The following is a 57,671-nucleotide window of genomic DNA, read 5'->3' on the forward strand; positions in this document are numbered from 1 at the left end:
GATAAGGAGCTTAGAATGATCCAAGACCGTTTAAACAACCGACCTAGAAAACGATTAGGATTTAAAACCCCCAATGAAGTATTTATGCAGTCCTTAAACCGTGTTGCACTTCGTGTTTGAATCTACGATTCATAATTTGGGCCTTCAAAAGACATCGCATCCAACATTCATAAACGACCCTTCTTGGCCGTTCTCCACCACCCAAATACCGCCAATTACCCAGTTTTGAGCGTCAGCAAGCCACCCTATACGAACCACCTGACCGTTGCGTCGAGTGACACTCGATAGTCGGGTCAAACCGACACTAAATGACCAGGGTCAAAAGTGAATTAGCCCTGAGTTTCCATCTAGCCCGTCCCAGTCGCAGGGTTGCTCATAGTCAAAAGGATTCCCGCGCTTGACCAAGGTAAGTCTCTACGCTAGACAAGCTCGACCATGATTAGCCGCAATCAAGCCAATATATAAGCCTGAGACAACATTAAATAGTGGAATTATGGCCTGCCCAGCACGATTCGAACGTGCGACCTACGCCTTAGAAGCTTTAAAAATGAGCAAAAACAATAGCAGAAACAATGACATAAGCCTTACAAGATCAGGTGTTCGATACGCACCGAGATCCGTGGAATCATGTGGAACTGACCGTGTGGTGTGTGGCATCCGCAGGTGTGGAGTCGGTCGAACCGACACTAAATAGTGTCGCGTTACCTGACGCTCATGAGGCCACTAAGGTCTTAATAAATATCGTTAAGGAGTTTAAACAATCTTTAAGAAATTAATTCTGGGATCTTTTTTCCAATAAATATGATGCCAAGTCATTTTTGCCTGCAAGATGCAAAAGAAAGCGATAAGCGATATAGGGCAAGATAATCAGCCAATAGAAACATGTTAGCGCCAAAATATGGGCAATGTCCCCATCACAAAAATTTCGCATGGATTCAATAAATCCCTCATGTTTAAAAAAGCCCTCTGCTCCAGCAGCAGAGTAACGCAGCAGAAGAGCAACGATAGATGCGAGGGTTGTACGAACTAAAACTGCTAAATAAATAGTGAATTTCACCTTAGGGTTGAATATCACTCCAACAGGAACAATCATTTCTACGGTGAGCATGATTTTTGACATCACCAAGGCCTGAATCACCGCAAACCCATAGGACTCAATTCCTTTTTCTGGCATATGAACGGCAGCTTGATTATAAAAAGTAATCGCAATAAACCAGAGTGAGAGGTAGATAGCTACTATTGGCAGCTCCTTTAACATTTCCTTCATGTGCCCTAAAAAGGTAAATTTCATATCAGGTCCGTTCAAAATAGGGAATTGCAGAGCTAAATCTACTGCAAACGATTTTCTAAATATTACCTTATTATTAAAGTCATCCTAATTCTTGAAGCCTGCGAAGCCATACCTTAAACATCATACAGATGCATCAATTCAAAGCACTACTGACTATCCTGATATTGTGTAACTTCAAACTTGTGCTCGCTCAAGATACAAATTCATTCTTTGAAGCACTCACTCCAGGAGAGGAAAGACTTATTTCTAGTGAGCGGCAATTACAAGCTCAAGATAATGTTGCCTCCGTTCCAATTTATTTCAACTTTGATCAAAAGGTAGGTTTGGGACATCAAGGCTCAACTCAATACACCCAAATAGAGCCCTGGCTTCCTTATCGCATTAATTCAGACTACAGTTATGTAGTACATCCTCAGATCACTTATCAGTCGTTCAACAATTTCGATGGGTACTCTAGCTCAGGTTTTAAACCAGTCATCATAGAAAGTTTTTTTACCGAATCCAACGAGTCTCGACTAAGAAACTCATTTGGTATTGGCCCAATGGTGCAAATCGGCACCAATATGCCCGCCATGTATGGAAGTTCACAAAATGCCGTGGGATACAGCATGGGCGCCATTCATCGAAGCGAGGATTGGATTGTGGGTGCTTATGCATACCAATCGTTTGGCCTTGGAGCAATGCCACTCAATGGCCCTAGTGCCAATAATGTTGGATTTCAACCTTTTATCACCTACATCACCAAAAGATATGGGAACATTACCCTTGATTGTGAATCGATCACGAATATGGATACCGGCGCCCGTGCCTATCCGATTAATTTAATGGGTAGCAAACTCATTGAAGTGGGTGATCTGCCCCTACTATTTACAATTGGTGCTCGGTACTACTCGGTCAATACCAACCTAGGTGGCGCGCAAGGTTGGGGTGGGCGGATCGGGCTTACCTATGCTTTTTCACATTAATACCTTATAAAGTTAACTTATGACATCAAATCAAACCCTTTACTTCAACGGTAATATTTTGACCATGGCCGGCGATCAACCTGAATATGTTGAAGCAGTATTGGTGAAAGATGGAAAAATTGCTTTTACTGGTAACAAACAAGAGGCAAATGCTTTGGCGAGTCCAGATGTCAAAATGCATGACCTACATGGTCACACCTTAACCCCAGGATTTATTGACACTTGGGGACACTTTGGTTTGTTTGCCCAGCAAACATTAAGTTTGAATGTTGGTTACTTCGCTGACAATCCTCCGCGCAGTAGATCTGAGTTAATTGCACAACTGAAAAAAGACGGCAAGCTTCTTAATGGATGGTTGATCGCAGCCGAGTACATGGATGGCTTAATGAAAGACGGACCATTAACTATTGCTGATTTAGATGCTGCTTTTCCAGATACGCCGGTACTTGTTCAAAACATTTCCACACTAGCGGGCTTGTTTAATACAGCTGGCCTAAAAAAACTAGGCATTACTGCAGATACTAAAGTTGAGTCTGGCACGATCGTAGTTGATCCGACTACTCATCAAATGACGGGCATCATTATTGGGCTACCCTATCTGAACGCAGTTGCTGCGGCTTATGGCCAATTTTCTCAGGATCTCACTTTTAAGACTTATCAAAGCGCAGAGAAAATTTATGCCTCATATGGCACTACGACTGCCCAGCACTATCAAGCCAGTCCTGAAGACATTCAACTGATGCGTCTCGCATCTGATAGCGGTGTTATTTCAATTGATTTAATTGCCCTCCCAATGAGTGATACGGTTGACACCCTACTACAAGGGAATCCCAACTATTCCTTTGGTGTCTACAGCAACGTTGATCGAGGCTTTAAGGTTGCAGGCATATTGATGTCAACAGATGGAGGGCCGCAGCTCAAGCTAGCCTACCTCTCTAAACCCTACAACGATACCACTGGCTTTCCGGATGGCTGGCGGGGCATGGCTTACTACACTCAAGATCAGGTTGATCACTACACTAAGTTGGCCTACGAAAAAAATATCCCGTTCTTTTGCTACAGCAATGGTGATGCAGGCATTGATATGGCCTTAGCCGCGATAAAAAAAGCAATTGCAGAAACTGGGATTACGGAAGATCGCCGCTCGACCATCTCCCATTCATTTTTTGCAAGGGAAGATCAGCTTGATGATTACAAAGCAAATCATATTATTGCCATTACTTTATCCAATCACATATGGTTATATGGAGATATCTATTTAGAGATCGTTGGTGAGGAACGCTCCGATCATTTTTGCCCCATGATGACAGCGCATAACAAAGGGATAGTAGTGGGAATCCATAATGACGTTCCCTCTTCTGGTCCGGACTGCTTATTTACTATTTGGAGTGCAGTCAATCGCAAAACAATGTCTGGAAAAACATTGGGTACTCAGGAAAAGATGGATCCTTACCTAGCATTGCAGGCGTTCACATGTAATGCTGCTTATGTATATCGCGAGGAGAATACGAAGGGTAAGATCCTGCCTGGCATGTTGGCAGATTTAGTGGAGTTGGATCAAAATCCTTTAACGATTGATCCAGATGCAATCAAAGATATTAAGGTGGTCAACACTATCAAAAATGGCAAAGTGATTTACTCCAGGAATGTCGAGTAGGCTTAAGAATGCGTCGGATTCATCGACGGGGGTATTCTCTAAAGTTCATAGCAATCATCAAACCAACTAGGCGCAATGAAAAGGCTTGAAACACTATTGATTAGGAGAATTTGGCCTGCCCACCACGATTCGAACGTGCGACCTGGGCCTTACTCCTGGCTTACAAACCCATCGTATAAGTGGCCATGACTGTCGTTGTTGATACGGCTTGGTATGGTTCTTGTCTATATATACCTGTAATGCCTAGTCTTTGGCTCTTGGCTACCAAATTTCTGGAAAGAACAAGACATGCCAAGAATGCAAAAAATCTATACACAACTCAATGAATCTGAAATCATTTGTGCAAGAGATCAAGGCAACTTGATAAAAGAGTACGTCCTCTCTGAGATGAAACGACTTTCATAAAATATATTTAGGTGGGCGGCGAAAATATTAACTTCACTTTATTTTTTATCCCCGGAGTATTAATCAATTTAATCAGTAATTGACGCCACACTCTAAAAACAACTTCGAAGGGATTGGCAGAATGATTAGGATGGGTTAATCCATAACTAATCTCGACGCCCTGCTCTTCTTTAGCATAGGTTCCAAATAAACGATCAAATACGATCAAAATCCCACCATAGTTTTTATCTAGGTACTCAGGATTACTGGCGTGATGTACCCGATGAGCTGATGGTGTATTCAAAATACCCTCCAGAAATCCCAGTCTGCCAATGAGCTTGGTGTGCAGCCAAAACTGATACATCAGGTTGATCGACAGCATGGTAAAGACCAGAATGGGGGAAAAGCCTAGCAGTACCAGGGGTAAAAAGAAGACCCAGCTAAAAGACAGGAAAGGCATCCATCCCAAACGATAAGCGGCTGATAAGGTCATTTCATTGGGAGAGTGATGCGTGCTATGGGTAGCCCACATCAAAAAGACTTCATGGGAGGCGCGGTGGTACCAGTAATAGCAAAACTCTAAGCCAATAAAGAGTGCCAGATAAACCCACCATGCATTGGGCATTGTATAAATTCGGTATTGCCATACAAAACTGGCCATAACCCCTTGGATTAGTAAACGGTTCACAATGCCGGTCAACTGGTGACCTAGACCCACCCCTAAAGAGGTTGCACTCTCTCTCCAAGGATAAGATTGAGTGAATTTCTTTTTGTAGCAATAAGACTCCACCAGAATTGCTAGCGCAACCAGCGGTAAGAAAAACATTAGTTGATAGTTTGAGAAGTACTGTTCCATTCCGATATTAAAGGATCCGGTAGATAAGGACGCCTAGATTCTAATAGACAATCTGTTGGTTTACCCGACAAAATTACTGTTGACCCAGTTGCTCACAGTTCACCAGATTCCACCGCGCAGGACCAAGGTAAGTCTCTACGCCGGCCAAGCTCATCCATGATTAGACACAATCGAGCCAATAGATAAGCCTGAAACTTCATTAAATTAGGAGGATTTGGCCTGCCCAGCACGATTCGAACGTGCGACCTACGCCTTAGAAGGGCGTTGCTCTATCCAGCTGAGCTATGGGCAGATAAATGCTGGAATTGAAGCTACTATCTAGAACTAAATAGGGAAAGTGGTCGGAGTACAAGGATTCGAACCTTGGACCCCCTGCTCCCAAAGCAGGTGCGCTACCAGGCTGCGCTACACTCCGACGGAATCTATATTCTACACCGACAGGGCCATTCGAGGCAAATCCTGTAAGATTTGGCACATGGTTGCCTATTTTTCCAGCAAATTTAACAAACGTATCCAGGGGGTAATTGCTCTTGGATTGATTGTAATTTGCTTGCTTGGAACCCACTGGGTCGGGCTTAATCACAGCATTTCACATGCACAAAACAGTCAAAGTATGGAGTTGGTTTCTGGCGACCTAGACCCCCTACTTCAACACAGCTCTGAGAGCTGTCATTTATTTGATGCTTTAAGTCTTGCCAGCTTTATCAGCTCCGACATTAATGTTGTCGAAATTCAAAACCAATTTAATGAAGTTTTATTTGGGTATGGTAATACCCTTAAAACTCCGCAGTCTGTTGCGCTCTACCAGTCCAGGGCACCACCCTCTTTATTTCTTTAAAAACGGAAGCGTTAAGTCATTCGGCTTGACTCGTTTATATGGTTTATCCGGTTTCTAATGCTGGATCGCTTTAAAGAATGGAAGATTCAAAATGCACGGTATGCAGCAGTTGCTTGCAAAGCGCAAATTACTTTACTTAGTTATTTCTGGTCTGACCAGCACGAGCGCTTTTGCGCAATCACCATCACAATTTGAAATTACTGCTACAGGCTCCCAAGAGTCAATGCAAAGTATTCTCACGCCGAATAAGATCTTGCAGGGCGATGAATTGTTAAATAAATTAGGAAGCACTCTGGGCGCAACTTTAGCCAATGAGTTAGGAGTATCTGCAACAGGATATGGCGCAGGCTCATCTCGACCGGTAATACGAGGTCTTGAAGGTTCGCGCGTACAAATTTTGCAAAATGGCTTATCCGTAGGTGATGTTTCCAATATTTCTCAGGATCATGCGGTTGGAAACAACATGCAAAATGCCCATCAAGTTGAAATTTTGCGGGGGGCTGCTGCATTGCTATATGGCTCGGGCTCGAGCGGGGGCTTAGTGAACGTCGTTGATGATCGTATTTTGACCAACCTTCCAGATAGCCCCTCTGGAGCAATTAATACAAGTTATGAAACAGCTAACAATGGGCGAGCAGGCGCGGTTGAGGTTGATAGCGCAGTTGGATCTTTAGCGTTTCACGTTGATACTGCCATTAACAATGCTAATAATTATCAAATCCCTGGATACGCAAATCAAAATGGGCCTAATCAAGAATGGTCTATCAATCCAGGGGCTCCTCAAAGTGTTCCTTACTCAGGAAAACTGCCTAATTCATGGAGTAACCAAAATAATTTAGGAGCCGGCTTATCTTATGTGGGTAGCTCGGGCTATACAGGGGTTTCTGTTGAGCGACTAAATAATAATTATGGAATACCGACGCCTGAAGGTGGCTTTATTAATCAGTCACAAAACCGCTACGACTTCCAGCATCAAACACGTGACCCATTTGAAGGTTTTTCATCCGTTAAATTTAGCGCTGCCAATTCCAATTACAACCATACGGAATTTGCCAATACAGGTGAAGCAGCTTCTGTATGGAAAAATATTGCCAACGAAGCTCGCCTTGAGCTGGCTCATAATCCTTTGCTTGGCTGGAAGGGCGTTTTTGGCGCTCAAGTTACAGCAGCTTCATTGAATGCAACTGAGGCAGGTACGGGAAGCTATGCGATTATTCCCCAAACCAAGACCAACTCAAATGCCCTATTTTGGGTTGAAGAAGGTAAATGGGGACCGGTGCAAGGTAATTTAGGATTGCGCTACAACAGCGTATTTCAAAACCCGAATACCGGTACTGCCCTTGATCAACAGACCATGGACAACGGCAGTTCTACGCCTACGATCACTTTGCAGAATCGACAATTTAATTTGATGTCATATTCAGCGGGTGGTTTATGGAATTTTATGCAAGGTCATGGTGTGGGTGTTGCATATACCGTATCGCAAAGAGCACCAACTGCCCAAGAGCTCTATTCATATGGAGCACATGAATCTACAGCCACTTTTGATATTGGAAATCCAAATCTCAATAAAGAGACTTCGCATAACTTTGAAATCAATGTGCAGAAAACGACTGGACTAATGCGCGGCAAGGCGAGCGCCTATGCAAACCGATTTAATAATTACATCTATGGTTATTACACTGGTCAATATGTACCAACATCAGAAAATTTTTCCGTCGTAACAGCTCAGCAAGCAGCAGCTACGATCAAGGGTATTGAGGGCGAGCTTTCCTATAATTGGAATCAGACTGGATTGGCTGGACGGATTTTTGGTGATGCATCTCAGGGTTCATTTGATGCAGGTGGTAATTTACCTCTCCAGCCAGCACCACGGCTCGGCGCTGAAATTGCGCATCAGAAAAATGGTTGGCTAGCAAATGCGACATATATCTATAGCTACCAGCAAAATCGATTAGCCAATTGGGAGATTGGTCCTGCTCCAAGCTATAACTTACTTAATGCAGGTCTTTCCTACACGGAGAGAGTTAAGGAAGTCAATTGGACAGTCTTCTTGAATATGAAGAATCTTTTGAATCAGCAGATTCGATATGCCACCACACCAATGTCCGTTAGACTGTTCGCGCCGCAGCCCGGACGGAGCTTTATGGTTGGCTTAAGAGGCGCATTTTAACTAATACACTTCAGGGACATACATCTCAGGGGGTACTGGTCCTCGCAAGTAATCGGGATTATGTACACGTGCAGGTAATGTAATGACCGGGTGATCAATTTCATTGTAAGGAATTTGATTGAGAAGATGGGTGATGCAATTTAAGCGCGCCTTCTTCTTATCATTGGCAGCGACAACCCACCATGGTGCTTCAGGAATATGAGTACGCTCGAGCATTGTTTCTTTGGCCTTGGTATAGGCCTCCCATAAACGGCGTGCCTCTAGATCCATCGGACTGAGTTTCCACTGTTTTAGGGGATCATAAATACGCATCATAAAGCGGTTGTATTGTTCATCATCTGAGATCGAGAACCAATACTTAATGAGAATAATTCCTGAGCTAATCATCATGCGCTCGAGATCAGGAACAGTTCGTAAGAACTCTTCATATTCTTGATCAGAACAAAAGCCCATGACTTTTTCGACACCAGCACGGTTATACCAACTACGGTCAAAAAGTACGATTTCTCCACCCGCAGGTAATTGAGAGATGTAGCGCTGGAAGTACCACTGGGTTTTTTCGCGCTCATTTGGTGCAGGTAAAGCAACTACTTTGCATACACGAGGATTTAAACGTTGAGTGATACGCTTAATCGCGCCACCCTTACCCGCTGAATCACGACCTTCAAAAAGCACTGCTACTTTAACTTTATTGGCCACTACCCAATCCTGTAGCTTTACTAACTCACCTTGAAGGCGGAATAATTCTTTAAAATAAACGTTTCGAGGAACATCGGTTTGATTATCTCCATCGTGAGATAGGCGATCGTCATCCAACTCCATCTCAAGTTCTTCATCCATGCTATCCAGAATCTCTTCTTGGGCACGGCGGTACCACTCTGCCATCTCTTTATGCTTTGAACTCATGATTTTTCCATTGGAATATTAATTACTTTTAAACCAAGGATATGACACTTTTGTTACAAAAAATACTCGTTATAGGACTAAGTAGGAAGAAATTTGTTCCTGGCTATGTAAAGCAAGCCATTTTCGATCATTCGAAAATTCTGGACTTCCCCCTGATGGCGGGAAAAAGGTTAGCTCAACACGAATATTTCGGTGCTTCAATATTTTTGCCATAGACTCCAAAAGGCCCATATCACCTATAAAAGCAGTCGTTTCAGTACGTAATTCTGTTTTTTTATCGAAATATTCAATGGCGAGGGAATATACGGGCACATGACTGATTACTGCAGACTCAAAGAGATTTGCCTTGAATGGGCGAACAGCAAAACCATCAGTTGATGTTCCCTCCGGGAAAATACAAATGGACTCCTTTTTTAACGCCTTGATCATGTTGCCCACCACCTCAATGGCATGCCTAGAATTACCGCGTTGAATAAAAACAGTGCCTAACTGTTTAGCCATCCAACCAAAAATAGGCCAGCCTTCTACCTCAGACTTCGCAACAAAACGAATGGGCTTAAAGGCGTTGATGGCATGAATATCCATCCAAGAAATATGATTCGATGCGAGTAGATAAGGTGTATCTGGAACGATCGATTGATTATTAATCTTGAGTTCAATCCCAAATAACACCAGCAATCGTTTTGACCAACGTTTGATGAGGACATCTTTAACTGATGGAGCGCTGAAAGGAAATTGAATTAAGAGAGTGCCAATACCTCCAATAACATGAGCCCAAATCAATAGCCAAAGGACTATCCTGCTTTGATTTGCATCCCTATTGGATGGGTGTTGCAGTTTCATATTCATATAGAGTAACAATATAAATCATTTGAATTTATTTGAAGCAGTCATAAAACTGACTTAAATCTGTCATGAGCTTTACACACTAAAGGGATTTAATGTTTACTCATGATGCATTACAGAGCCATCTGGATTTCAGACGTACACCTAGGTACATCAGGGTGTCAGGCAGACTACCTCCTCGATTTCTTGAAACACAATGAAGCCGATAAATTTTATCTTGTTGGCGACATCATCGATGGCTGGCGACTAAAAAAATCTTTTTACTGGCCACAAGCTCACAATGATGTGGTGCAAAAGCTGCTTCGTAAGGCGCGAAAAGGAACAGAGGTGATTTATGTTCCTGGAAATCACGACGAGAGTGCAAGACAGTTTTTCGGCCTTTCCTTTGGTGATGTGAAAGTTGTTGAGGAAGTAATCCACGTAACCGCTGACGGTAAAAAACTATGGGTTACGCATGGCGACTTATTTGATGGTGTCATGCAGTACGCCAAATGGTTAGCTTATGTGGGCGACACGCTCTACTCATTCATCCTCTATATCAATCGTTATTTCAATATGCTGCGGGTCAAGATGGGCTTGCAGTACTGGTCCTTATCGCAATACCTGAAACATCAAGTAAAAAATGCCGTCAGTTATATCGCCGATTTTGAGCACATTATGGCTCGAGAAGCACGCCTGAGAGGATGTGATGGTGTTGTATGTGGCCATATTCACAAAGCGGAAATACGGGAAATTGATGGCCTTCTCTATTGCAATGACGGTGACTGGGTCGAAAGCTTGACTGCATTAGTAGAGACTCATACTGGAGAACTCAAAATTGTCCATTGGCCTTACATCAAAGGCGAACCAGTAGAAACCCCTGAAATTACTTTCCAACCTGCTATTGACTCACTCATTAAAGAGGCTGCGCTATGAAAATTATGATCATTACCGATGCATGGGATCCACAAGTAAATGGTGTAGTTAGAACCCTAAAGCAGACTCGTGCTGAATTAATAGGAATGGGGCACGAGGTCGAGATGATTACCCCTAACGGTTTTAAATCAATCCCCTGCCCTACCTATCCGGATATTGCCCTCTCATTATTTCCAGGAAAGGAAGTAGCCCGCAGAATTAAAGAATTCGCACCAGATGCAATGCATATTGCAACAGAAGGGCCATTAGGCTTATCGGCGCGCTCTTATGCTGTTAGAAATAAGCTGCCATTTTCTACCGCTTATCACACTCGCTTCCCAGAATATGTCAAAGCGCGCACTGGTATACCTTTAGCTATCACCTATGCATTCTTACGCTGGTTTCATGGACCATCGATGGCTGTCATGGCGCCAACCATTGTGGTCAAAAATGATTTGGAAAAATACGGTCTTACTAACGTTGTTTTATGGTCGAGGGGCGTAGATTTAGATATTTTTAAGGTACAAGATTCCAAGGCTTTAAATACAGCTCACCCAATCTTCCTTTATGTAGGAAGAGTTGCAGTCGAGAAAAATATTAATGCCTTTTTAGAAATTGACTTACCTGGATCTAAATGGGTCGTGGGTGACGGTCCCGCCATGGCAGGAATCAAGGAAAAATATCCTGATATCAATTACCTAGGTGTATTACAGCAACATGAGTTAGCCAAAGTTTATGCCGCGGCAGATGTCTTTGTATTTCCAAGTAAAACTGATACTTTTGGCTTGGTACTACTTGAAGCTATGGCTTGCGGCACACCAGTTGCCGCCTATCCTGTAACTGGTCCTATAGATGTTTTAGGCAACTCTCCTGCGGGCGCAATGAATGAAGATCTGCGTGAGGCCTGTATGCAAGCCCTAAAGATTCCTCGTGAAGTTGCCAGAGCTCATGCAGAGAAGTTCTCCTGGAGAGCTGCTTCTGAGCAATTTGTAGACCACCTGAAGCCGGTGCCCACTACCGAAGTACATTTGACCGCCCTAGCCTAAGGATTTATTTTGAATAATAAGTATCACATCAATCAAAATCCTCATAAAGGTAATAAGGGATTTACACGCGCTTGGCATGCTGCCAAGAACTCTTGGTGTGGATTGGTATATGCCTTCATGGAGGAAAGCGCCTTTAGACAGGAATTAACCCTATTTGCGCTTTTAACCCCAGTAGCCATCTTTCTGCCCATCAATTATCTTGAGAAGGCATTGCTGGTCTCCTCATTGATTATGGTGTTGGTAGTGGAATTACTAAACTCGAGCGTAGAAGCAGCTATTGATCGCATCTCTTTTGAACATCACGATTTATCAAAACGTGCCAAAGACTTTGGCTCTGCAGCAGTAATGCTTGCGCTATTTATTGCAATCCTACTATGGGCTTCAGTTTGCATCCCCATTGTCTTAGAAATGTAATAAACGTTGCTTACGATAAATATTATCCATTTTAAGGTTAACTATGTCTGATATACCAAACCCGATCGCTGCATTTGATATCTTTTCTACAAAGAAAGATCGCAAGGCTAAGACCTCAAAAACCCTGACCCTAAAAAAACTTTCTAAAAAATTTGCTAAGAAGTTATTTGGAAAGAAATTTGCCACCAAGGCACGTACGCAATTGGCTATGCCTGAAGTTATTGTTTCGGAAAAGCCATTAGTAAAGGCTAAAAAAGCGGCCTTTCAGATCACCTGGGCGGCTAATTCAAATGAAATAAAAGAAGCTCAACGTTTGCGTTATAAAGTTTTTGCAGAAGAAATGGGTGCAACTCTCTCTCCTAATGCTGAAGGTTTAGACGTTGATGAGTTTGATGCCTACTGCGATCATTTATTGATACGTGATCAGGACACATTGAAGGTTGTAGGAACTTATCGTGTTTTACCGCCGCACAAGGCCCAAGAAATTGGTCGCCTCTACTCAGATTCTGAATTTGACCTATCTCGATTAAATCATTTACGACCAAAGCTAGTAGAGCTAGGAAGATCTTGTGTACACCAAGATTATCGATCTGGCGCGGTCATTATGGCGCTATGGAGTGGCTTAGCCCAATATATGCAAAAGAATGGTTATGAAATTATGCTGGGCTGTGCAAGCATTCCGATGGCGGATGGAGGACATTTTGCTGCTAGTCTCTATAACTCGCTCAGTGGCGATCAAATGGCGCCAACTGAGTTTCACGCATTTCCACGTTTACCTTTGCCATTAGATAAATTGAATGGTGGTTTAGAGGTAGATGCACCACCCCTAATCAAGGGCTACCTGAAACTTGGCGCAAAAATTTGCAGTGCTCCAGCCTGGGATCCTGATTTTAATACAGCAGATTTATTGACGATGCTAAGGCTATCTGAGATCAACCCAAGATATGCAAAGCACTTTTTGGGTCTCTAGGCTTACTTCAGGCTGACCTCATAAGATCGGCCGACTCTTTCCCATTCGGCCGCTTCTTTTTGCAAGCTAAATTCAGTCAGTGGGTGTTCTTGCGCCCACTCTTTAGATAGGCTTACCAAATAAGACCCCCCATGCTCAGACACCTTTACCTTTGGTAGGTCGTTGTCATTACGACCCCGACAAAGAACTTGAGCCAGACGCAGACAAAAAAGCATGCGCCAATCATTAAAGCTGGGGTTATGGGCCAACTTACCTAGTTTTCCAGCATGACCTATTAATAAGGCAGCTAATCTCGCCTGATCATTCTTGGAGAAGCCTGGCATATCTGCATTCCCTGCAATATAGGCAGAATGTTTATGGTATCCGTTATGGGATATTGAAAGACCGATCTCATGCAGATTGGCTGCCCATTGCAACAGGGCGATGTTGTCAGATCTATTTTCACTATCGGGCTTTGGCAATTGCGCTAAAAATTCAGCAGCCAGCTTTCCTACGCGGGTTGACTGATCACGATCAACTGTATAGCGCTGCATAAACTGCTCTACGGTTACATAACGCATATCGTGATGCTGGGACCGACCTAATAAATCGTATAAAACACCGACACGTAAGGCTGCATCTGTGACTTCCATGGATTCAATGCCCAGCTCATCAAAGACGGCAAGCATAATTGCTAATCCGCCAGGCCAAACAGCTCTCCTGTCATCTTTTAGTCCAAGTAATTGGACCTGGCTAATATGTTCATACTTGAGCAGGTGCTTCTTGAGGGCTCTAAGACCCTCTCTTGTAATGAGACCACTACCGCCAGTGACGCGACCCATTGTTAATCCATCAGATTGACCATTGAAATCATTCTGTGAGATGAGCTCCGCTAAAGCTCTGGCAGTACCTGAGGATCCGATAACCTGCTTCCAGCCACTTTTCAGATAGGCACCCGATATGACTTGAATTTCGCGACGAGCAGCTAATTCAGCCTCTTTAAATGCATGGCTATCAATATTGCCCTTAGGGAAAAAACGCATGCTGTGGGAGACGCAGCCTATATATAAACTTTCCATGAGCCTTGGCTCATAGCCTTTACCAATAATAAATTCAGTAGATCCTCCACCGATATCCACCACCAGTCGATTGCCTTGAACTGCCGGAACTTCATGCGCTGCGCCGATATAGATCAAACGAGCTTCTTCAACTCCTGCAATCACTTCAATAGGGAATCCCAAAGCAACTTGTGCATCCTCAATAAATTGTTGAGAATTTTTAGCCACCCTCAAGGTATTAGTAGCTACCGCACGGACATTGGCAGGATCGAAACCTCGAATACGCTCACCAAAACGACGAATTGCCGTCAAACCGCGTTGGTAGGCATCATTTCCTAAAATCTTATTATCAGTAAGACCCGCAGCCAAACGAACGGATTCGCGCAAGGTATCAATAGGACGCAGTTGAGTGCCAGATGGGGTATTCACAGCCTGAGCCACCAGCATACGAAAGCTGTTCGAGCCCAAGTCCACCGCAGCAACTAAATCTGCTGGATTAGAGATTGAATCGGCAGGATGAGCTAACAAAATACTCCCTAAACTTGTAAACGCTACTCAATTATGTCTATTTTATGAAAAAGGAATGACAAATTGATGAAATGAATGCGTAGTCTACTAGGGTATTGATTAAGCAGCTAAATTTTGCTCGGCGCTAGTACAGTCTAAATCGCCGAAGCTACAGAAAATGCAGCAATCACCCGATTTAGGCTTCAAAATAGCACTGCACGCACTGCAGCGATACAGGTGCTGCGAAGAGCCCTTAGGAATTTCCAGAACTTCAGCGGCGTGACATTGCGGACAAGTAATAGTCGAATGCTGGATTGCAAGATTGATATTCACAGCGCTATATTGAACCGTTAATATTTCAGAAATATGTCAGTATTTCTTTTGAGATTAATCGGTTGTGCTGGGACTCCAGAAGGCTTGAGTTACATATTCTTTAGCAGCGATCTTATCAATAAGCTGATCCATTTCATGGCCATCTACCGCTGAAGTTGTTAATACTGCCTGAATTTCTACTTCGTCAGAGCCAAACTGATGGACTTCAATGTCTTGGGTTTGATAACCAGCAGACTCCAATGCCTCGATAAATTGTTTCAGAGCAATTTTTTGAGTGTGTTTAGGGGTAATAATATAGACAGAATTAGTTACCTCCACTGATTGGGTATCCAAGGGCTGCCTATTAATAACGCTGACAACTGGCCTCAAAAGCGTATTTGCTGCAAGAACAAAGATGGTCGCTAGGCAAGCTTCCAATATGAGATCAGCGCCAGCACATGCTCCCACTGCACCTGAAGCCCAGAGAGTGGCAGCAGTATTAATACCACGGACATTGCCCTCCTCTCTCATGATGACACCCGCTCCAAGAAATCCGATACCAGAAACTACATATGCCATGACATGTACGGCACCTTCATGACCAGTCAAGCGATTTGCAGCATCTACAAATATGGCAGCACCTATCGCAACCAAGATATTGGTCCGCAGACCTGCAGTTCTTTGGCGGTACTGTCTCTCAAGGCCTATTAAGCCACCCAATAGAAAGGCTGCAGACAGGCTAATGGCCGTATCGGCAAGAGATACCAGATTAATATTTTGAAATGCTTCCATCGCTTATGAAGACTTTACTTTTGACCTAGACCCAGGGTATCAACCATTACTTTAAATACTTCAGTGTTATCCATGAAGCCTTTAAATTTCTCAGAGCCCGGGCCCATTGCATTTAAAACAGCATCATCTGCAGTATGAACGCCGGTATCTTGTTGGGCCGGTAAATTGCCGCCAACGTGAATGGCATCTTCTTGTAATTGCTGGTACTTTGGATTTGCAACATATTTACCGCCTTCACCTTTTACCGCAGGCACAAACGTACCATCCAATTTTGGATGCATTGTTTCGTAGTGATCTGGATAATTGCCGTAGAAAAAGGCAAGACGCTTTGAAACATCGATTTGACTTGGGTAACCCTGGACATCCGCCTTAGGATAATTTGGATAGCCTGCATCAGCATAAATCCCGACCTTTTCGCGCAAAGGTCCTGGCTTCTCATCATTAATAACGCCACTTATAGAGCCACTATGGGTATGGTCAGGCGTAACAATAATAAGAGTATCAGGATGAGTTTTGGCAAACTCTTTTGCTATTTGAACAGCATTACTCAACATGATGGTGTCAAATGCAGCTCGCTCCCAATCTAGTGGGTGATTAAACTTATCAATCAAAGCCGCCTCCACCATTAGAAAAAACCCATTCGGATTTCTGGAAAGTACCTCAATGGCAGAGGAGGTCATCTCAGTTAAATCGGGTTGGTTGGGATACTGATTCACAGTATTCTTTTTTAGAAATAAACGATCAAGAGATCCATCCATATTATCTGGATGGAATACACCGAATAATTTTTTGGTGTTTTTATTTTCAGCAGCAGAAAGTAATTCTTGTTTTGTCAGGGCTATTTGATAGCCATCAGATTTAAATACATCAACAAGATTTTTATCATCATTCCTTTTAGAGCCCTTTGTTGACTTAGGATAAAAATAAGCCGATCCACCACCTAGAATAACTTCGGCACCACTTGCTAGCAATTGATCAGCAATATATTGCTTATCGGCACGTCGTCTTGTATGGGAGACTACTGCGCCAGGTGTGGCGTCCTGTAGCTCAGCATCAGAAACGATTCCAACAGACATTTTCGTTTTTCGCTTTATCAACTCAGAAATGGTTTCCACCTTTGGGTGCGATAAATTATCGCTAGCCCGAGAAACATAAACACCCATAGCATTAACAGCAGTTTTGTGTCCCGTAGTGTAGGCACTCATAGAGTTAGCAGAATCGGTGATCAAAGAATCAGATCCAGAGGTGCCAATCATGGCCGTACTAGGCATATCATCAAATGCAAGTCTTCCTTGATACTTCCCCTCAATAATGCCCTTTGATAAGACTCGAGCTGCAGTGCGATTAGCAATGGTCATGCCATCGCCCACGAAAAGAATCACGTTTTTAACGCGACGGGGCCCACTGGAATAGACGTCCCAAGTGACTTCTGCTTTTTCTTGCGGTGTCTTGGCTGTTAATAAATATTTACCTGACTTAGATAGCTGTACATCTCGATAAAGGAGCGAGCTTCCCTTGCCGCCTTCGTTTGAAATAAACTCAGGCTTTACTTTAATCATTTTTGATATTGGTTTTCCATTGAGCTCCACAACAATATCTTCAGGACTATTAATACTATTGAGTTCAATCTTGATATTGAACTTCGCACCCGTCAAAATTGCCGCATTATCGATTGGATAGATGACTGCCGAATTTGCTAGAGCAGCGTAGCTTGTGAATACAAATGGCAGTATTAATTTAGAAATCTGGGCAAGGTTCATGATTTGAGATGTGGAACTAACAATAAAATTCCAATATCCACAATGCAGATGTCATTTATGTGACAAAGCCTTATATTGGCGCTAAAGAGCGGTTTTTTTACTAGCTACCTTAAGCACTCCACTTTTAACGGCCCTGCGAAACTCCTCATAATCGGACTCATTTTGTTTGGCATAAGACCTTGCAAAAGCATACAAAGCTTCAGTAAGCCCTTTGGATTCCCCCCAATAACCCGCAATCAAGGCTGCATCGCCTGAGCGGGCATGCCCTAGTGCGAGAGCCCATCCAAAAAGTTTAGCGTAATCCGGAAGGGTTTTTAAGGTAACGCCGCCTGAGCCGACAGCGATTCCGCCCTTCATATCCCGCAATTGACGCAGATAAAAACCCTGACTGTGATCAATATCGTATTGAATGGAGCCGTAGTTCAAAAATATGTCTGGCGCCCCCTGAAGCAGTCTTTGACCAGCTACCACACGTCTTCCCATATCTCGATAAATAGATTCTCCAAGATAAGGGGAGAGAACTGATCTCTGAGCTTCTTTGTATTGAAGAAATAGCGGATCTTTTGGACCATCACCCTCGAAGTAGAAGACCATACAGTTAGTACCTACACTGCCCACCCCCACCACTTTGCGGGCAAAGTCTTTTAATGAGTAGCGTTCGAACAAAATTTGTCTGTCCGCTAATAAAGTATGCGAATAATTGAGTAAAGCTTTGTCAATTAATGTAGATAATGACACGCCATAAGCACTCTTTTTAAAATGCTCAATAAGTGGTGGTCTATTAATAATTTTTCTGTTCTTACCAACAATAGTAGTAAGACTCTCTAGGACCTGAATATTACTTTGGTCCTTGACTTGCTTCAACATGGCATCCAAATATTGTTGATGTTCCTTGCTAAAGTGCTTCCGGATATCACTCTCACCGATGAACTCTTGTGCAATTGCTAAATAAGGCATCTGAGCATATTGCGTCATACGTTTTTGGTATTCAGAGCAAATTCGATATACCAACTTTTTGCTTATGCCCTTATCTCCACACATGGATTCACAGGCAATGACAGCACTTGCGACTAATCGCTTTATATCCCACTCCCAACTTCCAGGCAGCGTCTCATCAAAATCATTTATCCCAAAAACGAGGCGATGTTCTGCCGTACCAAATAAACCAAAATTAGACACGTGCATATCACCGCACAACTGTTCGGTGATATTGGTTGACGGTTGATTGGCTAAATCTTGAGCCATGATGGCCGCACCGCCACGATAAAAGGCAAATGGCGATTGCAGCATCCGCTGATAACGAATTGGAATCAGCTCTTGGATGCGGCTCTTTGCCTGCTTCTCCAGAATCTCAACTGGGTTAATGCGATGCTTAGGAGGAGTATAAGTGCCCTGCGTCACAAAACTAACCTGCTTACGTTTGGCTTTTCAATCTGCCATACGCTTTTTGATACTAGGCCGTGGATCTTGAAATGACTCTACAGAGTGTAAAACGGCATATTTCGGTTTAATTGCTAATGACATAAAGAGATCCAGATGGCCTGTAACCACCATCTTAATACCGATTGCCCCCCCTGTGCCCCTTATCTAAAAATTGAGAAGCTTAAGCTTTTCCTGAATACTTGCAGGCAAGGTTGCAAACCAGGCATGTTCGCTACCAACCTCAGGAAGAATCTGACCATATTCAATCATTTGATCTGGAGCCAATTCGTCGATATATGCCCAAATATGGTGGCTCGCTAACTTACTCGCTTTTTGAACAGCAACCTCTAACTCAACTAACAATTGCTTTTTGATTTGTGCAGTTCTCCCAAGTCGTATTTGTCCGCACAAGAAAATATGCGGTTCATCAAGCAATACGCCACCGATAAAGCAATCATGCTGATCCAATTGCTTAAAGATGACCTGGGCAAAATAAGCATCGGCACCCGTTACATCGGCATGTATTTTTGTTACAGCTTGGGCGATAGTAAATTTTTGATGGGTAGTAAGAGAAATTCCAGCGTAATAAACGCTATAAGTTGCCATAGGAATCTTTTAAAAAATTAAATTATTTCGTCAAGTCGTAATCTATATTTGCCATCCAATATGAATGCTTGTGTATTTCTATCTTCCGTAACCTTAAATTGGACTTTCTTACCAGAAGATAAAAATGATTGTGATGAAGTGATTTGAACTTCTTTTCTAAAAACATCAGAGAGATACTTTTTAAGTTCAGAATTCATAAGGCTCTCACTCCTTTATTAATGTAGGTTTCGCAATCCTAGCGATCATTTATTTCAGTTTTATTAATAGCCATATTTAATAAGCTTAGCTACCTAGCTTATATTTGGAAAAACGATTTGAATAAGCTAAACGAGCTTCGTTCCAGGCTTGCATTAGTTGTATGGTAAATTTTTTCATGTCCTATACTTATGGTGAAAGATTTAAAGAAGTATTCTTTTTTGAAGAAATATCAGCGTTAAGATGTAATGATCAGTCATCAACATGACAAGGATGAGTCTATTTCGTGTCAAATCAAAGTTCATGAGATACACTGATTTCTCAAGTTGAAACTCTGAGAATGGAAAATACAATGGCTCACTGGGACCAATACGCAACGATTGCTTTGAGACTGGGTTTGGCTCTATTGGCCGGATCTATCCTTGGACTAAATCGTTGGCTTCACCATAAGTCAGCTGGTATTCGCACCCATTCTTTGGTATCCATTGGCGCAGCCACGGCCGTAATATTAATAAGTGATTTTATTCACGATGATGCACAGTCATTGAGTCGAGTTCTTCAAGGTCTCATTACTGGATTAGGATTTTTAGGTGCAGGGGTCATTATTCACGAACAACGATCCTCGAAAATTCATGGGCTGACAACAGCCGCCAGTATTTGGACCTGCGCTTTAGTTGGGGCGGCTTTTGGAGGTGGTCAATTTATGTTGGGCCTGTTTAGTATTGGGGCAATCTTTCTAGCCCTAGCTCTTGGGGGCCCCTTAGAAAAGCTGGTTGCACGGTTTCTTGGGATTAAAAGAGGGTCTGAAATATCTGAGGAACCAGAGTAAAAGTTAACAAAAATGCCCAAAAATAGCGTTTTGTCATATTCATTTGCTAGGATGAGCCCCTTAATTCACCAAAAGTCATAAATATGAGCAAATATCAATACGAAGACGCAGTTAAACAGCTGCAGGAAACAGGCAGTATTAGTCTGGATGACTTCAAAAATCTCTCCCATGATGACCTCGCGGAGCTTTTTGAGGAAATTAAGGTTTGGTGCTTATATGCCAATGGAAAGACAGAAAAGCTTCCCAAAGAGTCGAAGAAAAAGAAAAAGAAAAAGAAGGAGTAGTTTTAAGCGCTGAGGCGCTCTTTAGGAAAGCGTAAGGTGAATATGCTTCCCTTACCCGGTGTGCTTTCAATTAAAAGCTGGGCTTGATGTCGGCTGGCAATATGCTTAACAATAGCCAAGCCAAGTCCCGTACCTCCGGTATCACGTGACCTACTACGATCCACCCGATAAAAACGCTCAGTAAGCCTCGTTAAATGCTCTGAAGCAATCCCGGGGCCGGTGTCTGATACCGAGAACTCGCCCTGACCTTCATTATTAACGCTCCAGAGAACATTAATAGCGCCTATATCAGGGGTATAACGAATTGCATTAGAAACCAAGTTACTAAATGCAGATAATATTTCACGCTCATCCCCTAAAAGGTTTGCATTCGACTCGACGTCGAAGCTAAAAGCATGCCTTCCCTGCGAAAGTGCTTCTGCATCATTTTTCAGCAAGGCCATTAAAGTTTTTATTTTCACCTCATTACTTCCCGCAGGAAGCGCATTTGATTCCAGATTCGCCAAGGTAAGCAAGTCTTCCACTAGGCTTTTCATTCTCTGAGCCTGAGACATCATCATCTCAAAATATTGATCCTGTTGTGCCTTTTCGAGATTTAAGGTTTGCACTGTCTCCAGGAAACCCATTAAAACCGTAATCGGGGTACGCATTTCATGGGAGACATTGGCAACGAAGTCACGACGCATGGCATCTGCTTTTTGCAAATCGGTTACATTTTGTATTAATAATAAGTGGCGCTTTTGACCAAACGGAAAGGCCTGAAGCATTAAGCTAAGGCTAGCACTCGGGCCCATGCGCTCGAGCAATAGTGGCTCCTCAAAATTTCTCTTAATAAGGTATTGAACAAATTCAGGGCGCCTTATGAGAAAGTTGATTCTTTGCAACGCATCACGTTTGAAATTAAGCCCAAAAAAACGTTCGGCAATACTATTGCACCACTCAATATGATCGCCATCATCCAGCATAACAATGCCGTTAGGTGAGGCTTGAAATGCTTCTATAAAGTGATCATGCTGCTCTTGAATATTGCGCATTCTTTGCTTCAGCTCTTTGATCAGACGCTTAAGACCAAAGTACACCTCCTCCCAATAACCACTGGGTAGCGGAATATTCTCAACTGAATCAGATTGAATATATGCTTTTAGGCGCGCCAGATTAATGTAGGAATAGATTAAGGGCGTTAATAAGACTGCAATGGCGGTGAAGATAGCCCAATCAGAACCAAAGAAATGTAGACTGATGTAGGCAACTAAAGTAGCCAGACATGTTATGAAAAAAAGTCGAGATAAAGCGGCGATCATGGGTGCAATCTTAGACTAACTTTGGAAAACACCGAAAATTCTTGGTGAAACGCTATTAATGAAGGGCTATGTCTGTGTTGGGGTTTTAGTGATTCTGTATCCACTACCCCTTACTGTTTCTATGTATCGGTCACAATCAACAGAGACCAATGCTGCACGCAAACGCTTGATATGAACATCTACAGTGCGCTCTTCAATATAGACCTCATTACCCCATACGTTATCAAGTAAATTGGCGCGTGAATGCACTCTCTCAGGGTTGGCCATAAAGAACTGAAGGATTCTGTATTCAGTTGGACCAAGGGAAATAGGCTGAGGTTCAAGATTTGGACATATGGCAAAAACTCGGTGAGAACTGGGATCTAACTTTAGCGGCCCTACGGTAAGGGGTCCAGTATCTTCAATCGGAGTCTGTCTGCGTAATAATGCTTTGACTCTTGCAACCAGTTCCTTTGGAGAAAAAGGTTTAGTAACGTAATCGTCTGCTCCAGCATCAAGCCCCGAAACCTTGTCTCCCTCTTCGCTCTTAGCGGTTAGCATGAGGATTGGAAGACCTCTGGTTCTCTCTTTAGCACGTAGCTCTTTTGCAAATTGGACGCCAGATTTTCCGGGCAACATCCAGTCTAAAATCAATAAGCTTGGTAAGCGCTCCTTCATTAAAGAAGCAGCAACCTCAGTTTGCATAGCCTTTTCAACTTCATAACCTGCATGAGTTAAGTTCACTGAAATTAACTCAGCAATGGATGGCTCATCTTCAACAACTAGTATGCGGTGAGTCATTTTGAGTATTAGATTTTAATTAAGGTTTATTGGCTTCGCGGACTAAGTCTTCGTGGGGGATATGACGCACATCCGAACCTTTAGCAATGTAAATTACAAACTCAGCAATGTTTTTTGCATGGTCACCAATGCGCTCAATTGCTTTAGCAATGGTTAGCATATCGAGTCCAGTACTGATCATGTGCGGATCCTCGGACATATAAGTCATGAGCTTCCTTACAAACCCCCTGAATTCCTCGTCGATTTGACGATCCTCTTCAACAACTTCAGCAGCGGCAATAGTATCAAGTCTGGCAAATGCGTCTAGGCTGCGACGGAGTAAAGTAATGGCCATCTGACCAGACAAGCGAATTTCAGCAACATTGATGTTGTAGGTTTCACCGGATTCAATTAATCGCTTTGTTCTCTTGGCAACCCGCTCTGCCTCATCACCCGCACGCTCTAGATTAGTAATCGCTTTTGATACTGCCATCACTAAACGTAAATCGCGTGCTGTTGGCTGGCGTCTCGCAATAAGTTCAGTACAGGCTAAATCAATTTGTATTTCAAGATCATTAACTAATTTCTCATTCTCAATCACAATATTGCAAGTATCAACATCCATTTGGGTAAATGCACGCATTGCGGTTGAAATCTGTGACTCAACTAAGCCACCCATTTCTAGCAATCGACTTGAGAGTGAATTTAAATCAGCATCAAATTGTGATGAAAGGTGTTTATCTGGCATTTAATGTCTCCAATTAACCGAAGCGGCCGGTAATGTAGTCTTCTGTTTCTTTACGCTTAGGCTTGATAAATATCTCATCGGTTTTACCAAACTCAATCAAACTTCCAAGATACATATAAGCAGTGTAATCGGATACTCGTGCCGCCTGTTGCATATTATGGGTAACAATTGCAATGGTGTACTCGTGCTTAAGCTCATTAATGAGCTCTTCAATCTTTCCTGTAGAAATGGGATCTAAGGCGGATGTAGGTTCATCTAGCAAAATCACGGATGGCTTTACTGCAACCCCGCGAGCAATACAAAGACGTTGCTGCTGACCACCAGAAAGCGATAATCCGCTTTGGTTAAGCTTGTCTTTAGCCTCATTCCACAAGGCTGCCTTGTTCAAGGCCCATTCAACACGCTCATCCATTTCTGAACGTGAAAGTTTTTCATACAAGCGAACACCAAAAGCAATGTTTTCATAAATAGACATTGGGAATGGGGTTGGTTTCTGGAAAACCATACCAATGCGTGAGCGCAGTAAGTTTAAATCCTGGCCGGGCTCAAGAATATTCTGCCCGTAAAAATTGATCTCACCCTCGGCGCGTTGACCAGGATAGAGGTCATACATGCGATTTAGTGTGCGCAATAACGTCGACTTACCGCAACCTGAGGGTCCAATAAAAGCCGTTACCTTACCTTGCTCAATATCAAGGTTGATACCTTTTAAGCCTTGAAATGAACCATAATAGAAGTTTAAGTTTCTAACTTCAAGCGCATTCGTAACTGCTTTCTGAGACTCATTGTTTGCTATTTCCACTCTACCCCCTTGACTATCAATCTTATTTAAGTCAAACATTGTTTTCATATTGCTCATCATCCTTGGACTTTCTCACGGAAAACTACTCGCGCCAAAATATTTAGCCCAAGTACTGCAAATGTAATTAATAACGATCCACCCCAAGCTAAACTTACCCAATTGTCGTAGGGACTCATTGCGAATTGGAAAATAACCACTGGTAGGTTAGCCATGGGTTTATTCATATCCGTAGAAAAGAACTGATTACTTAATGCAGTAAAAAGCAAAGGTGCTGTTTCGCCACTGACTCGAGCTAAGGCCAGGAGAACACCGGTCATGATTCCGCTTTGTGCGGCTCGCAAGGTGACCATAAAGGCAACTTTCCATCTCGGAGTTCCCAATGCATATGCTGCCTCCCTTAGGCTGCCTGGTACTAAACGCAACATATTTTCAGTTGTACGTACTACAACAGGTATTGCAATTAAAGCTAATGCGACTGTTCCAGCCCACCCAGAGAAGTGCTGAACCTTAGCAACATATAAGGCATATACAAACAAGCCGATAACGATTGAAGGGGCTGAAAGCATAATATCTGTAACAAAACGGGTTAATGATGCTACCTTGCTCCGGTCGCCGTACTCCGAAAGATAGAGGCCAGCTAATACTCCTACAGGGGTACTAATAAAGGTGCATGATCCGACCAATAAAAGACTTCCTACAATTGCATTAGCTAAGCCGCCACCCTCAGTTCCGGGAGCGGGAGTACTGGCAATAAACATATTTAAATTTATTGCAGAAAAACCTTTGATAAATAGGATGCTTAAAATCCAAATAAGGCTTGCCATTCCAATTGCCATGGCAATCATCGACATAGTTAGACCAATCTTATTTGCCCTTTTACGGCGCTCAAAGACAGACATGTCGAATTTATTGTTAGTACTCATCATTTAAGCCCTTGCTTTTTTTCCATACTAATCAACATCCACTTTGCGAAAGCAAGAACAACAAAGGTGATGAAGAATAAGGCAAGCCCCAATGCAAATAATGATGAATAGTGCAATCCAGCCTCCGCTTCACCAAATTGATTCGCTAGTGTCGAAGCAATTGAACTACCAGGAGCAAAAAGGGAGGCAGAGATACGTTGTGCATTTCCAATCACAAAAGTAACCGCCATTGTTTCTCCTAGGGCCCTTCCGAGGCCTAACATGACTCCTCCGATTACACCTGCCTTTGTGTATGGAAGGACAATATTTCTCACAACTTCCCAAGTAGTGCATCCTATTCCATAAGCTGACTCCTTAAGAACTGGTGGGACAATTTCAAAAACATCGCGCATGACAGAGGCAATAAATGGAAGAATCATTAAAGCAAGTATCAAGCCTGCACACAGCATACCAATACCATTGGGTGGGCCCGAAAATAGAATCCCAATCAGAGGAATTTGACCAAATGTAGCTTGAAGTGCAGGTTCAATATAGTCACCAAAGATTGGAGCAAAAATGAATAAACCAAACATGCCATAGATGATCGATGGCACTGCAGCTAATAACTCTACCGCAGTTCCAAGTGGACGTCTTAAGGATGGTGGGCAAATTTCAGTTAAGAAAAAAGCAATACCAAAGCTAAGTGGCACAGCAATTAATAGCGCAATAATCGATGAGACTAAGGTTCCATAGATGGCAATCAATCCACCAAATTCACCATTGACAATATCCCAGGTGGGAGTAATAAAAAAACCTGGTCCAAACTCTTTTAATGCAGGCCATGCATTAAAAAATAAAGAACCAATAATTCCTAGCAATGCAAACAGTACTGATAGAGAGAAAAATTGTGTTACGCGATGAAATAAAAAATCTTGAATGCGTTGCAGTCTCGCAATTCTTGCTGCCAGTAGCGTTGGTGCCCCTGCTGATTCCAAATTATTCATCATTAGACTTAAGCTAAAGTTAAAAAACGACCCTGGCATCCAGGGTCGTAAAGGTCATAATTACAAGGAATAATTACTTAGCGTCAACTTGTGACCAAACCTGTTTTCGAATGAACTCGACAGTTGCGTCAGGCATTGGAACGTAATCTAATTCTGAAGCAGCTTTTTTTCCATCTTTGAAAGAGTAATCAAAGAATTTCAATACTGCAGCTGCTTGGGATTTATTTTCTGGCTTTTTATAAAGCACTACAAAAGTAGCGCCCGTAATTGGCCAAGCTTTTGCCCCTGGAGCATACGTGATAAATGTATTCATACCAGGAAACTTAGACCAATCCGTACCTGCAGAAGCAGCAGCAAATGCCTCGGAAGTTGGAGAGACCATTGCACCATCAGCATTACGTACTTGCGTATAGCTCAGATTATTCTTTTTAGCATATGCATACTCTACATAGCCAATAGAGTTCTTAATACGAGCCACGTTAGCAGCAACACCTTCGTTACCTTTACCGCTAACTGTAGAGGCTGCAGGCCACTTTACTTGCGCACCAAAACCTACCGCATCTTTAAAGTTACTGCTAGCTTTAGATAGGAAGCTAGTGAAAATTGCAGTTGTTCCAGAGCCATCGGCACGGGTTACAACAGTAATTGGGCCAGAAGGAATCTTCATACCTGGGTTTAAGAGAGCGACTCGTTTATCGCTCCAATCTGTTACAACCCCCTGGAAAATATCCGAGAGCAAGTCGCCTGAAAGCTTGAGTTGATTTGGGCCAACACCCTCAATATTTACCACCACTACTACACCACCAATAATGGCAGGGAACTGAACCATGCCATGGCTTTGGAGGTCATCAAAAGCCAAAGGAGCATCAGTAGCACCAAAATCGACTGTTTTAGCTTTAATTTGCTTAATACCACCGCCTGAACCAATAGACTGGTAGTTAAGGCTGTCACCACTTTTAGCTTTATATGTCTCTGCCCATTTGCTAAGAACAGGATAAATAAAGGATGAGCCAGCGCCAGTCATCTCAACAGCATAAGCAGTCTGAGCCAATGAGATGGCACCAATAACTAATACCTTTTGCAAAATAGATTTCATGTAATTTGTCCTTAGATGGGAGCAACGCAACTTTGCGATACTAGGACGATACGGATTGACTATGACGCTTTTATGACAATCTAGTAATAATTAAAAAAGCCATTAAAAACAATGACTTAGATTTTGTCAGGAATGGTAAAGTGATACCCCAATCAGCAAGCTAGATTGCAGGAATCAGCTCAGCAATACTCTTTGCGGCTGACATTGCAATGTCAGCATTCTGCGTCTCTACCATTACCCGAACAAGGGGCTCGGTACCTGAAGCACGAATTAGCACCCTACCAATGCCCTTAAGATCACCTTCAACTATAGCTATTTGCTTTGCAAGGGCTTGATCTGATTTCCAGTCATAACCTGCTTTATATCTAATATTGAGAAGTACTTGTGGAAATATATTGACCCCTTCAAGGAGTTGACCAAGGCTTTTCTTGTTTTGGCTCATGGCTGCAAGCACCTGAAGTGCGGCAATCGTTCCATCACCCGTGGAGTGTTGATCCAGACATAGCAAATGGCCGGAGCCCTCTCCACCAATAATCCAACCCTTCTGTTTCAGAAGCTCTAGAACATACCTATCACCAACATTGGCACGTTCAAAACTAATGCCCAGAACTTGAATGGCATTCTCAATCGCTAGATTGGTCATCAAGGTACCAACCACACCTCCAAGCTTATGTCCGCGCTCTTCTCTATCCTTGGCCAAAACATAAAGTAATTCATCACCATTAAATAAGCGCCCTGAAGCGTCGACCATTTGCAGTCGATCTGCATCACCATCAAGTGCAATACCTAAATCAGCCTTGACTTCTTGAACTTTGGCAATTAAAGCACCCGGCGAAGTAGCTCCACAGCCTTCATTGATATTTCGACCATCTGGATTGACGCCTATTGAAATGACTTCTGCGCCCAACTCATGGAAAACATGCGGGGCAGTGTGATAGGCGGCGCCATTCGCGCAGTCAACCACTAACTTCAAACCTTTCAGATTGAGCTCCCCTGGAAAGGTAGATTTGCAGAATTCAATATAGCGCCCAGCTGCATCATCCAAGCGAAACGCTTTTCCAAGCTCCTTGGAATTAACACATCCCATCGGCTTTTCTAATTCAGCCTCAATAGCCAATTCGAATTCATCCGATAGCTTGTCGCCATTAGCGGAAAAGAATTTAATGCCGTTATCTTGAAAGGGATTATGTGATGCAGAAATGACGACACCTGCAGACAAACGCAAGGCCTTAGTTAAATACGCAACACCTGGCGTTGGCATCGGTCCACACAACATGACATCAACACCAGCAGCAGCAAACCCCGCTTCTAATGCCGCCTCCAATAAATATCCAGAGATTCGGGTGTCTTTTCCGATAAGCACTTTGCTGCGCTCACCAGGTTTAGCATCTTTCGTCAGCACTTTTCCGGCCGCATAACCAAGGCGAGTAATAAATTCAGGCACTATTGGAAATAGCCCTACCTCGCCGCGGATTCCATCAGTACCAAAGTATTGTTTTTTCATAAAAATCATTATAAAACTGAGGTCAGTTCAGATGGTTCATTAGGTATTAATGTGGCTATGGATCGCATCCCAGAGCTTTAAAGCATCGACCGTTTCCGGAACATCATGTACGCGTACGATCTTGGCTCCCCGATCCGCCGCCATGATGGCTGCTGCAATGCTGGAGGACACCCGCTCATTAGTCTCCTTGCCAGTGATCTTGCCAAGCATCGACTTTCTAGAAATTCCAGCCAAAACGGGTAAACCTAGACTTGTAAAGTCTTGAAAGTTTGCCAACAGGCTAATATTTTGTTCAAGATTTTTTCCAAAGCCAAATCCTGGGTCAATCGCAATCCGATTTTGATCAACCCCTTTTTGAATTAAAAGTTCGGAGCGCACTTTTAAAAATTGCAACACCTCAAAAATGACGTCCTGGTACTCGGGACTCAATTGCATAGTTTGAGGGTCGCGCTGCATATGCATCAACACGATGCCGCAATCAGCATTTTCTAATACTGCTTCTACTGCACCCGCTTGTCGAAGCGCCCAAATATCATTCACGCAATCCACGCCTGCAATTAAGGCCTGTCGCATTGTTTCGGCTTTATAGGTGTCAATTGATAGAGTTACGCCACAGTCTCTCAATGCTTCAATGACGGGAAGAACCCGATCTAACTCTTCTTGCAATGAAATAGGTTCTGCGCCGGGCCTGGTAGACTCTCCGCCAATATCAATGATGTCAACACCAGCGGAAATCATGAGCTCTGCTTGAGCTATAGCATCTTTAGGTGTTCTAAATTTTCCGCCATCAGAAAAGGAGTCAGGCGTTGCATTCAGAATACCCATCACCAGTGGTCTCTGACGTTTTGAAAAGTCAAAAAGAAAACGCCCGCAACGCCATGTTGCGGGCTGATTAAGTGTAGTCATCAATCGAGCAGCTGAATGATCGATTAAGCTGTAGCTGGAGCATTCCCAGCGGCTGGGCCTGTTGTACCAGCAGAATTACCGAAGGTCGTAGCTGGAGGTGGCTTAGGCGTTCTTGGAGGACGCCCTTCCATGATGTCAGTAATCTGCTCAGCATCAATAGTTTCCCATTCAAGCAATGCAGTAACCATAGCTTCTACCTTATCTCGATTTTGCTCAAGAATAGATTTTGCTAAAGCATATTGACTATCAATCAGCATGCGAATTTCAGCGTCTACTTTTTGTTGAGTTAATTCGGAAACAGTCTTGGTGCTATTGCGACCAAAGATACTTTCGGATTCAGTGTCAACATAGACCATCGTACCCAAGCTATCACTCATTCCGTAACGAGTTACCATGTCGCGAGCCATTTTCGTAGCGCGCTCAAAATCGTTTGATGCACCAGTACTCATAGAGTGCAAAAACACTTCTTCAGCAGCTCGCCCTCCAAACAGAATTGCCAACTCTTCTAGCATGCGATCTTTATATAAGTTCACACGATCAAACTCAGGTAGCTGCCATGTAACGCCAAGCGCCATGCCGCGCGGCATGATGGTGACTTTATGTACTGGGTCAGCCTTAGGTAGAACCTTGGCAACCACTGCATGGCCGGACTCGTGATATGCCGTATTGCGACGCTCTTCTTCGCGCATTACTGCAGATTTACGCTCTGGACCCATATAGATCTTGTCTTTAGCGTCTTCAAAATCCTTCATATCAACTGCGCGTTTATTGCGACGTGCGGCGAACAATGCAGACTCATTCACTAAGTTGGCTAGATCAGCACCAGAGAAGCCCGGTGTACCGCGTGCCAATACTGCAGCATTAACATCGGGATCAATGGGAACTTTACGCATGTGCACTTGCAAAATCTGTTCACGACCGCGAATATCAGGCAAGCCGACATGGACTTGACGATCAAAACGGCCAGGACGTAGTAATGCTTTATCCAATACATCAGAACGATTCGTGGCGGCCACAACAATGACGCCGCTATTGCTCTCAAAACCGTCCATCTCTACAAGCATTTGGTTCAGTGTTTGCTCACGCTCATCGTTGCCACCACCCATACCAGCACCACGATGGCGACCGACAGCATCAATCTCATCAATAAAAATGATGCAAGGAGAATTTTTCTTAGCGGTTTCGAACATGTCGCGTACGCGAGACGCTCCAACACCAACAAACATTTCTACAAAGTCAGAACCAGAAATGGAGAAGAAAGGAACTTTTGCCTCACCCGCAATAGCACGCGCCAAGAGGGTTTTACCAGTACCTGGAGGGCCAACTAACAAAACGCCATGAGGAATACGCCCGCCTAGCTTTTGAAATTTCTGTGGATCTTTTAAGAAGTCGACTAATTCAAATACCTCTTCTTTGGCTTCATCGCAACCCGCTACATCAGCAAAAGTAACCGTATTACTATTTTCATCAATCAAGCGCGCTTTAGATTTTCCAAAAGAAAATGCTCCGCCTTTACCGCCGCCTTGCATTTGGCGCATCATGAAAAACCAAAAACCAATAATGAGTAATGTAGGGCCAAGATAGTACAGGGCGGAAACCAACATGTTAGGCTCATCGTCAGCCTTGCCAGTTACTTGAACGCCATACTTCATCAAGTCCCCTACCATCCAGATATCGCCGGGAGAGATGATCGAGTATTTATTGCCGTCGGCAGGCGTTACTTGCAATGTTCTGCCCTGAACATCAACACGTTTTACTTTTCCAGCCTTGGCATCATCCATGAATTGGGAATACGTAACTTGGTTCTGGTCCTTAGGCTTATCAAACTGTTTAAAAACAGTAAAAAGCACTAAGCCCACAATGAGCCATACACCGATTTTTTGGAACATATTGCTGTTCAAAATGAGTCCTTTTCTGGATTAGCCCAGCAGTTAAAGCGGATTGCTACCTAAGTATTTGATTCTACTACCAGCCTTTTTCAAGAGCTAATGGCGTATTTATTTAATAAACCCTTGTATTTCGGGGGGTTATTGGGACTATTTTGGAGGTTTCAGGTTTCTGCCCAATAGGAAAATTTCTGAGGAACGGGCCCTAGATGCCTTTGGCTTCCTAGACGCTACTGTTTTAAAGACCTTTTTGAAGGATTCAACAATCTGACTATAGCCACTGCCGTTAAAGCATTTAATCAACAGAGCACCCTCTGGCTTGAGGTGGGCGGTAGCAAAATCTAAGGCAATCTCTGCCAAGAAAGCCATTCTGGCCGCATCGGCAACACCGACACCTGATAAATTGGGTGCCATATCCGATAAAACCAGATCCACTTTACCCTCTGCGTCTTTAGGTAGGAGCGCTTCCAGAGCAGCTAAGCCCTCATCCTCACGGAAATCGCCCTGAATAAAGCTGACATCAGCAATATCCTCCATAGGCAAAATATCAATCGCAATAATGATACCGTCTGGTTTACCGGACTCAATCTTGGGATTTCCCTTGCCGAGCTCGGTTAAGCGATTACGAACGTACTGAGACCAGCTGCCAGGAGCGCTTCCAAGGTCTACAACAGTCATACCTGCTTTAACGAGGTGATCTTGTTCGTCAATTTCGCTCAGCTTATAAACAGCTCGAGCACGATAGCCCTCTTTTTGAGCCATCTTCACATACGGATCTGTTAGATGATCCTGCAACCAACTTTTATTAAATTTATTCTTTGCCACAACTTACCCACTTTCGCCCTCTATTTTCCTTGTTTATGCGTTCCAAGGCAAAGGAATCAAGCTAAAACCATAGAAATAGTTCAAAACAGGCCTAATTTCTATAGTCAATGCTCTATCATCGAGCCCATGACTGCTCTTACTATTACCCCTATACAACGAAAATCACTCAAAGCCGACGCACATGACCTCAGTCCTGTTGTCATGATTGGCGGAGATGGACTCACACCTGCTGTAATTAAAGAGGCAAAACTGGCTATTAGCCACCATGGCCTGATTAAGATTCGTGTTTTTGGCGATGATCGCGAAGCACGCATTGCCATGTACGAAGAGCTCTGTGACAAGCTGGGGGCAGCGCCAGTTCAGCATATTGGGAAGTTGCTCGTACTTTGGAAGCCCAAGGATATTGTTGATGAGGCTTTTTCAAACCTAGGAAGATCTAGCAAACAAACGAAGAAGAGTTTGCAAGCTCCCCGCACTAAGAGACAGCCCAATCGCACCCAAACAAAAGCCGGAGTACGCACTAGCGACTCAGAGAGATCGGATCGTCGCTCTGCTGCAAATAAGTCTCCATTTGCAAGAGCTGCTGCAGTGAAGTCAGCCACCCCCAAAAAACGTGTTCTACGTGCCGACGCAGCTGAATCAAAAATTGGCTGGTCTTCTCCTGGTTATCGTAAAGCTTCAGCAGCTCCTGCGCCTATCAAAAAGCGCAAAGTACGAATGAGTAGTACCAAGAAGAAGTCACTGGGATCTTAAAGATTTTGAAAATAAAAAACGCCGCTAGACGGCGTTTTTTATTGATACAAGAAGTAACTACTGTATCTTGCTTGAACGCCAAACTAGAATCAGGCCTAGCAGGCTTTGAATCATAAAAACGCTACTTGAAGCGGCATGAAGACGAGAAAATAGCGCAGCGTTAGTAGATTCGCTCAGAGGTAGCCCTGCAAACAATGCTTGATCGCGCAAGCCATTCATCCATGGAATCAGAATAAATGCACCGGCAATGGCGCAAGCAAGCATTGCCAATAAAATCCATCGAATGATGCGGTAATGGTTGAATCCTTGACGAACAAAATAATTAGCCGAAACCATCAGCAATGCGCTTAAGAAAACGCTTAAATACGCTTCATATTTAAAAATAGATGCAGCAACAATTCCCGCTACTTGACGATCGCCCAAGCCTGAAAAAAGGGTTGGCACAACCATAAAGGCAATAGTAAAAAAGCTGCCAACCCAAAGCCCAGAAATTACATTAAATAATCGCTGGGTTTGAGATGTAGCCATTAGATATAGCGTACCGCCAAGATTTCAACTTCACGATTGCCGCCGGGCGCTTGAACAGCAACCACATCACCCTCTTCCTTGCTAATTAAAGCACGTGCAATTGGAGAGCTAATAGAGATTTTATTTACAGCAATATCTGCCTCGTCATCACCAACAATTTGATAAGTTAATTTGGAACCATCTTCAAGATCCTCTAAATCTACGGTGGCCCCAAATACCACTTTACCAGTGACATCCAAGCTTGCAGGATCAATCACCTGAGCAGCGGATAATTTACTTTCAAGCTCTTGGATACGGCCTTCAATAAAGCCCTGCTTTTCTTTTGCAGCATCGTACTCAGCATTTTCCGAAAGATCGCCTTGTGCGCGAGCTTCGGAAATCGCATTAATTACAGATGGACGCTCAATATGCTTGAGGCGATGCAACTCTTCCTTAAGAAGTTCTGCGCCACGTTTGGTAATCGGAATTGTGCTCATGCTGCCAACCTAACTTATATTCTTGCGCCTAATTGCGCCTATAAAAATCAATTTTAGATTAAATGAGAGACCGATGTAAGTTTTGCAAAGAATAAACCTCGAGCGATTCTCTATTGCCGTTTTGGGAAGCCATTAATCCATCCATCACCGCCCTAGCCGCACTAATCGTCGTGTAGTAAGTGACGTTGTTAGCTTGAGCGCTGGTACGAATCGAACGTGAATCAGCTATGGCAGTCCGGGTCTCATCGACAGTAGTAAATACCAATGAAATTTCACCATTTTTGATTAAATCGACTATGTGAGGGCGACCATCCTTAACCTTATTTACAACGCGCACAGGCAATCCCGCTGCCTCAATCGCAGCAGCAGTTCCTTTGGTAGCCACCATTGGGAAGCCCAATTGATGAAGTAACTTAGCAACCTCAACTGCTTTAGGCTTGTCACTATCCTTAACGGTAAGAACAACAGTACCGCTCTTAGGTAACTTAATGCCAGCACCTAGCTGAGATTTGAATAAGGCTTCACCAAAGGTATTACCTACGCCCATGACCTCGCCTGTGGAGCGCATCTCAGGCCCCAAAATTGGATCAATTCCAGGGAACTTATTGAATGGAAATACTGCCTCTTTCACAGAGAAATATGGTGGCTTAACTTCTGCCTTAATACCCTGTTGATCGAGAGTTTGACCCACCATGCAACGCGCTGCAATCTTAGCTAATTGCAATCCTGTAGCTTTAGAGACGAAAGGTACTGTACGAGAGGCTCGTGGGTTTACTTCCAAGACATAAATAACATATTTGCCATCCACGTTCTGAATTGCAAATTGCACATTCATTAAACCAATCACATTCAAGCCTTTTGCCATGGCTGCAGTTTGGCGCTTAATCTCTTTAACTGTTTCATCGGAGAGGGAGTAAGGCGGCAATGAACATGCTGAGTCACCTGAATGAACACCAGCCTGTTCAATATGCTCCATTACACCGCCGATAAATACGCGTGAGCCATCGCTAATACAGTCAACATCACACTCAATCGCGTCATTCAAGAAGCGATCCAGTAAAACGGGTGAATCATGTGATACCTTAACTGCCTCACGCATGTAACGCTCAAGATCACGGCCGTCATGAACTATTTCCATGGCGCGTCCACCCAATACATAAGATGGGCGAACAACCAATGGATAACCAATCTCTTCTGCAAGCTTCAATGCTTCATCTTCTGCTCTAGCTGTGCGATTGGGCGGCTGACGCAGACCCAAATCTTGCAATAGCTTTTGAAAGCGCTCACGGTCTTCAGCCGCATCAATCATGTCAGGTGAGGTGCCAATGATGGGGACGCCGTTACGCTCCAAATCCAAGGCCAATTTCAAAGGAGTTTGACCGCCGTATTGAACAATCACGCCCTTTGGTTTTTCCTTAGCAACGATTTCTAAAACATCTTCCAGAGTTAAGGGCTCAAAATATAAGCGATCGGAAGTGTCATAGTCTGTGGATACCGTCTCTGGATTGCAGTTGACCATAATGGTTTCATAACCATCATCACGCATAGCTAAGGCAGCGTGTACGCAGCAATAGTCAAATTCAATACCTTGACCAATACGGTTTGGACCCCCACCCAGCACCATGATCTTATCTCTATTGGTGGGCTGTGATTCGCACTCGCCATGTTCAGCTTCATAGGTTGAATATAGGTATGCGGTATTAGTCGAGAACTCGGCAGCGCAGGTATCAACCCGCTTGTAGACAGGGACGACCTTTAGGCGATGACGCGCAGCGCGAACGGAAGAGGCATCTACGCCTAGCAATTTTGCGAGACGACGATCTGAAAAACCTTTTTGTTTTACAGCGCGCAATTCTGCAGCAGATAGACTATCGATCTTGCGGAGTTTTAATTCAGTCTCCGTCGCAATGAGGTCTTCGATTTGCTCTAAAAACCATGGGTCGACTTTTGTTTCGCTGTAAATTTCATCTAAGCCCATGCCCATGCGGAATGCATCAGCCAAGTACCAAATGCGATCAGGACCAGGCTCACCAATTTCTTGAATGATGTCATCGAGATCCGTTGAAACTTCATCTAGACCATCAACGCCAACCTCTAGACCGCGTAGTGCTTTTTGGAAGGATTCCTGGAAAGTGCGGCCAATGGCCATTACTTCACCAACAGATTTCATTTGGGTGGTTAGGCGTGAATCTGCTTGAGGGAACTTCTCAAAGGCAAAACGCGGGATCTTCGTTACAACATAATCAATTGAGGGCTCAAAGGATGCCGGCGTAGCGCCACCAGTGATGTCATTTTTCAATTCATCTAAGGTATAGCCAACCGCTAATTTAGCCGCTATCTTGGCGATAGGAAAACCGGTTGCTTTAGATGCCAAAGCAGATGAACGTGAAACACGAGGATTCATCTCGATCACGATCATGCGACCATCTACTGGGTTGATAGAGAACTGAACATTTGAACCGCCCGTGTCCACTCCAATTTCACGCAGTACTGCTATTGACGCATTTCGCATCAATTGATACTCTTTATCCGTCAGAGTTTGTGCTGGAGCTACGGTAATCGAGTCACCGGTATGCACGCCCATCGGATCTAAATTTTCAATCGAGCAAACAATAATGCAGTTATCGTTACGATCCCGCACCACTTCCATCTCAAATTCTTTCCAACCCAACAATGACTCTTCAATGAGAAGTTCGCGTGTTGGGGATAAATCAAGACCCCGCTTGCAGATTTCTTCAAACTCTTCGCGGTTATAGGCAATACCACCACCAGATCCACCCATCGTAAAAGAAGGACGAATCACAACTGGGAAACCCAGGCTGCCAGTTTCTTGTTGAATACGCTGTTGCACTTCATGGGCTTCATCCATGGAATGTGCAATGCCTGACTTAGCAGAGCCTAAGCCGATTTTCGTCATAGCATCTTTAAATTTCTGACGATCTTCCGCTTTGTCAATCGCCTCTGGTGAGGCACCGATCAGCTCGCATCCATATTTTTCTAAAACACCATGGCGATGAAGATCCAAAGCGCAATTAAGTGCAGTTTGACCACCCATCGTCGGCAAAATCGCATCAGGGTTCTCAGTAGCAATAATCCGCTCTACTACTTCCCAGGTTATTGGCTCGATATAGGTAACATCAGCCATCTCTGGGTCAGTCATGATGGTTGCAGGATTGCTGTTTACCAAAATAACTTTATAGCCCTCATCACGCAAAGCTTTACATGCTTGAGCGCCAGAGTAATCAAACTCGCATGCCTGACCAATCACAATAGGGCCGGCACCAATAATTAGGATACTTTTAATGTCGCTACGCTTAGGCATTATTTGCCCTCCTTCTTGGCAGCATTCATTAGCTCCACAAATCGATCAAATAAATAGGCAATATCATGAGGTCCAGGTGAGGCCTCAGGGTGCCCTTGAAAACAGAGTGCTGGTTTATCTTTCCAGGCCAGCCCTTGCAAGGAGCCATCAAACAAGGAAACGTGCGTTACGCGAATATTGTCTGGCAAAGTATTAGCATCCACTGCGAAGCCATGATTCTGAGAGGTTATTGCAACCTTTCCAGAATCCAAATCTTTTACGGGATGATTTGCGCCGTGATGACCAAACTTCATCTTTAAGGTTTTTGCACCGGCTGCCAGTCCCATGATCTGGTGCCCTAAGCAAATGCCAAAGGTAGGTATACCTTTTTCAATAATTTCTTTTGCAGCGTCAATGGCATAGGTACACGGCTCAGGATCGCCGGGGCCATTTGAGAAAAATACGCCATCAGGATTCATGGCCAACACTTCAGCAGCCGTAGTTTGCGCAGGTACAACCGTTAACTCACAACCACGCTCAGTAAGCATGCGCAAAATATTTCGCTTAACACCAAAATCATAGGCAACTACTTTTTTAGTCGGCTTAGTTTTATCTAACGTTCTATAGGCAGGTTTGCCATCAGGACCATGAAGATCCCACTCTGCTTCACGCCACTCGTAGGAATTTTTAGTACTAACCACTTTTGCAAGGTCTAAGCCGGCCATACCTGGGAATGCTTTGGCTAAATCAAGCGCCTTCTTGCCTAATACTTCGTAATCATCACCAAGTTTTCCAGCAACAATAGCGCCAGATTGGGCACCTTTATCACGCAGGATGCGAGTTAATTTCCGAGTATCAATCCCTGAAATACCAAGAACACCAGCCTGAGTGAGGTAGTGATCTAAACTGCTTTCAGAGCGGAAATTGGAAACACGCTTAGGGAGGTCTTTAATAACAAGGCCAGCGGCATGCACCTGATCTGACTCTGCATCTTGCGCATTTACTCCTACATTACCAATATGCGGGTAGGTCAAGGTCACAATTTGACGGGAGTAACTAGGATCAGTAATGATCTCTTGATAGCCAGTTAAAGCGGTATTGAAAACAACTTCACCGGTAGTTTCGCCAGGGGCGCCAATACTAAATCCGGGAAATATCGTACCGTCGGCTAGTGCCAACACGGCGGGGGGAAAAGAAGGAAGCAAGGGTGACAAACCATCTCCAGTCCCTGCTCCATCCGACGCTCAAAACCCCCAAAAATACCAACCCGGGGCTTGTTTATGCGGGAGGTGAGTGTCTTTAAGCGCTAGGGTATTTATTAAGTTTCGAACCTTGCAATGATACCAGTTTTGCTCGTAAACCCTTGAATCCCTGCTTAACTGGCCCTCCAAGCTAGCCATCCACTCCAAACACTGAATAGGATGAGGCGGTTACCCCAAAAACTAGGTCTTAGCGCCAGCCTCAATAATGGTCTTAATCTGAGCTAAAACCGTCTGATCTTCCATGGTGCTGATATCGCCAGGATCCCGACCTTCCGCAACCGCTTGCAATGCCCTACGGACAATCTTGCCAGAGCGTGTTTTAGGAAGCGCAGAGACAACATAAACGCGCCCTGGACGAGCAATCGCACCCAGAGTGTTATCAACAGTTTTCATGCACTCAGCTTCAAGTGTTGCTGTATTTAAAGAATCTTTAGGAATCACAAATGCAATTGCAGCCTGACCTTTGAGCTTATCTTCAATGCCGACTACAGCCACTTCGGAGATGTTGGGATGGCTAGAGATACTCTCTTCAATCTCCCGAGTTCCAAGGCGATGTCCAGCAACGTTAATCACGTCATCAGTACGTCCTAGAATAAAGAAATAACCATCTTTATCTTTAATTCCCCAGTCAAAAGTTGAGTAAATAATCTTGCCGGGAATCGTTTCCCAATAAGTGCTGACAAAGCGCTTGTCATCACCCCAAACAGTTTGCATGCAACCTGGAGGCAATGGACCTTCAATGGCAATAACGCCTTTTTGATCGGGGCCCAATTCCTCGGAGCTAGCATCATCTAACAGCTTCATGTTGTAACCAAAGGAAGGAACGCCTGGTGATCCGAATTTGTGTGGCATGACTTCCACGCCACGTTGAATCGCCAGCATTGGCCAACCGGTTTCGGTTTGCCAGTAGTTATCGACAATCGGTTTCTTGATAGCATCATGAATCCATGTTGCCGTTGGCTCATCCAATGGTTCGCCTGCTAAAAACAAAGCTCGTAACGATGACAAATCATATTTTGTTAGGAAAGCAGGATCCTGTTTTTTCAGAACGCGAACTGCCGTTGGCGCAGAGAACATCACTGAAACTTTGTATTTCTCAACAAGCTCCCACCAAATACCTGCGTCTGGCCTCAGCGGAGTACCTTCATACATGATTGTTGCCATACCACTAAGCAGTGGCGCATAAATAATGTAGCTATGCCCTACTACCCAACCAATATCGGACGTACAAAACATCGTTTCACCAGCATTACCAGTAAAAATATGTTTCATGGATGAGGCTAGAGCAACGGCATATCCACCCGTATCACGCTGAACACCCTTTGGTTTTCCAGTCGTACCTGAGGTATATAAAATATAGGATGGATGGGTTGCTTCAACCCATTCAATTGGCACAATGTCATTCAAATGCTTTTGACGCTCAGCTGCATAATCAAGATCACGTCCAGCAATCATGGTGTATTCCGTTAAGCCGCGATTCACAATCAAGACTTTTTCTGGCTTATAGCCTGCCAAAGTAATGGCTTCATCCAATAGAGGCTTGTAAGGAACAGCCTTTCCGCCACGTGCTCCAGCTTCAGCGCAAACTACCATCTTGGGTTTTGCATCATCAATCCGGGATGCTAGGCTGTGGGAAGCAAATCCGCCAAATACAACTGAATGAATAGCGCCTATCCGAGCACAGGCCAACATTGCAAAGCAGGCTTCAGCAATCATTGGCATGTAAATCAGCACACGATCACCCTTACCGATGCCGTTGGCCTTATAAATTGCAGCCATACGATTAACTTCCTCATATAGCTCTTTATAGGTATATGCCTTTTCTTGGTTTGTTTCTGTTGAAACGGCCACCAATGCAATTTGATCTGGACTCTCTTTAGCGTGACGATCAACTGCGTTGTAGCAAAGATTTGTTAAACCACCCTCGAACCATCTAGCAAATGGCGGGTTTGCGTAATTCAGAACTTTTTCGAAAGGTTTTTCCCAGTGAATTAACTTTGCCTGTTCACCCCAGAAACCATCCGGGTCTTTAATCGAGCGTTCGTGATGAGCTTTGTAGGACATGTTCAACCTAAATAAAAAGTGACTGAAATTACTGTTTTTTGCTAGCTCCCTTGCCGCTGGAGTTAGTCGAACTACCATTTTTCGCAGATTTTGCAAGCCCTGTCGATGCGGATTTATGCTGAGATGCAGCATTATTTTGAGAAGAAATACCCTTAGAGCCAGCTTTCTCAATGGTTTTTACTTGCTTCACAGGGGTACACTTCACCGGTTTCGCTCCTTTTACGACCTTTGTAGGCTTGGCACATTTATTAGGAGGCGGTGGTGGCGGGGGCTTTTCAAGACTCAGACTGGCATTTTCAGCCATAGCGGTCGACACATCCCCTACCCGGCCGCTAGTCTTGGGAACAATCAAGGTTGATCCGGCTTTAATACGCATGCCTCTGGGTATGCCATTCATATTGCGTAGCACCTCTGGATCAACCCCTAAGGTTTTTGCTGCCTGATCAAGGCCCTCCGTTTTGGCTACCTTAACTGCTGTCCACGATGCAAGGGGTTTTGTGTAATTCTTAAGGTTGTCCTGAAAAATCTCGGCATGAGCAAAAGGAAGCAGTATCTGCTGATTGGCATTACTCAAAATCACAGGTTTATTAAATGAGGGGTTGAGATTCTGGAACTCTTCAGCTGGAATCTCCGCCAATTTAATGACAAGCGCCACATCAATGTCATTACCCACATCTACAGCGACAAAGTACGGGTGATTCTCTAGCTCAGGCAAAACAATTCCGTAGGCGTTAGGATCGAGAACGATTTGTCGATAGGCCATTAACTTTGGGACGTAGTTTCGAGTTTCCTGAGGCATTGTTAGACTATCGTAGTCGGTCGGTAATCCGGCTGCAATGTTGCGTTTTTGAGCTTTGGATATATTTCCGGCACCCCAGTTGTAGGCAGCTAAGGCGAGCTCCCAGCTACCGAATTGATTATGTAAACGCTGTAGATAATCTAATGCTGCATCGGTCGACTGCAATACATCTCTGCGTTCATCCCTAAAAACATTTTGCGTTAACCGAAAGTCTTTTCCAGTTGCAGGCATAAATTGCCAAAGACCTACCGCCTTTGCGCTAGATTTTGCGTTGGTAACAAAGGCGCTCTCAACAAAAGGTAGGAGCGCAATTTCGGTAGGCATATTGCGCGCATTGACTTCCTGAACAATATAAAAAAGATATCTTGATGATCGCGCCATTGAGCGATGAACATAGTCAGGTCTAGCACTCAGCCATCGCACCTGCTCAATCTCCAGCGGGGTATTCATGGGTTCCATCTGAAACCCATCTCGTATACGTAGCCACAGGTTATCTGATGGGGCATATACCTTACTGACGGATTGATTCTGCAGGTTTACACGTGCAGCTTTTGATGCCTTGGTATTGGTCTTGGTAGGAGTATCAGAAGACCAATCACCAGTACTTGCGCAGCCCGATAGAAAAACAGCCAGCGTCAATACTGACATTAACAAACGCATTAGAAACGATCTTTCCAGGCGCGAATGACCGCTAGAACATGGGCTGTTGTGGGTAAATCTGTTTCACCAGAAATATCTTTAGCTGCTGCAATAACATCAGCTTGATCACAGCGCATGAATGGATTGACTTGCAACTCCTGACCAATCGTAGTCGGCAGGGTTGGTAAATTTTGAGCTCGTAATGCTTGAGCCTTTTCAAACCAAGAAATAAGATTCGGATTATTTGGCTCTACCGCTAACGCAAAGCGAATATTGGATAAGGTGTATTCATGAGTGCAGTACACCAGAGTGTTCTTCGGTAATGCGGCAAATTTTGCTAAGGAATGACTCATTTGCGTTGGGCTCCCCTCAAATAGCCGACCGCATCCGGATGCAAATAATGTATCGCCACAAAAAAGCATTGGCTCTACAACATTGGCCTGCATATTGGCAAAATACGCAATGTGGCTTAAGGTGTGCCCTGGAACTTCAAAGACTTTAAAGCTGATGCGTGGCTCTGCTATCTCAATCTTGTCCCCTTCCATGGCAACTTGTGTGCGCCCTGGAATTTCGTTATGCGCAGGACCATAGACTGGAATAGTGGCGCCTAAACTGCGCAGTAGATCCAAGATTCCACCAGTGTGATCAGCGTGATGGTGTGTAATTAAAATGCCGGAGAGAGATAATTTTTCTTGCTCAAGGTAACGCAAAACAGGAGCAGCATCACCCGGATCGACAATAAGCGCTGATTGACCATCATGGATGCACCAGATGTAATTGTCATCAAATGCCGGTATCGGCCAAACTTGCAATAAAGTATTCTTCTCCATAGAGCGATGATACCAACCCCACCCATTCCGATTCAGCCCCCCGCACCCCCATGGAGCTCATGGGAGCGCTGGTTGCAATCGCCCCCAGGTCAATATGTACTGAATTGGGAGCAAACGTGTTTTGATCGCATAGTCGATAACGTGTTTGGGTTCCATGCATTACAAGTGGGACTTCCGCAAATCAATGCATTACGAGAAAACCGCATGCCTTTGCATGTGTTATTACTGCACGCCAATGACAATATTGAGTTACGGGCCAACCCTTCCTGGCACTTCATCAATGGAGAGAGCGCAGAACTCCCATTTGCTAGTGAAAGTATCGATTTAATTGTTATACCCCATGTATTAGAGTTCGCCGCTGACCCTCACCAAATACTGCGCGAGGTGGATCGAGTGCTTCGGCCCGAAGGACGACTCGTTATTTCAGGATTCAACCCAGCCAGCCTTTGGGGTGCACGTCAATACATCAGCAGGTTAATAGGTACGCCCTATCTCCCCAGGGACGGACAATTTATTGGGCTCATGCGCATCAAGGATTGGTTGCAATTACTCAATTTTTCACTCGATCGTGGCCACTTTGGATGTTACAAATTACCTCTTCAAGGTCAAGGAATTGCCAGAATGGATTTTTTGGAACCCATGGGTAATCGCTGGTGGCCCATTTTTGGTGCAGTATTTATCGTTTCAGCGATCAAGCGCCACCAAGGGATTCGCTTAATTGGCCAGGTGCAAACTAGCCTAATTCCTTCAATTGCACCCTTAAGTCCTGCTGCAGAGCAAGGCAATCTTAATAAAGACCCATTACAGTAAGGCCATGCCCCATTCCGCCCACCATATCGTGATATACACCGATGGCGCCTGTAAAGGCAATCCCGGACCAGGCGGCTGGGGAGCCGTTTTACGCTCTGGAAAGCATGAAAAACACCTTCATGGCGGGGAAAAGCACACTACCAACAACCGTATGGAAATCAGCGCCGTGATCTTCGCACTTCGGGCCCTCAAACAGCGTAGCTCCGTAGAGCTTTGGACTGACTCCCAATATGTCCAAAAAGGGGTGACTGAATGGCTTGAGGGTTGGAAAAAACGAGGCTGGAAGACTGCCAGTAAAGATCCCGTGAAGAATGCTGATTTATGGCAAGAATTAGACGCCCTGCTCCCCGATCACGATATCTCTTGGCACTGGGTTCGTGGGCATAACGGACATCCTGGGAATGAGCTGGCCGATCAATTGGCTAATAAAGGGGTGGAGGAGTTTTTACTATAAGGCAAATAGCCCCAGCAGCCTTCGCTCCTGGGCCGCTTATGAGAGAATGCACTTGCGCTATAACGATCAAAAACCCCATTAGAATCCTAAAAAACCAAGAAAAACGAGACCGTGTCAAAAATTGAATCTACGCTGAATAAATTACCAGCCAAAGTTTTCCAGCTATTCGCTATTGCTAAGTCAAGCCTGTGCGCGTTATGGCAAAAATTATTGCCTCGCTTACCGCGCATTACCTTTTCATCTGCGAAGTCTTTTGTTCTGAAATTTAAATGGCGCATCTTGATAGCGCTGATTGTGTTGTACGCAGGGTCTAAGACCTACGATTACTTTTTTCCAGCATCCGATAAGGCGGGTAGCCCAACTACGGTTACTACTATCGTGGTGGATAAAAAGGATATTCCTCTCATTATTGAAGCTACCGGAACCATTGTTTCAAATGCCATTGTCGATATTAGGCCAATGATTACCAATACGGTGGTCAAAATCAATGTCAAGGATGGTCAAGAGGTTAAAGCTGGGGATTTACTTTTTACACTAGATGATCGCAATGACAAGGCAAACTACGAAAAGCTGAAAGCCCTAGCAGACGATGCGCAAAGCCAATACATCCGCGCAAAAGAGCTGGTTGCTAAAAATTTCATTTCTAAGGCAGGTTTAGAAACTTCGGCCGCAAATGCCAAGTCCACACTGGCAGCGGCACGAGCAGCAGAAACCCAGCTATCCTTTGATTTCATCCGCTCCCCGATTGATGGGCGCGCGGGAATTGTGAATGTATTCCCAGGCTCGCTCGTACAAGCCAGTAACGTTGTTACTACAGCCACAAGCTCGACTGCAACATCCAGTGTTGGAGCGATGGTTACCATTACACAGCTCAACCCCATTAATGTTCAGTTTGTTATTCCTGAAAAGGACATTCCCGTTTTGCTTGAGAATCAGCTTGATGGCGAGCCTATGTCCGTCCAAGTAACTGTTGGTGATTCTGGCAAAAAGACCTACGAAGGTAAGGTTCTGGTGATTGATAACCAGGTTGATCCATCTATTGCAGCTGTCAGGGTGAAAGCCCAGATTCCGAATGTCGCAATGACATTACTGCCAGGCCAGTTTGCGCGTGTTTCCTTGGTCGCAAATACCTTGAAAGATGCGCTTTCTGTTCCCTCTCAAGCAATCATCATGAATCCAAGAGGAAGCATTGTATATACGATAGATAAAGATGGAAAAGCTGTTTCCAAGCCGGTAAAAGTGATTTATGAATACCAAGGTTCTTCCGTGATTACTGGTATTGAAGCTGGCGACAAGGTAGTTGTTGAAGGGAAACAAAACCTGCGACCTGGAAGCAAGGTGCGCGAAGCTAAGCCTGAGACTACCCCCAATAACAATCCTGCGACAGAGAAAAAATGACGCTTTCCGAATTATGTATTCGGCGCCCCGTAATGACGGTGTTGCTTTCTATAGCAACCGTCGTTGCCGGAATAGTTGCCTACTTTAATATTCCTGTTGCAGCTTTACCAAGCTTTAACACCCCTATTATTTCTGTCAGCGCCTCCTTACCCGGCGCCTCACCAGAAAATATGGCCTCAGCTGTTGCATTGCCGCTAGAAAAAGAATTTTCAACGATTGATGGCATTACGGTTATTAGCTCTGTTAACTCATTGGGTAGCACCAGTATTACACTTGAATTTAATAACAATCGTGATATTGATAAGGCTGCAGTAGATGTTCAAGCTGCATTGCTTAGGGCTCAAAAACGTCTGCCAATTGAAATGACAGTTCCACCGTCATATCGCAAGGTCAATCCAGCAGACACACCAGTCTTAGTCGTTCGTATGAATTCTCCATCGATTAGTTTGTCCGAATTAAATGCATACGCAGAAAACTTACTTTCTCCAAACTTATCCACTATTAGCGGTGTAGCTCAAGTATTGGTTTACGGCGCCAAACGTTATGCTGTTCGTATACGAGTTCATCCAGATGAATTAGGTAACCGCAACCTCACGATGGATGACGTTGCAACTGCAGTCAACAAAGCGAACTCCAATAGTCCTGTTGGTGTTTTAGATGGTCCACGTCAGTCAATTACCATTTACGCCAATGAACAGCTTGTTAGGCCTGAAGACTTTGGCAATCTCATCATTAGTCAAAAAAATGGCTTGCCCATTTATCTTAAAGATGTTGCTGAAGTTGTTGAGAGTTACGAAGATGTCAAAACGCTCGCAAGCGCGAATGGCGAAAGATCCATTGCAATTGCAGTATTGCGTCAGCCTAATGCAAATACCGTAGAAGTTGTCAAATCAGTTAAGAAGTTGTTACCTCAACTACAAAAACAAATGCCTGATTCGATCAAACTTCAACTCCTGAACGATCGCTCTTTATCTATTATTGAGGCGATTCATGATGTCAATCTCACTCTTGCTCTTACTGTTCTGCTAGTTGTATTGGTTATCTTCTTATTTCTAAAACATGCATCTGCAACGATAATTCCATCCATTAGTCTGCCTATTTCACTGATTGGAGCATTCTTCCTCCTTTATTTCTTGGGGTACAGCCTAGATAACATTTCGCTTCTTGGAATTACACTTGCCGTTGGCTTAGTGGTCGATGACGCCATTGTGGTGCTTGAAAATATCATGCGCTATATCGAAGAAGGTATGGAACCTCTTAAAGCCTCACTCAAAGGCAGCAAAGAGGTTGGGTTCACCATTATCTCAATCTCCATCTCATTAATTGCGGTATTTATCCCCCTCTTCTTTATGGCTGGCCCAATTGGCTTGTTATTTAGAGAGTTTGCAGTGGTAGTCTCCCTGTCCATCTTTGTATCAGCTATTGTCTCTTTAACAGTAGTTCCAATGTTATGCAGTCGATTCCTTCCAAAGCCTGGAGTGCATGCCAAGGAATTCACTATCAATAAAAAATTTGATCGATTCTTCGATTGGATGCTCTCAACCTATATTCACTATTTGGACCTAGCTTTACGTCATCGAAAAACGGTCCTTTGGGGAGCAGTTGCTTCGTTTGTAATTACGGTATTTTTATTTATCAATAGTCCGAAGGGGTTTTTCCCTGAAGAGGATATCGGACAAATTCTTGCTACGACTGAGGCATCTGAAGATATTTCATTCGCTTCTATGCTTAAGCTACAAGATCGAGCCGCTGAACTTGTCCAGAATGATCCAAATGTTGAGAGCTCAATTTCCGTAGTGGGTGGTGGTGCTAGTTCAGGCAGAAATAATGGTCGTATTTTTATTATTCTGAAGCCAAAAAGTGATCGAGCTAAGATGGCCAAGATCATGGAAGGTCTACGTCAGAAATTCAAAGAAATACCAGGTCTTGTGGTGTATATGCGCCCAGTACAAAACTTACAGCTTGGTGGACGAAGCAGTAAAAGCCGCTATCAATTTACTTTGCAAAGCGTAGGCTTTGAAGGCGTGAATGAATGGGCTGATAAGCTCATGCAAAAACTACGTACAGACCCAATATTTAGGGATGTTACAAGTGACTCACAACTAAAGGGGCTAAATGTCAAAATTGATATCGATCGAGAGAAGGCGGCTAGCGCAGGCGTTACTATCGCAGATATTCGTTCTGCCCTTTACTCTTCCTATGGTGAAAAGCAGGTATCGACCATCTACACACCCGTCAACACTTACTATGTGATTTTAGAAACCGCTGAGGAAGATCGACAGTATGAAGCTGACTTGAATAAAGTATTTGTTCGAGGTCGTGCTACCGACAAATTAATTCCGCTATCTAGCGTTGCAACCTTTACCAGAACAATTGGTCCGACAGCAGTTAACCATCAAGGCCAGATTCCTGCAGTTACCCTCTCATTTAACTTGGCGCCTGATGTCTTCCTTGGAGATGCTACTAAGAAAATCGAAGAGTACACCAAAGAGATTGGTTTGCCACCTTCCATCATTACCAGCTATGGCGGTGATGCAGCGGTCTTTAAAGACAATCAATCAGGACAGGTGATTTTGATTTTGGCTGCTCTTGGAGTGATCTACATTCTTTTGGGTGTTCTGTATGAGAGTTATATTCATCCACTGACCATCTTGGCTGGATTACCGTCAGCGGCCATTGGTGCAATCTTAGCGTTGAGAATTTTCGGATTTGAGCTTACGGTGATTGCTTCTATCGGTATTTTGCTGCTCATTGGTATTGTGAAGAAAAATGCGATTTTGATGATTGACTTTGCACTGGATGCACAGCGCAATCGTGGCTTGACACCGGAAAAGGCCATACTAGAAGCTTGTGTACTCCGCTTCAGACCTATCATGATGACCACTTTCGCGGCCTTGATGGGCGCCCTGCCAATTGCACTTGGTATTGGTGCTGGCGCTGAGTTGCGTCAACCTCTTGGTATTAGCGTAGTTGGTGGCCTGATATTCTCGCAATTCGTGACCTTGATCATTACGCCTGTGATTTATCTTTATCTAGATAAGTACGCTGGTAATGGACCTATGGAGATTCCCGCTTCCATCCTTGAAGGTACCTAATGCGTCAAGTTATTCTCGATACTGAAACTACCGGCTTAAATCCTGCTACTGGCGATCGGATTATTGAGATTGGCTGCGTTGAAATGATGGGGCGTCGCCTCACAGACAGAACATTTCATTACTACATTAATCCCGAGCGCGATATTGATGCTGGTGCTTTTGCTGTTCACGGCTTATCTAGGGAATTCCTTTCTGATAAACCTGTTTTTGGCAGTATTGTTGAGCAGCTCATTGAATTTGTGGATGGCGCTGAAATTGTTATTCATAATGCCGCGTTTGACTTAGGATTCTTAGATAACGAGTTTGCCCTCTTAAAACGTCCACCGTTTCGCAATTTAGCATGTAAAGTTACCGATACCTTATTGGAGGCTCGTCAGATGTTTCCAGGAAAGCGAAATTCCTTGGATGCACTTTGTGATCGCTTTTCGATAAGTAATCAACATCGAACTTTACATGGCGCGTTATTAGATGCACAGCTTCTCGCTGAAGTTTATGTAGCAATGACTAGGGGTCAAGAAGATTTATCAATTGACTTAATCGACTATACCGTTGGATCGGACTCTTCGGGACAAGTCAAACCATTGCCCACCAGCTTGAAATTTATTGCCGCTAGCGATGAAGACTGTCAGCTCCATGAAAAGGTTCTAGCTGAAATAGCAAAGGCAAGTAAAAAGGACTCCGTATGGAGTCCTTTTCAAAAAACCGAGTGATAACGTTTTAAACAGCCGCTGCAATCGCTTTACCTAAGTCATCAGTCTTGGCATTTCCGCCAAGGTCTGGCGTCAATGGCGCATGTCCTGGACCTGAAGCCAGCACCTTCTCAATTGCAGAGAAAATAGCCTGCCCAGCTTCTGGGTAACCCAAATGATCGAGCATCATTGCACCACTCCAGATTTGACCAATGGGATTGGCAATCATCTTGCCGAAGATATCCGGGGCTGATCCATGAACCGGTTCAAATAGTGATGGAAATTTACCTTCAGGATTAATGCTTCCAGATGGGGCTACTGCGATAGTCCCAGTACAAGCTGGCCCAAGGTCCGACAAGATATCGCCAAAGAGGTTACTAGCAACAACGACATCGAAACGATCTGGATTCATAACAAAGTGTGCCGCCAAAATATCGATATGATATTTGTCGGTGCGGACATCTGTAAATTTCTTGGACATTGCCTCAACACGCTCATCCCAATAAGGCATCGTGATGGCGATACCATTTGACTTAGTAGCAGAAGTTAAGTGCTTTTTAGGGCGGCTTTGGGCTAAGTCAAATGCATATTGCAAAATTCGGTCAACGCCCTGTCTAGTAAAAATAGATTCTTGAATCACAAACTCGCGGTCTGTATCGGGGAACATTTTTCCACCAACGCTAGAGTATTCGCCTTCAGTATTTTCACGGACAACAAAGAAATCAATATCGCCAGGCTTTCGATTCGCCAGAGGACAAGGTACACCAGGCAATAAACGGACTGGGCGTAAATTAACGTACTGATCAAAACCGCGGCGGAACTGAATCAAACTTCCCCATAGGGAAACGTGATCAGGAAGAATGTCGGGCATACCAACAGCGCCAAAGAAAATAGCGTCGTATTTCATCAAGGTATCGAACCAATCGTCAGGCATCATCTTGCCGTGCTTGAGGTAGTAATCGCAGCTTGCAAAATCAAAATGATCAAACTGCATACCAATTCCAAATTTACGATTAGCAGCTTCAAGGGCACGAATACCCTCTGGCATCACTTCTTTGCCAATGCCATCGCCAGCAATCACTGCAATCTTTGGATTCTTAAATATTTTTTTTGCATTCATGAATAAGTCTCTTGTATGGGGGTTTTTTGATAGGAAAATTTTACCGCTATATAGCCCATGGGCTTAGCTAATGGCGCGACGAATTTCATCGGGGGCTTTTTTAACGCTACCGACAGACTCGCTATCGTGTTCACTCGTATTTTCAATCGTTTCAGGAATATCTTCTTGCATACGAATGTTGTCTTTAGGGCAGATAGGCGCTCCATAACTAGCCCATTTCTTGAGCAAAGTAACCTCAAAGCCACATTGTCCGCATTTAGCTTTGCTGCGGCTGGCATTGCTTGGTCTAGGTGGTGGAAAAACAATCGCTTGGTGTGGATATGGACCTAATTCTTGGCTAATCATCATCAGACGAACGGTAAGCTCTTCAGTGGCATGAGCCATCCTTGCTGGACCCTCTAGACCTACGGTTTGAGCAATCCCCTTAAAGTCCTCTCCATGCCCACTGAAGCAGTCATCTACAGCATGGCAAAGCTCATGAACTAAGGTATCTAAAAGCTGAACAGGATCATCAATTTTTGGGGAAATGAAGATCTCATTGACACCACCTACCGAGCGCTCCCTTGGCCAACACTGCCCCAGAGTTGTTCTAGGACTGCTAGAGGCTGGAAAGCCACAAGAAACTCTGACTGGTGGAATGGCATAACCTGCTTTAGAAAAAACAGGTTCTAAGTGTTTCACGGCATCGTCAAGCCATGCTTCTCTTACGGAATGTTGCTTCATTTGATCAAATTTCTAGGGTGGTTCAAAACGTTAAATTGCGATCATACGCCACCCTTAGTAGAATATTCAGATGAAAGATCTAGAAAGCCTCAGCGCGACTCAGGCAGCTAAGGCTCTCGCCAGACGAGAGATAAAAGCCACTGATTTACTTCTCTCCTGCCTTGACCGCATAGGACAACGTGAAAGCCCTGTGAAGCCATGGGCCAGCCTTGGCAAGGAGAATGCCCTCAGCTGCGCCAAAGATCTCGATAAAGGGGCTATTAAGGGCCTTTTGCATGGACTGCCAATTGGGGTAAAGGATCTTTTTGATACCTATGACCTACCTACAAGCTATGGCTCGCCTATTTATGCCAATCATTACCCGGTGGTTGATGCTGTTTCTGTAGCACTGATGCGTCAGGCTGGAGGCATCATCTTAGGGAAAACCGTCAGCACCGAATTTGCGACTTTTAAACCCCCGATTACGGTCAATCCACACCATGGTAGGTTCACGCCCGGGGGTTCTTCTAGCGGCTCGGCAGCTGCTGTCGCCGATTTTATGGTCCCACTCGCTACTGGCAGCCAAACAGCGGGATCCATTATTCGACCAGCCTCATATTGCGGTGTAGTTGGCTTTAAGCCTAGCTTCGGAAAGATCATGACGGCGGGCGTAAAAGCACTTGCCCCCTCTCTCGATACTTTGGGATGCTTCGGGCGCAGTGTCGGTGACGTTGCGCTTGGCGTTGCTGCCATGAGTGATGATCATGATTTAATCAATATTAAAGACCTTCATAACAAACCTCGCATCGGCATTTGTAAAACGGAGGATTGGTCATTGGCCAGCAAGGAAACCGCTGCGGCACTAGCCTTAGCAAGATTTACTGCGGAGTCCATTGCCAAAGGCGCGGTAAATGACATCCATCTTCCTATTGAATGCAAAGATCTTACTCAGACACAAGCGCGCATTATGAGTTCTGAAATGTCACGCGCCCTTCTTTTTGAGCGCATGCATTTTGCAAAAAAGTTGAGCCCTCAACTCATCAAGCAACTAACTGAAGGCGCTCAAATTCACTACGATCAATATCAAAGCGATCTAGTGAAGACGCTTTCGGCAAGATCATCACTAAAGCAATTATTGAATCAAGAAATTGATATCTTGATTGCTCCTAGCGCTTTAGGCGAAGCGCCTTTGGCAAAAGAAGGGACGGGTGATCCAGTATTTTGTCGTGGCTGGACATTATTAGGACTGCCCTGCATCAATCTTAATATTAGCCATGGTCCCAATGGACTTCCCGTTGGCATTCAACTGATAGCTGGATTTGGAAAAGATCACTTCTTATTAAGTGCCGCAAGAGCATTTGCGCTCGCATTGCCTGATCCCGCGTTGCGAGACCAGGCCTAGTGATATCGTTTTAGTCTAGCGTGATGTTGGCAGATTTAATTGCCTTATTCCAATAAGGCAATTCTTTTTTCAGCAAAGCATCCATTGCAGCAGGATTTAGATAGCGCAACTCAACGCCGGCAGCATCGCCCCGCTCCTTGACTTCAGGCAAAGCCAAGCTCTTTTTCACTGAATCAGTTAACTTGGTAATGATGGGAGCAGGAGTACCAGCGGGTGCATATAGAGCTACCCACGACTCAAGCTGAAATGAAGCTAGGCCAGCTTCGGCTGTAGTCGGTACGTTAGGCATTCCAGGATGACGGTTCTTGCCTGTTACCGCCAAACCTTTCAACTTTCCACTTTGAACATGCTGCATTACCGAAGGTGGCGTAGTAATAAACACTTGAACCTGGCCGGCTAGAACATCTTGTACCGCTGGGCCAGAACCTTTATAGGGAACATGGACCATATCGATGCCCGTAGTTTGCTTAAAGATCTCTGTACCAATATGAGATACAGAACCATTGCCCTGGGAAGCATAATTTAACTTACCGGGATTGGCTTTTGCATAAGCAATGAATTCTTTGAGATTATTTACCGGCACCGACGGGTGCACAGCAATCACATTGGTAGATACTGTTAAGAGAGCGACTGGTGAAAAATCTTTGATCGGATCCCACGGAAGTTTATCCATCAAAGCTGGGTTACCAACGTGATATCCAGAATAAGAAATAAGCAAGGTATAGCCATCGGGTTTCGCTTTAGCAACATACTGATAAGCCGTATTTCCGCTTGCGCCTGGCTTGTTATCAACAATCACAGGCTGCCCAATAACTCTGGTTAAGGGTTCACTTAATAGCCGTGCAGAGGTGTCCACTAGACCACCCGGAGGATTTGGCACTACTAATGTGATTGGTCTATCTGGAAAAGTATCGGCACAAGCCATACTAAAAGTAAACGTCAAACTAAGCGCTAGTAATATTTTGCGAGCATAGAAAGCAGTCTTCATGGGTTTCTCCTGAATAAAATTTTTATTAGCGTTGACCGACTTTGACATTGCCAAATATTGCTTGGGCTTCACGCGGTAAACAACGCCAGTAACGCTCATTAGATGGAACGATGCCATCTAATGCAGCAGCTGCCTCCCAAGCCCACCGGGGTTTGTATAAGAATGCTCGTGCCAACGCTATCAGATCGGCATCGCCCTGTTGCAAAATTTCTTCTGCCTGATGTGGATCGGTAATAAGCCCAACTGTCATGGTTGGTAATCCTGATTTATCTTTCACAATCTTGGCAAATGGAACTTGATATTTTGGCCCGATGGCAATTTTTTGTGCTGGTGAAATACCGCCAGAAGAAATATGCACAAAGTCAGCACCCAGTGGTTTTAGGCGAGCGGCAAAATCTGCCGTTTCCTCTGGAGTCCATCCCCCTTCAATCCAATCACTCGCTGAAATACGTATACCAAGAACGCCCTGATAAGCTTCTCTAACCGCCTTAAATAACTCCAATGGGAAACGAATACGGTTTTCATAAGAGCCGCCATATTCATCGGTACGCTGATTGGCAATAGGAGATAAAAATTGATGCAATAAATATCCGTGTGCACCGTGCAACTCAATACCATCAACGCCAATTCGATCAGAGCGCTGGGCAGCCACCACAAATGCATCAATCAATTCCTTTAACTCAGACTTGTTGAGCTCGTGAGGCAATCGCTCTCCCTCAAGTTGTGGAATGGCTGAAGGAGCGGTAGTTTCCCATCCACCCTGGCCTACCGCAAGGAGTTGGCCACCATCCCATGGCGTAGCACTGGAAGCCTTACGTCCAGCGTGGGCTAATTGAATAAAAACAGGGGTGGCAGGTGCCAATTTGCGTGCTCTCGATAACTTGTCCTTTAGGGCTGCCTCGGTACGGTCATCCCATAATCCCAGGCAGGCGGGTGTAATACGGCCCTCTGGCGTTACCCCTGTTGCCTCAATAATGAACAAGGCGGCCCCACTATTGAGCAAATTTCCCCAGTGCATCAGGTGCCAGTCAGTGGCCTCGCCATTCACCGCTGAATACTGGCACATTGGGGCAACTACGATCCGATTGGCCAGTTTTAGGGGGCCACGAGGGCTATTTAGGGTGTAGTTGGTAAAAAGAAGACTCATTCGGGACCTTTAAAAACTTGCAAAAATGGGCAAATAACTAAAATCAACTTATAGCTATAAAATGTTAAGAAATCAGAATAAACGAGACAGCGAAGTCGTGCAGGCCAAAGCGCCAAACGGCTTTATTATATTAATTACACCCTAGAAATAATAAGCACAAATGACTATGAATGCACCTAAAGCCTTTGATTCAAAAGAAGATGTTGGTCACTATGTTGGCGGAAAAATGGTCAACCCTCAGGATGGACGTTTCTCGGATGTATTTAACCCCACATTAGGTTCAGTTGCCCGCAAGGTTGCCCTGGCTAGCAAAAAAGAGGTTGACGCGGCAGTAGCTACTGCTCAAAAGGCTTTTGAAACCTGGAGCCAAACGAGCCCATTGCGCCGTGCCCGCATCCTTTTTAAATATTTAGAGCTTTTAAATGCAAATCGCGATGAGCTGGCAGCGATGATTACTGCAGAGCATGGCAAAGTCTTTACCGATGCCCAGGGTGAAGTAACCCGTGGCATTGAAATTCTTGAATTTGCTACCGGCATTCCAGAATTATTAAAAGGCGACTATACAGAACAGGTTTCCACTGATATTGATAACTGGGTGATGCGTCAGCCCCTAGGTGTAGTTGCCGGCATTACGCCGTTCAACTTTCCTGTGATGGTGCCGATGTGGATGTTCCCGATGGCCATTGCTTGTGGCAATACTTTCATTCTTAAACCTAGCCCGACTGATCCCTCCGCCGCATTATTTATGGCAAAGCTTTTAAAAGATGCCGGATTGCCGGATGGCGTGTTTAACGTTGTTCAGGGTGATAAAGAAGCGGTTGATGCCTTAATTGAAAATCCAGATGTCAAAGCAGTAAGCTTTGTTGGATCTACGCCTATTGCTAACTACATCTATGAGCGTTGTGCTCATTTTGGTAAGCGTTCTCAGGCCCTAGGTGGTGCCAAGAATCATATGGTGATCATGCCTGATGCTGATATTGATAAAGCCATTGATGCATTAGTCGGTGCCGCGTACGGTTCGGCTGGAGAGCGTTGTATGGCCATCTCTGTTGCGGTACTCGTTGGTGATGTCGCTGAGAAGATCATGCCAAAGCTGATCGAGCGCACCAAAACCTTAAAAGTTAAAAATGGTATGGAGCTTGATGCTGAGATGGGCCCTATTGTTAGCAAGGCCGCTTTAGAGCGCATCACTGGGTACATTGAGAGTGGCGTCGCTTCCGGCGCAAAACTCCTGGTAGACGGTCGCGGCTTAAAGGTTCCCGGAAACGAGAATGGCTTCTTCATTGGTGGCACCTTATTTGACAATGTCACTCCAGATATGAAGATTTACCTAGAAGAAATTTTTGGACCAGTACTCTCTTGCCTGCGTGTAGCCAACTTTACAGAAGCTCTCAACCTCGTAAATTCTTGTGAATTTGGTAATGGTGTTGCCTGCTTCACGAGCGATGGCAATATTGCCCGTGAATTTGCGCGTCGTGTTCAGGTTGGCATGGTTGGCATTAATGTACCTATTCCAGTGCCTATGGCATGGCATGGTTTTGGCGGCTGGAAGAAATCGATCTTTGGCGATATGCACGCCTATGGCAAAGAAGGTGTTCGCTTCTATACTAAACAAAAGAGTGTCATGCAACGTTGGCCAGAAAGCATTGCTAAAGGCGCTGAGTTTGTGATGCCAACATCGAAGTAAGTTAACGCCATACTTCAAAATAAAAAAGTGACCTCAGGGTCACTTTTTTATTGGCTACCTAAAGTGTTATTTTAGGATGTTGGGAATACTACCCTACGTTCAATTGCTCGCGCGCACAGAACAATCACCGATACCAAGGCTAAGTACACAATGGCCGTTAAGAGATAGGCCTTAAAGAACTGAAAGTTACTTGCAGCCAACTCTTGCATGCGGGCAAAAAACTCCGTGTATTGAATTAAAAAGGCAACCGAGCTATCTTTCAGGTTGCCAATCACTTGATTCGTTAAAGCAGGAACAGATAAGCGCATTACCTGAGGCAAAGTAATTAAGCGAAAGATCTGAAACGGGCTAAATCCTTGTGCAGCAGCAGCTTCCAGCTGGATAAAATTCAAACCGTTATAAGCGGTCTTTATATACGCAGCGTTATAGGCTGCGACATTGAGAGTGAATCCAATAGCGGCAACGACAAAGGGATCCATACGCAATCCCCACTGTGGCAGTCCGTAATACATCAAAAAGAGCAATACGATGAGTGGCATCCCAATAAAGAAGGAAATATAAGAATTGGTAGCCGTGCGAATAAAATAGTTCTTGCTGATGGATAGATAAAAAACGACTATACCCAGAAGCAAGCCAGTTACGCTAATTAATCCCGCCAACTTCAGAGTGTTCACCAGACCCGCCAATATCAGCGGCATCTGCGTAATCAGATCTGCTTCAAAGATCCTCCAAGCGTTCATTTAAACCCATCCTTATTACCGAAGAATGCTTGAATATCTGGATCGGAAGTATCACTTGCCAATATAGAAA

General features: G+C 44.3%; 52 protein-coding genes and 2 tRNA genes (1 of these 54 running past the window's edge). 17 read left to right on the top strand and 37 right to left on the bottom strand.

Annotation, left to right across the window (positions count from 1 at the left end; translation table 11 throughout):
- Positions 1-772: 772 nt before the first annotated feature.
- Positions 773-1,291 (bottom strand): hypothetical protein, encoded by a 519-nt coding sequence (locus ICN47_RS10550; RefSeq protein WP_216219902.1) that lies wholly within the window; start codon positions 1,289-1,291, stop codon positions 773-775.
- Positions 1,292-1,419: 128 nt separating this feature from the next.
- On the opposite strand from ICN47_RS10550, the gene ICN47_RS10555 reads away from it, so the two are divergent.
- Positions 1,420-2,256 (top strand): hypothetical protein, encoded by an 837-nt coding sequence (locus ICN47_RS10555; RefSeq protein ID WP_216219903.1) that lies wholly within the window; start codon positions 1,420-1,422, stop codon positions 2,254-2,256.
- Positions 2,257-2,275: 19 nt separating this feature from the next.
- Positions 2,276-3,913, top strand: coding sequence for an amidohydrolase (locus ICN47_RS10560; RefSeq protein ID WP_216219904.1), 1,638 nt, complete (start codon positions 2,276-2,278; stop codon positions 3,911-3,913).
- Positions 3,914-4,325: 412 nt separating this feature from the next.
- Here ICN47_RS10560 and ICN47_RS10565 read toward each other — a convergent pair whose 3' ends face one another.
- The 3 genes from ICN47_RS10565 to ICN47_RS10575 all read right to left on the bottom strand — a co-directional run bounded on the left by ICN47_RS10565 (position 4,326) and on the right by ICN47_RS10575 (position 5,568).
- Positions 4,326-5,153 (bottom strand): sterol desaturase family protein, encoded by an 828-nt coding sequence (locus ICN47_RS10565; RefSeq protein WP_216208899.1) that lies wholly within the window; start codon positions 5,151-5,153, stop codon positions 4,326-4,328.
- Between the two features lie 215 nt (positions 5,154-5,368).
- Positions 5,369-5,445: transfer RNA gene (locus ICN47_RS10570), tRNA-Arg, on the bottom strand.
- A gap of 46 nt (positions 5,446-5,491) precedes the next feature.
- Positions 5,492-5,568 (bottom strand) — tRNA-Pro (locus ICN47_RS10575).
- A gap of 514 nt (positions 5,569-6,082) precedes the next feature.
- Here ICN47_RS10575 and ICN47_RS10580 point away from each other — a divergent pair.
- Positions 6,083-8,164, top strand: coding sequence for a TonB-dependent receptor (locus ICN47_RS10580; RefSeq protein WP_216219905.1), 2,082 nt, complete (start codon positions 6,083-6,085; stop codon positions 8,162-8,164).
- Here the strand turns inward: ICN47_RS10580 and ppk2 are convergent, their stop codons facing one another.
- Positions 8,165-9,070 carry a polyphosphate kinase 2 gene (gene ppk2 / locus ICN47_RS10585; RefSeq protein ID WP_216219906.1) on the bottom strand — a complete coding sequence of 302 codons (906 nt, stop codon included), beginning with the start codon at positions 9,068-9,070 and terminating at the stop codon, positions 8,165-8,167.
- Between the two features lie 69 nt (positions 9,071-9,139).
- Complete coding sequence (locus tag ICN47_RS10590) at positions 9,140-9,913, bottom strand: 1-acyl-sn-glycerol-3-phosphate acyltransferase (RefSeq protein WP_216219907.1); 774 nt, start codon at positions 9,911-9,913, stop codon at positions 9,140-9,142.
- A gap of 108 nt (positions 9,914-10,021) precedes the next feature.
- Here ICN47_RS10590 and ICN47_RS10595 point away from each other — a divergent pair, with 108 nt between their 5' ends.
- The 4 genes from ICN47_RS10595 to ICN47_RS10610 are packed head-to-tail and all read left to right on the top strand — an operon-like array spanning position 10,022 to position 13,240.
- Positions 10,022-10,831, top strand: a complete 810-nt coding sequence (locus ICN47_RS10595) for a UDP-2,3-diacylglucosamine diphosphatase (RefSeq protein WP_370626317.1) — start codon at positions 10,022-10,024, stop codon at positions 10,829-10,831.
- Positions 10,828-11,856, top strand: coding sequence for a glycosyltransferase family 1 protein (locus tag ICN47_RS10600; RefSeq protein WP_216219908.1), 1,029 nt, complete (start codon positions 10,828-10,830; stop codon positions 11,854-11,856). Before ICN47_RS10595 ends, ICN47_RS10600 begins: the two co-directional genes overlap by 4 nt.
- A 9-nt stretch (positions 11,857-11,865) precedes the next feature.
- A complete protein-coding gene (locus tag ICN47_RS10605) occupies positions 11,866-12,270 on the top strand; it encodes a diacylglycerol kinase (protein WP_216219909.1) in 405 nt (134 codons plus the stop codon).
- 43 nt (positions 12,271-12,313) lie between these two features.
- Positions 12,314-13,240, top strand: a complete 927-nt coding sequence (locus ICN47_RS10610; RefSeq protein WP_255539004.1) for a GNAT family N-acetyltransferase — start codon at positions 12,314-12,316, stop codon at positions 13,238-13,240.
- A 2-nt stretch (positions 13,241-13,242) separates the two neighbouring features.
- On the opposite strand, the gene ICN47_RS10615 is transcribed toward ICN47_RS10610, so the two are convergent.
- From ICN47_RS10615 to ICN47_RS10640, 7 genes are all read right to left on the bottom strand, one after another.
- Complete coding sequence (locus ICN47_RS10615) at positions 13,243-14,781, bottom strand: exopolyphosphatase (protein WP_370626322.1); 1,539 nt, start codon at positions 14,779-14,781, stop codon at positions 13,243-13,245.
- A 123-nt stretch (positions 14,782-14,904) separates the two neighbouring features.
- On the bottom strand, positions 14,905-15,117 hold the full coding sequence (locus ICN47_RS13055; protein WP_370626318.1) for a GDCCVxC domain-containing (seleno)protein: 213 nt from the start codon (positions 15,115-15,117) through the stop codon (positions 14,905-14,907).
- A 54-nt stretch (positions 15,118-15,171) separates the two neighbouring features.
- Positions 15,172-15,888, bottom strand: a complete 717-nt coding sequence (locus ICN47_RS10620; protein ID WP_216219910.1) for an MgtC/SapB family protein — start codon at positions 15,886-15,888, stop codon at positions 15,172-15,174.
- 14 nt (positions 15,889-15,902) lie between these two features.
- Complete coding sequence (locus ICN47_RS10625) at positions 15,903-17,648, bottom strand: alkaline phosphatase (protein WP_216219911.1); 1,746 nt, start codon at positions 17,646-17,648, stop codon at positions 15,903-15,905.
- An 81-nt stretch (positions 17,649-17,729) separates the two neighbouring features.
- The gene (locus ICN47_RS10630) at positions 17,730-19,049 is read right to left on the bottom strand and encodes a DUF2252 domain-containing protein (RefSeq protein ID WP_216219912.1); all 1,320 of its coding nucleotides are present in this window, start codon (positions 19,047-19,049) and stop codon (positions 17,730-17,732) included.
- 186 nt (positions 19,050-19,235) lie between these two features.
- Positions 19,236-19,676, bottom strand: coding sequence for a tautomerase family protein (locus ICN47_RS10635; protein WP_216219913.1), 441 nt, complete (start codon positions 19,674-19,676; stop codon positions 19,236-19,238).
- Between the two features lie 17 nt (positions 19,677-19,693).
- Positions 19,694-19,873: a hypothetical protein gene (locus ICN47_RS10640; protein WP_216219914.1), complete on the bottom strand. Its 180-nt coding sequence runs from the start codon at positions 19,871-19,873 to the stop codon at positions 19,694-19,696.
- 350 nt (positions 19,874-20,223) lie between these two features.
- On the opposite strand from ICN47_RS10640, the gene ICN47_RS10645 reads away from it, so the two are divergent.
- A complete protein-coding gene (locus ICN47_RS10645; protein WP_216219915.1) occupies positions 20,224-20,700 on the top strand; it encodes an MgtC/SapB family protein in 477 nt (158 codons plus the stop codon).
- An 83-nt stretch (positions 20,701-20,783) separates the two neighbouring features.
- Positions 20,784-20,984 (top strand): hypothetical protein, encoded by a 201-nt coding sequence (locus tag ICN47_RS10650; protein WP_216219916.1) that lies wholly within the window; start codon positions 20,784-20,786, stop codon positions 20,982-20,984.
- 2 nt (positions 20,985-20,986) lie between these two features.
- Here the strand turns inward: ICN47_RS10650 and phoR are convergent, their stop codons facing one another.
- From phoR to ICN47_RS10705, 11 genes are all read right to left on the bottom strand, one after another.
- The gene (phoR, locus tag ICN47_RS10655) at positions 20,987-22,285 is read right to left on the bottom strand and encodes a phosphate regulon sensor histidine kinase PhoR (protein ID WP_216219917.1); all 1,299 of its coding nucleotides are present in this window, start codon (positions 22,283-22,285) and stop codon (positions 20,987-20,989) included.
- Between the two features lie 66 nt (positions 22,286-22,351).
- A complete protein-coding gene (gene phoB, locus ICN47_RS10660) occupies positions 22,352-23,065 on the bottom strand; it encodes a phosphate regulon transcriptional regulator PhoB (RefSeq protein ID WP_216219918.1) in 714 nt (237 codons plus the stop codon).
- Between the two features lie 19 nt (positions 23,066-23,084).
- On the bottom strand, positions 23,085-23,792 hold the full coding sequence (gene phoU / locus ICN47_RS10665) for a phosphate signaling complex protein PhoU (RefSeq protein WP_216219919.1): 708 nt from the start codon (positions 23,790-23,792) through the stop codon (positions 23,085-23,087).
- Between the two features lie 13 nt (positions 23,793-23,805).
- Entirely contained in the window at positions 23,806-24,642 is an 837-nt protein-coding gene (pstB, locus tag ICN47_RS10670; protein ID WP_216862662.1) for a phosphate ABC transporter ATP-binding protein PstB, read from the bottom strand.
- Between the two features lie 8 nt (positions 24,643-24,650).
- Complete coding sequence (gene pstA / locus ICN47_RS10675; protein WP_216219989.1) at positions 24,651-25,517, bottom strand: phosphate ABC transporter permease PstA; 867 nt, start codon at positions 25,515-25,517, stop codon at positions 24,651-24,653.
- Positions 25,517-26,500 (bottom strand): phosphate ABC transporter permease subunit PstC, encoded by a 984-nt coding sequence (gene pstC, locus ICN47_RS10680; protein WP_216219990.1) that lies wholly within the window; start codon positions 26,498-26,500, stop codon positions 25,517-25,519. Before pstC ends, pstA begins: the two co-directional genes overlap by 1 nt.
- A gap of 73 nt (positions 26,501-26,573) precedes the next feature.
- Positions 26,574-27,596 carry a phosphate ABC transporter substrate-binding protein PstS gene (pstS, locus tag ICN47_RS10685; RefSeq protein WP_216219920.1) on the bottom strand — a complete coding sequence of 341 codons (1,023 nt, stop codon included), beginning with the start codon at positions 27,594-27,596 and terminating at the stop codon, positions 26,574-26,576.
- Positions 27,597-27,756: 160 nt separating this feature from the next.
- Complete coding sequence (gene glmM, locus ICN47_RS10690) at positions 27,757-29,100, bottom strand: phosphoglucosamine mutase (RefSeq protein ID WP_216219921.1); 1,344 nt, start codon at positions 29,098-29,100, stop codon at positions 27,757-27,759.
- A gap of 39 nt (positions 29,101-29,139) precedes the next feature.
- The gene (gene folP / locus ICN47_RS10695) at positions 29,140-30,006 is read right to left on the bottom strand and encodes a dihydropteroate synthase (protein ID WP_216219922.1); all 867 of its coding nucleotides are present in this window, start codon (positions 30,004-30,006) and stop codon (positions 29,140-29,142) included.
- Between the two features lie 23 nt (positions 30,007-30,029).
- Complete coding sequence (gene ftsH, locus ICN47_RS10700; RefSeq protein WP_216219923.1) at positions 30,030-31,907, bottom strand: ATP-dependent zinc metalloprotease FtsH; 1,878 nt, start codon at positions 31,905-31,907, stop codon at positions 30,030-30,032.
- Positions 31,908-32,042: 135 nt separating this feature from the next.
- Positions 32,043-32,717: an RlmE family RNA methyltransferase gene (locus tag ICN47_RS10705; RefSeq protein ID WP_216219924.1), complete on the bottom strand. Its 675-nt coding sequence runs from the start codon at positions 32,715-32,717 to the stop codon at positions 32,043-32,045.
- A 126-nt stretch (positions 32,718-32,843) separates the two neighbouring features.
- Here ICN47_RS10705 and ICN47_RS10710 point away from each other — a divergent pair, with 126 nt between their 5' ends.
- Complete coding sequence (locus tag ICN47_RS10710; protein ID WP_216219925.1) at positions 32,844-33,470, top strand: YhbY family RNA-binding protein; 627 nt, start codon at positions 32,844-32,846, stop codon at positions 33,468-33,470.
- A gap of 57 nt (positions 33,471-33,527) precedes the next feature.
- Here ICN47_RS10710 and ICN47_RS10715 read toward each other — a convergent pair whose 3' ends face one another.
- The 7 genes from ICN47_RS10715 to gloB all read right to left on the bottom strand — a co-directional run bounded on the left by ICN47_RS10715 (position 33,528) and on the right by gloB (position 43,369).
- Positions 33,528-33,998 (bottom strand): DUF4149 domain-containing protein, encoded by a 471-nt coding sequence (locus ICN47_RS10715; protein ID WP_216219926.1) that lies wholly within the window; start codon positions 33,996-33,998, stop codon positions 33,528-33,530.
- Positions 33,998-34,474, bottom strand: coding sequence for a transcription elongation factor GreA (gene greA, locus ICN47_RS10720; RefSeq protein WP_216219927.1), 477 nt, complete (start codon positions 34,472-34,474; stop codon positions 33,998-34,000). Before greA ends, ICN47_RS10715 begins: the two co-directional genes overlap by 1 nt.
- 58 nt (positions 34,475-34,532) lie before the next feature.
- Complete coding sequence (gene carB / locus ICN47_RS10725) at positions 34,533-37,796, bottom strand: carbamoyl-phosphate synthase large subunit (RefSeq protein ID WP_216219928.1); 3,264 nt, start codon at positions 37,794-37,796, stop codon at positions 34,533-34,535.
- Positions 37,796-38,980 carry a glutamine-hydrolyzing carbamoyl-phosphate synthase small subunit gene (gene carA, locus ICN47_RS10730; RefSeq protein ID WP_216219991.1) on the bottom strand — a complete coding sequence of 395 codons (1,185 nt, stop codon included), beginning with the start codon at positions 38,978-38,980 and terminating at the stop codon, positions 37,796-37,798. The genes carB and carA overlap by 1 nt, the downstream gene beginning before the upstream one ends.
- A gap of 237 nt (positions 38,981-39,217) precedes the next feature.
- Entirely contained in the window at positions 39,218-41,101 is a 1,884-nt protein-coding gene (locus ICN47_RS10735) for a propionate--CoA ligase (protein ID WP_216219929.1), read from the bottom strand.
- Between the two features lie 28 nt (positions 41,102-41,129).
- A complete protein-coding gene (locus tag ICN47_RS10740; RefSeq protein ID WP_216219930.1) occupies positions 41,130-42,560 on the bottom strand; it encodes a transglycosylase SLT domain-containing protein in 1,431 nt (476 codons plus the stop codon).
- Positions 42,560-43,369 (bottom strand): hydroxyacylglutathione hydrolase, encoded by an 810-nt coding sequence (gene gloB, locus ICN47_RS10745; RefSeq protein WP_216219931.1) that lies wholly within the window; start codon positions 43,367-43,369, stop codon positions 42,560-42,562. Before gloB ends, ICN47_RS10740 begins: the two co-directional genes overlap by 1 nt.
- Before the next feature lie 6 nt (positions 43,370-43,375).
- Here gloB and ICN47_RS10750 point away from each other — a divergent pair, with 6 nt between their 5' ends.
- From ICN47_RS10750 to dnaQ, 5 genes are all read left to right on the top strand, one after another.
- Positions 43,376-44,179 (top strand): class I SAM-dependent methyltransferase, encoded by an 804-nt coding sequence (locus ICN47_RS10750; protein ID WP_216219932.1) that lies wholly within the window; start codon positions 43,376-43,378, stop codon positions 44,177-44,179.
- 4 nt (positions 44,180-44,183) lie between these two features.
- On the top strand, positions 44,184-44,633 hold the full coding sequence (gene rnhA, locus ICN47_RS10755) for a ribonuclease HI (RefSeq protein ID WP_216219933.1): 450 nt from the start codon (positions 44,184-44,186) through the stop codon (positions 44,631-44,633).
- A gap of 111 nt (positions 44,634-44,744) precedes the next feature.
- Positions 44,745-46,031 carry an efflux RND transporter periplasmic adaptor subunit gene (locus ICN47_RS10760; protein ID WP_216219934.1) on the top strand — a complete coding sequence of 429 codons (1,287 nt, stop codon included), beginning with the start codon at positions 44,745-44,747 and terminating at the stop codon, positions 46,029-46,031.
- Complete coding sequence (locus ICN47_RS10765) at positions 46,028-49,126, top strand: efflux RND transporter permease subunit (protein ID WP_216219935.1); 3,099 nt, start codon at positions 46,028-46,030, stop codon at positions 49,124-49,126. The genes ICN47_RS10760 and ICN47_RS10765 overlap by 4 nt, the downstream gene beginning before the upstream one ends.
- Entirely contained in the window at positions 49,126-49,836 is a 711-nt protein-coding gene (gene dnaQ / locus ICN47_RS10770; RefSeq protein ID WP_216219936.1) for a DNA polymerase III subunit epsilon, read from the top strand. Before ICN47_RS10765 ends, dnaQ begins: the two co-directional genes overlap by 1 nt.
- Positions 49,837-49,843: 7 nt before the next feature.
- On the opposite strand, the gene ICN47_RS10775 is transcribed toward dnaQ, so the two are convergent.
- Positions 49,844-50,935 carry a tartrate dehydrogenase gene (locus tag ICN47_RS10775; RefSeq protein WP_216862663.1) on the bottom strand — a complete coding sequence of 364 codons (1,092 nt, stop codon included), beginning with the start codon at positions 50,933-50,935 and terminating at the stop codon, positions 49,844-49,846.
- A 63-nt stretch (positions 50,936-50,998) separates the two neighbouring features.
- Positions 50,999-51,658 (bottom strand): SprT family zinc-dependent metalloprotease, encoded by a 660-nt coding sequence (locus tag ICN47_RS10780; protein WP_216219937.1) that lies wholly within the window; start codon positions 51,656-51,658, stop codon positions 50,999-51,001.
- 70 nt (positions 51,659-51,728) lie between these two features.
- Between ICN47_RS10780 and ICN47_RS10785 the strand changes: the two genes are divergently transcribed.
- Complete coding sequence (locus tag ICN47_RS10785; RefSeq protein ID WP_216219938.1) at positions 51,729-53,039, top strand: amidase; 1,311 nt, start codon at positions 51,729-51,731, stop codon at positions 53,037-53,039.
- 10 nt (positions 53,040-53,049) lie between these two features.
- Here ICN47_RS10785 and ICN47_RS10790 read toward each other — a convergent pair whose 3' ends face one another.
- On the bottom strand, positions 53,050-53,964 hold the full coding sequence (locus ICN47_RS10790) for a tripartite tricarboxylate transporter substrate binding protein (RefSeq protein ID WP_216219993.1): 915 nt from the start codon (positions 53,962-53,964) through the stop codon (positions 53,050-53,052).
- 88 nt (positions 53,965-54,052) lie between these two features.
- Positions 54,053-55,174: an NADH:flavin oxidoreductase/NADH oxidase gene (locus ICN47_RS10795; RefSeq protein ID WP_216219939.1), complete on the bottom strand. Its 1,122-nt coding sequence runs from the start codon at positions 55,172-55,174 to the stop codon at positions 54,053-54,055.
- A 166-nt stretch (positions 55,175-55,340) separates the two neighbouring features.
- Between ICN47_RS10795 and ICN47_RS10800 the strand changes: the two genes are divergently transcribed.
- Positions 55,341-56,861 (top strand): CoA-acylating methylmalonate-semialdehyde dehydrogenase, encoded by a 1,521-nt coding sequence (locus ICN47_RS10800; RefSeq protein WP_216219994.1) that lies wholly within the window; start codon positions 55,341-55,343, stop codon positions 56,859-56,861.
- A 71-nt stretch (positions 56,862-56,932) separates the two neighbouring features.
- Here ICN47_RS10800 and ICN47_RS10805 read toward each other — a convergent pair whose 3' ends face one another.
- Both ICN47_RS10805 and ICN47_RS10810 read right to left on the bottom strand, forming a co-directional pair.
- Entirely contained in the window at positions 56,933-57,601 is a 669-nt protein-coding gene (locus ICN47_RS10805) for an amino acid ABC transporter permease (RefSeq protein ID WP_216219940.1), read from the bottom strand.
- Positions 57,598-57,671: the 3' end of an amino acid ABC transporter ATP-binding protein gene (locus tag ICN47_RS10810; protein WP_216219941.1), read on the bottom strand. The gene runs 664 nt beyond the window's last position; the window shows 74 of its 738 coding nt (coding positions 665-738); its start codon lies beyond the right edge, outside the window — the gene reads right to left on this strand; the stop codon is at positions 57,598-57,600. The genes ICN47_RS10805 and ICN47_RS10810 overlap by 4 nt, the downstream gene beginning before the upstream one ends.

The sequence above is a fragment of the Polynucleobacter sp. AP-Latsch-80-C2 genome, from assembly GCF_018882185.1.
Taxonomy (GTDB): domain Bacteria; phylum Pseudomonadota; class Gammaproteobacteria; order Burkholderiales; family Burkholderiaceae; genus Polynucleobacter.

What these genes read in the sequence shown, in the direction of transcription:
- ICN47_RS10565 (WP_216208899.1), bottom strand. Translation starts at nt 5,153, where the DNA reads ATGGAACAGTACTTCTCAAACTATCAACTAATGTTTTTCTTACCGCTG.
- pstS (WP_216219920.1), bottom strand. Translation starts at nt 27,596, where the DNA reads ATGAAATCTATTTTGCAAAAGGTATTAGTTATTGGTGCCATCTCATTG.
- ICN47_RS10710 (WP_216219925.1), top strand. Translation starts at nt 32,844, where the DNA reads ATGACTGCTCTTACTATTACCCCTATACAACGAAAATCACTCAAAGCC.
- ICN47_RS10795 (WP_216219939.1), bottom strand. Translation starts at nt 55,174, where the DNA reads ATGAGTCTTCTTTTTACCAACTACACCCTAAATAGCCCTCGTGGCCCC.
- folP (WP_216219922.1), bottom strand. Translation starts at nt 30,006, where the DNA reads ATGACTACACTTAATCAGCCCGCAACATGGCGTTGCGGGCGTTTTCTT.
- ICN47_RS10715 (WP_216219926.1), bottom strand. Translation starts at nt 33,998, where the DNA reads ATGGCTACATCTCAAACCCAGCGATTATTTAATGTAATTTCTGGGCTT.
- ICN47_RS10550 (WP_216219902.1), bottom strand. Translation starts at nt 1,291, where the DNA reads ATGAAATTTACCTTTTTAGGGCACATGAAGGAAATGTTAAAGGAGCTG.
- ICN47_RS10650 (WP_216219916.1), top strand. Translation starts at nt 20,784, where the DNA reads ATGAGCAAATATCAATACGAAGACGCAGTTAAACAGCTGCAGGAAACA.
- pstA (WP_216219989.1), bottom strand. Translation starts at nt 25,517, where the DNA reads ATGAGTACTAACAATAAATTCGACATGTCTGTCTTTGAGCGCCGTAAA.
- ICN47_RS10735 (WP_216219929.1), bottom strand. Translation starts at nt 41,101, where the DNA reads ATGTCCTACAAAGCTCATCACGAACGCTCGATTAAAGACCCGGATGGT.
- ICN47_RS10590 (WP_216219907.1), bottom strand. Translation starts at nt 9,913, where the DNA reads ATGAAACTGCAACACCCATCCAATAGGGATGCAAATCAAAGCAGGATA.
- phoB (WP_216219918.1), bottom strand. Translation starts at nt 23,065, where the DNA reads ATGACTCACCGCATACTAGTTGTTGAAGATGAGCCATCCATTGCTGAG.
- ICN47_RS10790 (WP_216219993.1), bottom strand. Translation starts at nt 53,964, where the DNA reads ATGGCTTGTGCCGATACTTTTCCAGATAGACCAATCACATTAGTAGTG.
- ICN47_RS10600 (WP_216219908.1), top strand. Translation starts at nt 10,828, where the DNA reads ATGAAAATTATGATCATTACCGATGCATGGGATCCACAAGTAAATGGT.
- pstC (WP_216219990.1), bottom strand. Translation starts at nt 26,500, where the DNA reads ATGAATAATTTGGAATCAGCAGGGGCACCAACGCTACTGGCAGCAAGA.
- ICN47_RS10595 (WP_370626317.1), top strand. Translation starts at nt 10,022, where the DNA reads ATGATGCATTACAGAGCCATCTGGATTTCAGACGTACACCTAGGTACA.
- ICN47_RS10780 (WP_216219937.1), bottom strand. Translation starts at nt 51,658, where the DNA reads ATGAAGCAACATTCCGTAAGAGAAGCATGGCTTGACGATGCCGTGAAA.
- ICN47_RS10785 (WP_216219938.1), top strand. Translation starts at nt 51,729, where the DNA reads ATGAAAGATCTAGAAAGCCTCAGCGCGACTCAGGCAGCTAAGGCTCTC.
- ICN47_RS10765 (WP_216219935.1), top strand. Translation starts at nt 46,028, where the DNA reads ATGACGCTTTCCGAATTATGTATTCGGCGCCCCGTAATGACGGTGTTG.
- ICN47_RS10610 (WP_255539004.1), top strand. Translation starts at nt 12,314, where the DNA reads ATGTCTGATATACCAAACCCGATCGCTGCATTTGATATCTTTTCTACA.
- glmM (WP_216219921.1), bottom strand. Translation starts at nt 29,100, where the DNA reads ATGAAAAAACAATACTTTGGTACTGATGGAATCCGCGGCGAGGTAGGG.
- ICN47_RS10555 (WP_216219903.1), top strand. Translation starts at nt 1,420, where the DNA reads ATGCATCAATTCAAAGCACTACTGACTATCCTGATATTGTGTAACTTC.
- ICN47_RS10800 (WP_216219994.1), top strand. Translation starts at nt 55,341, where the DNA reads ATGAATGCACCTAAAGCCTTTGATTCAAAAGAAGATGTTGGTCACTAT.
- carB (WP_216219928.1), bottom strand. Translation starts at nt 37,796, where the DNA reads ATGCCTAAGCGTAGCGACATTAAAAGTATCCTAATTATTGGTGCCGGC.
- ICN47_RS10645 (WP_216219915.1), top strand. Translation starts at nt 20,224, where the DNA reads ATGGCTCACTGGGACCAATACGCAACGATTGCTTTGAGACTGGGTTTG.
- pstB (WP_216862662.1), bottom strand. Translation starts at nt 24,642, where the DNA reads ATGAAAACAATGTTTGACTTAAATAAGATTGATAGTCAAGGGGGTAGA.
- ICN47_RS10560 (WP_216219904.1), top strand. Translation starts at nt 2,276, where the DNA reads ATGACATCAAATCAAACCCTTTACTTCAACGGTAATATTTTGACCATG.
- ICN47_RS10805 (WP_216219940.1), bottom strand. Translation starts at nt 57,601, where the DNA reads ATGAACGCTTGGAGGATCTTTGAAGCAGATCTGATTACGCAGATGCCG.
- greA (WP_216219927.1), bottom strand. Translation starts at nt 34,474, where the DNA reads ATGAGCACAATTCCGATTACCAAACGTGGCGCAGAACTTCTTAAGGAA.
- ICN47_RS10625 (WP_216219911.1), bottom strand. Translation starts at nt 17,648, where the DNA reads ATGAACCTTGCCCAGATTTCTAAATTAATACTGCCATTTGTATTCACA.
- rnhA (WP_216219933.1), top strand. Translation starts at nt 44,184, where the DNA reads ATGCCCCATTCCGCCCACCATATCGTGATATACACCGATGGCGCCTGT.
- dnaQ (WP_216219936.1), top strand. Translation starts at nt 49,126, where the DNA reads ATGCGTCAAGTTATTCTCGATACTGAAACTACCGGCTTAAATCCTGCT.
- phoR (WP_216219917.1), bottom strand. Translation starts at nt 22,285, where the DNA reads ATGATCGCCGCTTTATCTCGACTTTTTTTCATAACATGTCTGGCTACT.
- phoU (WP_216219919.1), bottom strand. Translation starts at nt 23,792, where the DNA reads ATGCCAGATAAACACCTTTCATCACAATTTGATGCTGATTTAAATTCA.
- ICN47_RS10580 (WP_216219905.1), top strand. Translation starts at nt 6,083, where the DNA reads ATGCACGGTATGCAGCAGTTGCTTGCAAAGCGCAAATTACTTTACTTA.
- ICN47_RS10640 (WP_216219914.1), bottom strand. Translation starts at nt 19,873, where the DNA reads ATGAATTCTGAACTTAAAAAGTATCTCTCTGATGTTTTTAGAAAAGAA.
- ICN47_RS10750 (WP_216219932.1), top strand. Translation starts at nt 43,376, where the DNA reads ATGATACCAACCCCACCCATTCCGATTCAGCCCCCCGCACCCCCATGG.
- ICN47_RS10635 (WP_216219913.1), bottom strand. Translation starts at nt 19,676, where the DNA reads ATGGCAACTTATAGCGTTTATTACGCTGGAATTTCTCTTACTACCCAT.
- ICN47_RS10775 (WP_216862663.1), bottom strand. Translation starts at nt 50,935, where the DNA reads ATGAATGCAAAAAAAATATTTAAGAATCCAAAGATTGCAGTGATTGCT.
- ppk2 (WP_216219906.1), bottom strand. Translation starts at nt 9,070, where the DNA reads ATGAGTTCAAAGCATAAAGAGATGGCAGAGTGGTACCGCCGTGCCCAA.
- gloB (WP_216219931.1), bottom strand. Translation starts at nt 43,369, where the DNA reads ATGGAGAAGAATACTTTATTGCAAGTTTGGCCGATACCGGCATTTGAT.
- ICN47_RS10740 (WP_216219930.1), bottom strand. Translation starts at nt 42,560, where the DNA reads ATGCGTTTGTTAATGTCAGTATTGACGCTGGCTGTTTTTCTATCGGGC.
- ICN47_RS10620 (WP_216219910.1), bottom strand. Translation starts at nt 15,888, where the DNA reads ATGGAAGCATTTCAAAATATTAATCTGGTATCTCTTGCCGATACGGCC.